Genomic DNA, 57,671 nt, shown 5'->3' on the forward strand with positions numbered 1-57,671 from the left:
GGGAACATACGCCCATGGTCTTCTTCCTTTAATTCGATTCCTAGTTTTTCAAAGAATGTGATAATATCTTCATTGCTGAAGATGGAAAATGCACTATATAAAAACTTTCCATTTCCAGGTAGGTGTTTAATAATTTCTTCAATTGGCAGGCGATTCGTCACATTACAGCGTCCGCCTCCAGAAATAGCAAGCTTTCGGCCAAGCTTGTCGCCTTTATCTATTAAAAGTACTTTTGCACCTTTTTCACCTGCGGCAATGGCAGCCATTAAACCGGATGGGCCTCCTCCGATGACAATTACATCATATTCCATAATTACACCAACTTTATATTCTTTCAAAGATTTCATGTCACTTCATTATAAACATTTCTTGATAAATTAAAACAAATAGACGGGATTTAAATAAAATTAACTTGATTTGTTAGTAGCATCGAAGGGAAAAGAGTTGTAAACTACTAATAGTGTGCAAAAAAGTCGACAGGTACTTTGTGAAAACACGCACGTATTTCTTCGGGTAGGAAGGGATTTTATGCAATCTAAGCTTTTAAGAGGAACATTTATATTAACCTTTGGAACAATACTTTCCAAAATTCTGGGCTTGATTTATGTTATTCCATTCTTTCAAATTGTCGGGCGCCAAGGGACGGTTCTTTATCAATACTCATATGTTCCTTACACTATTTTCATTAGCGTCGCCACGGCTGGTGTACCATTAGCGGTTTCTAAGTTTATTTCTAAATATAATGCACTGGAAGAATATGCAGTGGGCAGAAAGTTATTTAAATCCGGGTTAATGATTATGCTGGTAACTGGATTTATTGCCTTTTTAGCCATGTATTTTGCTTCCCCAATTTTAGCTGAAATGAGTACACAAGAGAAAAAGGCTAATTTACAAGAGGTTACCACGGTCATGAGAGCGGTTAGCTTTGCATTAATCGTAGTACCGTTTATGAGTTTAATTAGAGGTTATTTTCAGGGGCATCAGTCCATGGGCCCATCGGCTCTTTCTCAAGTAGTCGAACAAATCGTTCGCATTCTATTCACTCTACTAGGAGCGTATGCAGTATTAAATATTTTCCATGGAAAAATGGTAACGGCTGTTAGTGTTGCTACCTTTGCTGCTTTTATTGGAGCAATTGGAGGGCTAGCTGTCTTATTTTGGTATTGGTATAAGAGAAAACCGTATTTAGATGAGCTGCTTGAACATGATAAAGGTACAATGGATATTTCTCTTAAGGAAATTTATAAAGAAATATTTATATCTGCCTTCCCGTTTGTTTTAGTAGGAATTGCGAATCCATTGTTTCAGGCGATTGATCAATTTACTTTCTCAAAGGCAATGAGTGAGATCGGATATTCATCGAAAGTTGCAAAGGACTTCTTCTCAATGTTGAATTTTGAATCTCACAAGATTGTCATTATTCCAGTGTCACTTGCGACTGCCTTTTCTCTAACACTTGTTCCAAGTATCACAAAGGCTTTTGTTGCTAACGACAGAAAAAATATGAATCGACAACTAAATCAAACTTTCCAGGTCTTATTATTCTTAACGCTGCCAGCTTCCATCGGTCTTTCCTTGTTGGCTGAGCCTATTTACACAGTCTTTTATCAGCATGATTTAATCGGTGCAGAGGTATTAAGAGCGTACGCACCAGTTGCGATTCTTTTCTCTTTATATTCTGTAACCGCTGCTATATTGCAAGGCATTAATGAACAGCGCTTTACGATCTTAAGCTTACTCGTAGGATTATTAATAAAATTATCCTTAAATATCCCATTAATTAAGATGATGGAAACAAAAGGAGCTGTATTAGCTACAACTCTTGGATATACTGCAGCTATTATTATCAATCTGATTGTTATAAAAACTTATTCCCGTTATCCGTTCCGTCTTGTATGGCGCAGGAGTTTATTAATTATCATCTTTGCCGGTTTGATGTGGGCTGGGACGGAAGTAGTGTATAAGTTTCTATCACTATTTCTTTCTTCAGCATCGAAAGGGCAATCTATTTTGATTATTCTAGTTAGTGCAGGAGTCGGGGCATCCATTTATTTTTATTTAGGGTTAAAATCAGGCCTCGCCAACCGCTTGTTCGGTTCAAGGTTGGACCGCTTGATGACAAAGTTAAAATTACAAAAAAGGAGGGGTTCAGTTGAGGATTGATAAAATGCTAGCTAATCTTGGTTACGGAAGCCGAAAAGAAGTAAAGCAACTTCTAAAAAGCGGCTCTGTTAAAGTAGATGATATAGTGGTGAAAGATGCAAAACAGCATGTTGATCCAGAAAAACAAACCGTCACGCTGAACGGTGAGGTCATTGAATATAGAGAATTTATCTATTTAATGATGAACAAGCCTCCAGGAGTTTTATCAGCAACGGAGGATAATAATAGTGAAACTGTCATTGATCTATTGGAACTTGAAGACCAAGTGTATGAGCCGTTTCCTGTTGGAAGATTGGACAAGGATACAGAAGGCTTATTGTTAATCACCAATGACGGTCAATTGGCGCATCGATTACTGGCACCGAAAAAACATGTTCCCAAGACGTATTTTGCTGTGATTGATGGGGAAGTAACAGACGCAGATATTAGAGCCTTTGCTAATGGAGTAACCTTAGATGACGGCTATGAAACAAAGCCGGGTGAATTAAAGATATTGAAATCGGGAATTCGTTCTGATATTGAGTTAACAATCACCGAAGGGAAATTTCATCAAGTAAAAAGAATGTTCCAAGCGGTTGGAAAAAGAGTCGTATACCTCCAACGTATTTCCATGGGACCTCTTGCATTAGACGAAACCCTTGAGTTGGGAGAATACCGGGAATTAACCGACGAAGAAATCGAACTTTTGATGAATTATCAAGTGAAATAGAGGAAAAGCAGCTGCGACTAGCTGCTTTTTCTTTTTTATTTTAGAATTTGTTGGGACATATGAGCGAGTTTTAGCTGTTAATGAGCAAATTATTATGAGATATGATCGGATTTTATATTTTATGAGCGAATTCCTATGGTTTATGAGCGAATCATCGTCCTGTTTAAAAATTCCACCACAAGCTGGTTGAATTCCAATGGTCTTTCCATATTGATCATGTGTGCAGTACCTGGGATCACAACTAACTGTGAGTCTGTAATCTTTTCATGAAGGAATTCTGAAATTGCACTGAAATCAGGGAAATCGATATCAGGGGAAATGATCAACGTGGGAACCGATATGTTCCCAACCAATTCCATCGTTTTCGTCTCAGGTAAGATCATTTTACCTTTTCCACTATCGCTAGTTAAATTCCCTGACAGCATAGCTGAATATTTCTCTATAAGAGTTGGATGGATAACATCTATTGATCGAAAAGGACCTGCGACCCATGCTTTGCACATTAGCTTAACCGCTGCTTCAAGGGACTCCTTCTGAAATAGCTCATTCACTTCTTTATTATAATTTTGTCTTTCTTGAGAGTAATCACTCCACCCCAACAAACCTGAGGAAGCCACAATCAATTTATCGACCATCTCCGGATAGGCTAAGGTAAAGTCCATTGCTAAATTCCCACCAACTGAGAGACCCACAAGATTCGTTTTTTCCACACCAAGAAATGTTAAAATGCTTTTAGCATCTTCTACTAGAGAATAATCTTCATCGTGGTGACTGGACTTTCCACAGCCTGCATAATCAAAGCGAATAACTTGATAGTACTTAGATAATTCCTCGAATTGATCATCCCACATTCTTGAGTCTAGAGGAAATCCATGCAATAGTAACACGGGGCGACCTTCACCTTTTACCTCGTAATAAATTGTAGCTCCATTAATCTCAGCATATCCAGATTGATAGGTTGACATTGTTCATTCCTCCTATTTTTTGAGTTCACCCATATAGAAAAGAGTCTCCGCATCTACATCATCCATTTCCCCTTTTAAAATTCGTTGGACATCTGTGACCGTCGCTTGAGTGGATACTGTAACTCCTTTTTTCTTTGTAAAAGGCTCTGTTATTAAAAATGGTTGTGTAAAATACGCCTCGAGACGAATTCCTTTGTGATAAGTCTCTCGCTCAGATGCAGGGATTCGCTCCATTCCTAGAAAACGTAATTCACGATAACGACGCAGGACTTTTTTTGCCTGCTGTTGTGTATGCAAATGTACTTTAGAAAGAGTTCCTCCCTCAATTAAAACGGAAGTAGAATAGAGAGGATTAATTGCAGGGTAAATTTTTCGAGAAACCAGCTCCGCATCAAAATGCAACAGAGTATCTAATGGTCCAAATGGGTCTTGTTCATCGACAGCTTCGCCTCGTAAATCCACTAACAAAGTAGTAGGAGTGACTCTTGCATCCTTTAATTTTTCAATCAGGTCGTAGATCTCCCCGGTTAAAACCATTTGCCGATCTGCAGCTAGAAAAATGGTTTGTTTGGACATGTTCTCTATTTTTTTAAATGCTTCCTCAACAGAGTGACAGACGTGTTTCGTTTCGTTGATGACATCACTTAATCCCACAGCATCTTCTTTCGGTTTCAAGAAGAAGGTTTCATAACCACTGAGGTTCATTCGATGGAAAATCTCTGCTAAAACGACAAGCTGCCCCATTCCTGGTCTAGCAATTAATCCAGTGGTACCCCCTCGTGTTAACGGGGCAAAGAAATCGATGACTTTAATACCGGTTTCTAGCATCTCCGCATGTGTTCCTCTGATAATTAATTCATCTACAGTACAGTCTGCCAGGTCCGCGAGTGTGACAAGGGTCTTGACCTCCGCACGAGCCAAAGGGATTTTTCCTGTACAAAGGTTAGAAACCGTAGCTGGACGCAATCCGACGGTAGCAGCTGCAACCGTCAGATTAGGCACACGCTTACGTAATAACTCAACATTCAATCGTAAAAGCTCCATTTGTAATCCTCCATTCTTTGTGATTACTCTTTAGAGAAAAATAATTACTTTTAAGAGTAATATATATTCTGAATATTCTTTTTGTCAATGGGGTAATTGTAAAAATTGGAAGGGGTGAGGTGTGGAAGTGGCAGATAAATCTCAAAAAGTGGCAGATAAAATGTAGAAGTGGCTGATAAACTCCAAAAAGTGGCCGATAAATGAATTTTTCACACAAAAAAGCCCCTTTCACATGAAAAGGGGGCATGCCATCTACTATTTTCCTTTATAAAAATCGTAACCATCCACATTTTTAATCCATATCTGAGCGTTCTCTCCATTTGGATCAGCAATCCATAAATCTCTTTGTGTTTCAGCTAAATCCTTTTTCCTTACCCAGGTTAGTTTACGGGCAGAAGGAAGAAAAATAGGATGATAATCACCAAACCCCTTTGTCGGGTGCGTCAATTGTAATTGTGTTTGCTCACCCATTTTTATTAAAAATAAAGAAGGATCCGGTCTCAATTTAGGATCGTTTGACCATTCTCTCTCCTTAACCCTTGACACAACTACTGACTGATCATCTCTCCATGTAAAACCTAACTCGGCAAAGTGAGGGGGAGTTAAACTGATTGAGTTGAATGCCGGAAGTTCTGTGACCTTCATTTTTTTATTCTTAAACCCCATAACAATTCTTCCCCCACCCGCAATATAACCTAACCGATTTTGATGAAGCGCCCACTTAGGAGAGTTCACTTCCCAAATAATTTCATCTAAAACCTCAAAGGTTTGTCCATCAAAGGAGATCACACACATCATATTACTGTCCATTGACCAGGAAGCAGTAGGGCTGACCATAAAGGAAATCCACATCCCGTCAGGGGAAAATTGAAAATTAGTTACATCAATTGCCAATATACTAACTTTCCCTTTTTTCAGTTCATTAGGGATGGTATAGAATTTTTTCACGTTTTTCGTTAAACTGGTTATTTTTGTAAAATTTTTTTCAAGTCCAATTTTATATAGAACAGGGTTTGTCCATCCATCGGGACGAAGTGAAGCTCCAGAGGAGGTGATAAATGCCTTTCCATCTGGGATCCAATTATAATCCCCTACACCTAAGGCAACATTATAAAACTGCTCGAGGTTGGAAACATTTAAGACACCACCACTTTTAAAGGCTAGAATATTCTCAACTGGTGACCATTTCGGGTTCGAACCGTCATATGTAATCCGTTTGTGTCTTCTCGTCTCCAAACTATATACCCAAATTTCTGTTTGGGACTTTAAGTTCGGACTAAGCGTCTCTTTTGGTTCTATACCATAGACAATCCACTTTCCATCATGTGACCATTGCGGTGGCTCGCTAAACTTGGTAGGCTTAATCGTGATTTTTTCTTCCCTGCCATTAATTTTCGTCCAAAGAAATCCATCTCTAACAAATGTTACTTTTACATTCAACGGTTTAGGTTTCGCTATTGCTAGATTAGGAAGTAATAATAGGAAAATCAATATTAGACAAAACTTTTTCTTCATCCTTTCACCTCTTAAGAAAGTCCTTCGATTATTGTTCACAAGATTGAAAGAATTATCAAGGTCAAAAAGTTTTTAAAAAATAAGTAACTGGGTATAACAATGGGTATCTTAATAATATTTACTTTCGAATGTTATTCTTACAAGGGGGAATTGCCATGAGACTTACGCACGAGCAGGCAATTGAATTACACGGCTTTAATAATTTGACGAAGTCACTAAGCTTTAATATGTATGATATTTGTTATACAAGAACAAGGGAAGAGCGGGAAGCCTATTTGAAATATATTGATGAACAATATAGTGGAGAGAGGCTGGAGTCTATTTTAAAGCATGTTTCCGATATCATTGGTGCTCACGTATTAAATGTAGCCAGCCAGGATTTTGAACCTGCAGGAGCGAGTGTAACGTTATTGGTTTCTGAGGGACCTGTTACGAATGCTCCGTCTGAATCATTCGAGGAATCACCGGGACCGCTTCCGGAATCTGTGGTGATGCAGCTAGATAAGAGTCATATCACTGTTCATACATACCCGGAATTTCACCCTGATGAAGGAATCAGTACGTTTAGAGCAGATATTGATGTCTCGACGTGTGGGGAGATCTCACCACTTAAGGCGCTTCACTATTTAATCCGTGCATTCGAAACGGATGTGATGACTATTGATTACCGGGTACGTGGATTTACCCGGGATAAAACGGGGCATAAGCTCTTTATAGATCATGAAATTAACTCCATTCAAAATTACATTCCTGAAGACGTTGGCGAGTTATTCGATATGATTGATGTGAACGTTTATCAGGAAAACATTTTCCACACAAAATGTAAGCTGCGGGAGTTTGATTTAAACAATTATTTGTTCGGTTATACAAAAGATAAATTATCCCCTGATGAACATATTGAAATAACTGAAAGACTTAAGCTGGAGATGGATGAAATCTTTTATGGTAAAAATATGGTGTAATTAATAAAGAGCCCGGGTCATCCGGGCTCTTTTTGTTGCCTACTTTTTAATCATCTAGCAGATGATGAAGCATCCGATTTTTATCGTCAAAGAACTGCTTCATAATTCTGTAATGATTGGTCTCTTCAAGCTTACTTTCTTTTATACCTTCATCTGTAAATTCAAAAATTTTTGCATGTGGATAGGCCATGATGATCGGTGAATGGGTTGCGATAATAAACTGTGAATGTTCGTTGACTAAGTCATGAATCCTTGTTAGCATCGACATCTGCCGCAATGGGGAGAGGGCGGCTTCTGGTTCATCTAAAATATAGATGCCATTTCCCCTAAAACGATGAAGAAACGTAGCAAAGAAGGCCTCACCATGGGATTGCTCATGAAGGGAAACACCGCCGAACGAATCAATCACTTTTCGACCGCCACCACCCTTATCAAGCTCTTCAATGTTTGATGCTACATTATAAAAACTTTCCGCTCTTAGGAAAAATCCATCTTGAGGTTTTTCAACACCTTTGATTACCTTCAAAAAATCTGCTAATGAAGAATGAGAATCATATGTGGAGAAATTGAAATTAAACGACCCACCTTCAGGATTAAACCCTAATGCAACTGCAATTGCCTCCAACAAAGTGGATTTACCCATGCCATTTTCACCGATGAGAAACGTAACATTCGGATGAAACACAAGTTCATCTAGGGTTTTAATAGCTTGCAGATTAAAAGGATATTTGTTAAGAGAAGGGATTTCCTCCCTCTTTAAATGGATCCTTCGTAAATATTGAGAATTTAACATTGTACTACCTCTAAAATACTTTTTTAGGAATATTTTATCATTCAAAACTTGTAGATAATAGGTAGTAAAACCTTTAGCATATTTTAACAGCTTATCCCATACATTGAAGTGATTAAGTATGGGGGGATGTTTATGCAATTTTATTATGGGCAGCAAATGCCGTTACGGATTTTGGATGAAGCGGAATTTTGGAAGCACCAGGAGGAGGAGCATACGGTTGTGATTCGGGAGCTAGTATCCAACTTAGAGCCAGAATTTGTTGATGCGCTAAAAAAATGGGAATCTGCTCTTGGAGAAACACATCAGCAGGTGGTCCGTTATATAGAGTCAGTCATTCGTTCGGGCTACCAGGTTTCAGACCAATTATATCAGCATGTGCTTCAGTTGGTTGCTTATTGTTTAGAACAGAGTCTCTCATTTATAAAACTATGCGAGCAAATAAAAACACACAGCGCAGCAGTCAGCAGCAACCCCACTGCAAAAGTCGTATTAAACCATATTATTAGAGAATCGGAATACTTTGTCGGAATTGCACAAGCGCTGCTTTATAACCAATGAGCAAATATAAATGGTGACTTTACAAAAGTAGAGTCACCATTTATATTTTAAAGGAACTTGACATGAAACCAAAAGGTGTTATATTATCTGATATGTAACCAAATGGTTTCGTATTAAAAACAACCAAAAAATGAAACATTAAAAATAGCTCAATATTAGGAGGAAATTTAATGACAAACGAAGCACAACCAAAATTAGATGATATTAAATACACGGAAATTTACAATGCGCCAATTGATAAAGTTTGGAATGCAGTTGCTACCGCAGAAGGACTTTCTGGCTGGTTCATGCCAAATGATCTAAAGGCTGTTGAGGGTCATGAATTTCATATTAACGCAGGCCAATTTGGTATGTCTCCATGTAAGGTGACACAAGTGGATCCGCCAAACCGCCTCTCTTTTAATTGGGGGAAGGATTGGACACTAACGTTTGAATTAAAGGCACTAGAAGATAAGACAGAATTAACACTAATCCATGGAGGTTGGGATGTTAATAAGGTTACAGAGTTTGGTGTTCCACATACACCAATTAGAGACAACATGAATCAAGGCTGGGCAGGGCTCGTTAAAAAATTACAAGCATATGTTGAGGCGTAAATGGTCGCTGCTTCTGCTAAGCATGATGTTTTCCAAGCGATTGCTGATCCAACCCGACGTAGTTTATTAAAGCTTTTAAGCAATCAAGAGATGCCTGTCACAGCAATCAGTGAACAATTTCCTATTAGCCGTACGGCAGTATCAAAGCATTTGCGCGTACTAGCAGATGCAGGATTGGTTAAAGAACGGAAAGTCGGGAGAGAAACTCGGTACAAGCTCGAGCCTGAACCTTTAATGGAATTAAAAGATTGGCTGCAGTATTTTGAATTATTCTGGGAAAATAAGCTGACTGCACTAAGATTATTTGTTGAGTCAGATGAAAAAGAGTAAATCTGTAATACAAAAAAGTGATACCCAAAATTTTTCGGGTATCACTTTTTTATATTATTTGGAACCATTTTTCCTAACAAGTAAAGAAAGGATAATTAGCACACCAACTGTCACAAGCGCAACGGACGAACCAATCAGGTTGCTTGGACTTGTTAAGAACCCAATAAAAATAACACTTAAGCTGACAATAGCGAAAATCGTTGTATACGGAAACCCTTTTACCTGAAAATGTGGTTTTTCTTTGTACGTAGGACGTAGCTTCAATTGTGCTGCACAAATACAAATCCAAATCAACATAATAGTAAAACCAGGGATTGTCATAAGGTAATTAATGATTTTACTTGGTGTGATATAGGCTAAATAAACTCCAGCCAAAATACACACAGTTGTGATCATGATTCCTACTAACGGAATGCCTTTTTTAGATGTCTTTGACAAGCTTTTTGGTGCAACACCACTTTGAGCCATTGAAAAGAGTGTTCTAGATGTTGCATAAATCCCTGAATTGGCTGCTGAAAGTACAGCAGTCATGAGGACGAAGTTCATGATGTGAGCAGCTCCAGGTAATCCAGTAGTACTGAAGACTTGTACAAATGGACTATCGACGCTTGATACCTTATTCCAAGGCATAATCCCACAAATAATAAGAATCGGTAGTACGTAAAATATGATAACCCGCCATACCGCCCCTTTAATAATTTTAGGCAATACTTTGTCCGCATCCTTAGTCTCAGTAACAGCTACCCCAATTAATTCTGCTCCGCCGTATGAAAACATTACGACCAAAAAGGCACTCAGCATTCCGCTGATTCCATGAGGGAAAAATCCTCCGTGCCCAGTGTAGTTTGAAATAGGGTTTTCAACATCACTAGGAATGAAACCAAGTAATAGTAAGAATCCTAAAACGATAAAGGCCACTAATGCAAGAATCTTAATTCCAGCGAACCAGAATTCCATTTCTCCATAATATTTTACTTGAAATAAGTTAATTCCAATAATAACAAATGCACAAATTAAGCTTAATAGCCATAATGGGGTATCTGGAAACCAAAATTGGAGGAAACTTCCTGCAGCAAGTAGTTCTACTACTGTAACCAGAATCCAGTTAATCCAATAGAGCCAGCCCACGATAAAGGAAACGCGAAAACCAAATGCTTTATTCACTAAATGCTGAACATTGAAGTTAGGAAACGCAACAGCCATTTCCCCCAAGGCTGCCATAACGATAAATAATAGTAAGCCGCCCATTAAATAGGTGAACACAACACTAGGTCCAGCAATATTCAAGGTGTCAGAGCTGCCTTTAAAAATCCCTGTTCCAATCATCCCTGCCAAGGCAATAAATTGAACATGCCTCGGTAAGAGACCTTTCTTTAAGTTCTGCTGATTATTCTCCATGATGAACCTACCAATCTTCTTTTTTACATAAACGCTTTTAAGCGCTAAAGAATTTTATATTAATATATCATATTTTTCAAAACTGTCAATTAAATATAGCGAATTTCATTGGGTATTCACTATAGTATGATAAAAAAATTGTATTTCAAACAAATAAAAGCACACGAGATCATCGTGTGCTTCCTAGATTAATTTTCTATGGTTTCACTGACATTAAGATGACATCTTCACTTTCTTCTCTGTTGTTGTCCATTTTCCGCGGCTTGGGCTAATTACCAAGTCATTATAGGCTAAGACATTTAAATCTCGTTGTATGGTGCGAGGAGTGATACCAAATTCCTCTACAAGTTCCTGCGTTGAAACAGTGCCTTTATTGCGAATAAACATGTAGATACATTTGATGCGGTTTAACATCCGGTTAGTTGAAGGTTTCAAAGAACCACTCCCTATCCTTTTTTCAAACCTATGGCAATACCCTGCTACCGACAGCCTCTTTGAAGATTCCTCTTCAATCATATGTAGTTTCTTTTCCGCGCAGACATCTCCTTTTTTAGGTAGTAGTGAGACTTAGATGTCATACATCTAAGTTTATTGTACCCATAATTTCTGAAAATTTCTACCACTATAGTAAAGTTTACAAAAATATCATCAAAAATTTACAAAAATCGTCTTTTTTTCCTACCTCCTTATTTATTTTATACTCTAAGGTATGGGGAATATAGCTGGGTTTATGCTAAATTTTTTGAATTTTTAGTTAAAATATATAATTTATTCTCACATAACACGTTGAGCAGGAACTTATTTCTTTTTAAAAAGCAAAATTGCTAAGATATTTGCAAAAATGATATTGTAAAAGAAATAGTTTAGAGGGGGTAAAGAACATTGACACAGATTAATTGGATGAACGAAGTAGAAAAAAGAAAAGAAGAACTAATAAAAGACACACAGGGATTATTACATATTAAAAGCCTGCTTGATGAGGAAAATAAATCACCTGAAGCACCACTTGGAAAAGGTGTGAAGGAAGCATTAGACTTTATGCTAAACCTTGGGGAAAAGGATGGTTTCATACCGAAAAACGTGGGCAATTTAGCAGGACATCTGGAGTTTGGCTCAGGAGAAGCATTGTTAGGCATTCTTTGCCATGTGGATGTAGTTCCTGAAGGGGATGGCTGGACAAGTGATCCATTTGGAGCGGAAATCAGAGACGGTAAAATTTTTGCCCGTGGTGCACTAGATGATAAGGGACCCACGATGGCAGCCTATTATGCGATGAAAATTGTTAAAGAATTAGGTTTGCCATTGGGTAAACGTGTTCGAATGATTATTGGAACCGACGAAGAAAGCAACTGGCGCTGTGTAGACCATTATTTCAAGCATGAAGAAATGCCGGCACTCGGGTTTGCGCCTGATGCGGATTTTCCAATTATCAATGCGGAGAAGGGCATTGCCGATTTCGATATGGTTCAAGAGCAATCTTCCGTTGATTCGAATGAAGCTATGATTGAAGTGGAGAACTTTGTTTCTGGAAAAAGGTACAACATGGTTCCTGATTTAGCAAAAGCGACTATCCTAATTAAGGAAAACGAAGAAGAAATTGTTCGTCAGTTTACTGATTTCATGACAAAGTACGAGTTAGAGCACAGTCATCAACTAGAGACCGGGGCGCTTCACTTAGAAGTAAAAGGTATTTCAGCTCATGGAATGGAGCCAAGAAATGGGAAGAATGCCGGTTTGTTTTTAGCAGAGTTTCTGTCTATATTGAATGTAGATGCAAAAGCTTCACATTATTTCAAATTTGTATCCCGCTATTTCTTTGAGGATTCACGGGGTGTGAATCTTGGTGTTGCTTATTCGGATGACATTTCTGGAGAATTAACCATTAACCCTGGTAAGCTATCTTACTCAAAAGATACAAATGGAAGAATTGGAATGACATGCAGATATCCTGTGACAAATAAAATGGATGAAACCAAAGCGAAATTAGAGGAGCTTTTACAAACGGAAGGATTTGTACTAGATAACTTCTCAGACTCTAAACCGCATCATGTCGATGAAAAAGAGTTTCTGATCCAAACGTTGAAAAAGGTGTATGAAGAGCAAACCGGTGAAAAGGCTGAATTAATTGCCATTGGTGGAGGAACATATGCCCGTTCGTTAAAGGCCGGTGTTGCCTTTGGACCATTATTTCCCGGACGACCTGACATTGCGCATCAAAAGGATGAATATATGTATATTGAAGATTTACTGAAAGCCACAGCGATTTATGCACAAGCAATTTATGAGTTGGCAAAGAGTGAATAGATAAACCAAAGGGGACAGGGAGAATGAACTTCGCAATTGTAAATGGAAGATTGATCAATCGATCAGAAGCAAAGGTAGATATAGAAGACCGAGGCTATCAGTTTGGGGATGGGGTATATGAAGTCATCCGTGTCTATAATGGAAAACTGTTTACTGTAAAAGAACATTTAGAGCGGTTTGTGAAGAGTGCTGACAAGATTGGAATTACATTACCTTATACCATTGACGAATGTACAGATTTGTTAGAAGAATTAGTTGTAAAAAATAATCTGTCCGAGGGAACGGTCTACATGCAAATTACCAGGGGAACGTCTCCGCGCAATCATGTGTTTCCTGCGAAAGAGGTAGTTCCTACCCTTGTTGCCTATACGAAAGAAGTGGCACGACCAGCTGAAAGCCTGACGAAAGGTGTGAAAACCATTCGTACGGAGGATATTCGCTGGCTTCGTTGTGATATCAAGAGTTTAAATTTATTGGGCAACCTATTAGCCAAACAAAAAGCTGGGGAGCAGGGATGCTTTGAAGCGATTCAACACCGTGGGGATCAAGTCACAGAAGGCAGCAGTTCTAATATTTTTATTGTGAAAAATGGTATGGTCATTACCCATGAATCAAATCATCTTATTTTGAAGGGGATTACGAAAGATGTAATCTTACAGATATGCTCCCAAAACAACATTCCAGTTGAAGAACGGACCTTTACAATAGCTGAACTGGCTGATGCTGATGAAGTATTCCTATCTAGTACGACTTCAGAGGTAATGCCCATTATTGAAATTGACGGAAATCAGATTAAGGATGGTTTGCCTGGCCCAATTACAAGAAAGCTACAAAGTTTATTTACTGAAGAAATAGAGAAGCAATGTGGGGATTTAAAAGAAAAGATTTCTTCATAACCAAAATGAGAGGCTGACCCTTAACGAGTCAGCCTCTCGACTTACTTATTAATATTGAAACAGATCACTCGATAAGTATCTTTCCCCTGTATCACAAGCAATGCAAACCACGACATCATCAGGAGACAGACGCTTGGCAACCTCCAAAGCAGCGTAGCACGCTCCACCAGAGGATGGGCCAACAAGAATTCCTTCCTCTTTTGCTAATCTGCGAGCAATATCATAGGCATCTTCATCTTCAATCGCATGAATTTCATCATACACATCTTGATTTAGAATTTCTGGGATAAAGCCAGGGCTTGTCCCTACAAGCTTATGTTTACCAGGCTTTCCACCTGATAGAACAGGCGACCCTTTGGGTTCCACAACATGTACAGTTAATCCCTCAAAATGCTCTTTCAAGGTTTCACCAGTACCAGTGATAGTACCGCCTGTTCCTGCTGTAGCAACAAATGCAGATAATGGTTTACCGATTTCTTTCATTGCCTCAATTATTTCCAAAGCAGTAGTGTGTCTATGAGCATCGGGGTTGGCTTCATTTTCAAACTGCATCGGAACGAAGCTATTTGGGATTTCACTAGCTAATTCCTGTGCCTTTCTTATGGCACCAGGCATTTTTTCATCACCAGGAGTAAGGACAACCTCTGCCCCGTAGGCTTTTAAAATATTAATCCGTTCCTGTGTCATTGTATCAGGCATAATAATAATGGATTTATACCCTCGTGCAGCCGCATTCATGGCTAGGCCAATTCCTGTGTTTCCACTAGTTGGTTCAATAATGGTAGAGCCCTCTTTTAATAAACCAGCTTTTTCTGCCTCTATAATCATATTAAATGCAGCGCGGTCTTTTACACTCTTGCTTGGGTTATAAAACTCAAGCTTCAAATAAACAGAGGCCCCGTCTTTAGGAGCTAAGCGATTAAGTTTGACCAGTGGCGTTTCACCAATTAATTCAGCAATATTGTTGACTACTTTCATGGGGACCCATCCTTTCTCTTTTCTATTTCATCTCCAATTTTCTTATACACTCTATAATCATAAATAAAAAAAGGCTGCTTGTAAAAAATATCGATTATTCTTCTGTCGCAAATAGATACAATCTGGGAAAAATAAACTAAAATTGAGTAAAGGACTGAATAAACCTTGGACCAGAAAACACATTTTTTCTTTGCTGTTAGGATGCCCGAAGAAACAAAACTAATGATGAAGGAACATATTGAAAAAATAAAAGCTGTGATTCCTTTTAGCCGGTGGGTACATTTTCAAGATTTACATATCACTTTGGCTTTTTTGGGGGCAGCATCCCCAAAAAAAGTAGAAATAGCTGTTAGCAATGTGAGAGAAGCCTTAAATACTGCTAAGCCATTCCCATTAAAAATAAATAGACTTGGTTTTTTCGGAAGTAGTCAATCTCCCCGTGTTTTTTGGGCAGATACTGAGGAAAGTAATGATCTAAATCTTTTAAGGAATAAGGTGTTTTCGGCTTGTGAAGAAGCGGGATTTGAATTGGAGACAAGGCCCTTCCGTCCTCATATTACCTTAGCAAGAAAGTGGATAGGCGAAGAAGCATTTCAACAGACACTTCTCGAAATATGGAAGGAGCTCCAAGCAGAGCCGCTCGCGTTTCAAGCGAATGAGGTGGTTTTATATCAAACACATCTCCATAAGACACCAAAATATGAAGCAATCCAGGTATTTCGACTAACGGAATGAAAACAAATAAAAAAGGTTGGTATTATGAAAGAAATTTATTTTATTGTCAATCCAAAGGCAAAAAACGGTTACTGCCTAAAGATATGGGAGAGAATTGAAAATCAACTTATAGAAAAGCAAGTTAGGTATCTTGCTGTTTTTACGGAATATCAAGGACATGCAAAAAAAATTGCCAGCCAGATCGCCCAAAAAAACCGTGAAGAAAAAATCATTATTGCGGTAGGTGGAGATGGCACCATTCATGAAGTAATGAATGGTGTAGTAAAAAATAATCATATTACCCTCGGTTTTATCCCAGGTGGGTCAGGAAATGACTTCTCAAGAGGATTCCAAATCCCTTCTGAGCCGGTGGAAGCCTTAACGGTCATTCTTCGTTTGATGAAGCAGGAGGCATTAGCCATTGATATTGGTAAAATTAAAATGGCCAATCAGCAGGAACATAATTTTATTAATAATATGGGTGCTGGATTTGATGCGGTCATATCATACGAAGTCAATCAATCACGGATGAAGGCACTGTTGAATAAGCTTTCGTTAGGCAGGCTTGTTTATGTTTATTTTCTCCTAAAAAAGCTATTTACTTATAAAACCACAACAATTGATTTATCAATTGACGGTCAAAAGCATATATTTGAACAAACATGGTTTGTTACTGTTTCCAATCAGCCCTATTATGGCGGTGGGATGAAAATAGCTCCCGCTGCAGAGCCAGATGACGGGCTGTTTGATATTACTGTCGTTCACCAGTTATCAAGGTTAAAATTGCTGCTTGTTTTCGTTAGTGTTTTTTGGGGAAAGCACGTTCATTTTAAAGAAGTGAAAACGTATAAGGGAAAAGTTGTTTCTATTCATTCTCCTGACTCCCTATATGTTCATGCGGATGGGGAGCATGTTGGGCTAACACCACTGACTATTCATCTTCAAGATAAGGCTGTTGAAGTATTAACGAGAATACGTTGTAAAAAGCAAGTTGATCTGAAAGAGAGGGACAGGAATGAATGGTACTGACAGAAAATTTCTTGCCTATTTAGATGAGCTCCATCTCATTACGATTCTTCTGCCACTTTCCTATCATGGAGGAGTGTCGTCCACTTTCTATCTTGTTAATGATTCTGGAAAGAGTCCATTGGACATTATTGCGAAGAGTGAAATAGTCGATCATCATAAATATATTTGTAGGTTTTCAGGAGATTATTCCTTTGAAAAACAATATTGGGTAGTAGATGAGCATGGAGGGAAAACAGACCTTCAAATTGGTGCAGTGATTCGGACAAAGAGTTTTGACGATAAATTTTACTATGATGGAAATGATCTTGGTGTGACCCTTTTGGCAGATGAAACTCGCTTTAAGCTTTGGGCACCCACGGCTATCCAGGTTAAATTAAAAATTACTCCTCGGGAGAGTAGTTTTTCAGAAATCATCAAACTGAAGCGGGGAGATAGAGGGATATGGTCTCTTACGGTTCCGCGTAATTTAGAGCTCTATCATTATAGTTTCCTGATCTTAATCAATCAAGAATGGAGGGAGGCTATTGATCCATATGTGAAAGCGGTAACGGTTAATGGAGAATTGGGTGTGATTGTAAAGTTAGACAGCCCACCAAGACCTAGGCCCAATTTCCCTCTCTTAGTAAACCCTGTTGATGCAGTTATTTATGAAACACATATAAGGGACTTTAGTATCCACCCCCATAGTGGAATAAAGCATAAGGGATTGTATCTCGGAGCGGGGGAGTTTCATACAAAAGGAAAAGACGGTGAACCTACAGGGTTATCGTATGTAAAAGACCTAGGGATTACGCATCTTGAGTTTCTACCCTTTCATGACTATGCAGGTGTAGATGAGTTGACGCCAAATAAGGATTATAACTGGGGATACAATCCTCTCCACTTCAATGCACCAGAAGGTAGCTATTCGACCAATCCTTCCGACCCGTACTCTAGAATTAGGGAATTAAAAGAATTAATTAATCAAGTCCATGAAAGTGGTCTAAGGGTCATTATGGATGTAGTGTATAATCACGTATTTATTCGCGAGGATTCCTCTTTTGAAAAGATCGTTCCAGGTTATTATTTTCGTCATAACGAATTAGGATTGCCTTCAAATGGAACAGGTGTTGGAAATGATATCGCATCAGAGCGGAAAATGGTTAGGAAATTTATCATTGACTCTATTCGCTATTGGATGGAAGAGTATCATATTGATGGATTTCGCTTCGATCTAATGGGGATTTTAGATGTGGACACGATGAGAGAAGTGCGTAAGACTTGTGATAGTATAGCAGAAAACGTACTAATCCTTGGAGAGGGATGGAATTTGAATACACCCCTTCCCACAGAACAAAAAGCGACCATTGCTAATCAAACAAAGATACCTCAAATTGCTCAATTTAATGATAAATTTCGTGATGCAATTAAGGGAAGCACGTTTAATATTTTTGATAAGGGATTTGCACTTGGAAATGAGCATTACTTGGATGCAGCATTAGAGGTAATAACGGGGAGCATTGGGTTTAAGAAGAGAAATTTACGTCTTTTTAATGAACCCTCCCAATCAGTTAATTATGTTGAATGTCATGATAATCATACCCTTTGGGATAAACTTCAATCCTGCCTTCCACACGTTGATGATACTATACGCGCACAATTTCATCGTCTGGCAACCGGAATGGTTTTGTTGTCACAAGGAATTCCTTTTCTCCATAGTGGGCAGGAATTTTTCCGTACAAAGCAAGGCGAAGGAAATAGTTACTGTGCTCCTGATCAGATTAATCAACTTGATTGGGAGAGAAAAAGTCAATTTGCAGATAATGTAAATTATATCAAAGGTTTGATTTCGATTCGCCAAGCCTTCCCTTGTTTTCGAATGAGAACTTCAGAGGAAATTCGTAGCAATATTCGTCCACTCCCATCTTCACCTCCCGTCCTAGCGTGTATCTATCAATTGGTTCACGATGAGGTAATTCTAATCATTAATCCGTCTACAAGGGAACAAGGATTTACTCTTCCAAAGGGAGATTGGTCCATTTTGGTTAATAAAAATCAGGCGGGAATTTATTCCATAGGATCCCTACATGGTGGCGATGTCAAGATACAACCTATATCTTTAAATGTTTTACTAAAAAAATAGTTTCTCGAGATTACTTGACGAAAAAAGGCAATAGGAGATAAAATTTATTAAGATGGCTATTGTGTGCAATGGTTTCAATAGCTTTTTTTTTGTTTGAAAAAAATAAAAGCTGTTGATTGAACTCTGGTTATTTTGAACCTTCCAGCAGCACAGGTTTTACCTCCGAATGATTTGGGGGAATAAGCCCAATAGAACGGCATAAATTGAAGGTGAACGATTTTGGAACATATACTAGGACAAGAGTGGGAAATTACCCCTGCCGGAGGCGCAACTGGTGAAGCCTTTTATGCAGAATATGAGGATCAAAGGCTTTTTTTAAAGCGTAATTCCTCTCCATTCCTTGCGGTTCTTTCAGCAGAAGGCATTGTCCCAAAGCTTGTTTGGACCAAACGGTTGGAAAATGGAGATGTAATAACAGCACAACAATGGCTTCCAGGCAGAGAATTAACACCGGCAGAAATGAATCAAGAGCTTGTCGCCAGGCTTCTCAAGAAAATTCACTGCTCAAAGCCAATGCTTGGAATGTTAAGCAGGATAGAGAACTCGCCATTACACCCGGAAACCATTTTTCAATCAGTGGTCAATGAGTTAGACGATCAAGTTCGATCCTTAGAGGAAACACAAAAAGCAATAAACTTTTTAAAAGAAGAAGCTTTACATGTCTATTGTGATGAAAAAGTGGTTTGTCATGGAGATGTCAACCATAACAACTGGCTGTTAGCAGAAGACAACCAGTTGTATTTGATTGATTGGGATGGAGCAAGAATTGCAGACCCAGCTATTGATTTGGGATTACTTCTATATTGGTATATACCACAAGAAAATTGGCAGGATTGGCTAAGCATGTATGGGAAAGACCTAACAGATCATTTAAAGTTAAGAATGAAGTGGTATGTGACCGTACAAACCTTATCTTCCATTCAGTGGCATAAAAATAAAAACCGCTTGGAAGAGATGAACAAATGGATCCATTTTTTACATGAAATCCTATAAATTATGAAAATTGATCAATATCGTTAACCCATTGTGATAAGTTATTTTGATTAGATAGAATATGTTGGTCTAAATCATCTGTTTGTGCACCATTCTGACTATACTGGTACACTTCCTGTAAAATGTTTTTAACATTTTGATCAACTTGTGTGTTGACCATTAGAGATTTTACTAAGCGTTCTAGCTGTTCACATTCCGCTACGGAACCACAGCAATCGGACTGATGGTTGTTCAATATATCTTTTAGTAATGTTACTTGGTCACCATGACTTAATGGCATAAATGGACACCCTCTCAAGTGGTATTTAAAAAGAATTCACACAGTTAGGTTGTGAATTCTTTTTCTGTTTATGCGTTTTCTTATTTTCCAACAAGAAATGCTTGAATGTGAAGGTCTTGCATGATATGGTTTGAACGAAATTATTTTTTTAGGAGTGTCGAAATGAGACTTAGACATAAACCTTGGGCAAAGGATAAATTAGACCAACATCCACAATTTGTTGTAGCAAATCCCGAATTGCACAAAGGTAATTGGCATAATGTGTTTGAAAAAAACCAGCCACTTCATATTGAAGTAGGTACAGGTAAAGGGCAATTCATTACAGGAATGGCAAAAGCAAATCCTGATATAAATTATATTGGTATTGAGTTATATGACAGCGTCATTGTGGCAGCGTTGGATCGTTTAATTGAAGCGGATTTACCAAATTTAAAGCTTTTAAATGTGAATGCAGCTGATTTAGGTAAATATTTTGCGAAAAATGACGTAGACAGAGTGTATTTAAATTTCTCTGATCCATGGCCGAAATCCCGTCATGAAAAGAGAAGGTTGACCTATAAGGATTTCTTAAAGCTATATGAGGATATATTGGTCGATGGCGGGGAAATTCATTTTAAAACAGACAATCAAGGATTATTTGAATATTCCTTAACGAGCTTCTCTGGCTATGGATTATTACTTAAATATGTAAGCCTTGATTTTCATAAGAGTGGTTATGAAGGAAACATCATGACTGAATATGAACAGAAATTTTCTGAAATGGGACAGCGAATTTATCGGAGTGAAGTTAAATATCAAAATGAGAAGTAGGTCTTTTAGGGCAGTTCATTCCATGAACTGTCTTTTTGTTTTTCTTAACCACCTTCCTAATGTTAAAATATAGAAAAGTGAGGGACGAGGAGGATTAGTACATGGAAACATTAAAGGTTGGTCGTGTTTCATTCACATGGTTATCAGGGGGCGTTACAAATTTGGATGGTGGGGCCATGTTTGGAGTTGTTCCAAAAGGATTATGGTCGAAAAAGTATCCATGTAACGATAAAAACCAAATTGAGCTCCCTACAGATCCTATTCTCATTCAAATGGATGGGAAGAATATACTTATTGAATCAGGATTGGGAAAAGGTAAATTAACAGAAAAACAATTAAGAAACTTTGGAGTCACTCAGGAATCCGAGCTTAATTCCTCATTGAAACAGTTAGGATTGAGTACAGATGAAATTGATTATGTTCTAATGACCCATCTGCATTTTGACCATGCAGGAGGATTGACAAAGCTTGTGGATGGCCGATATGTTTCAACATTTCCAAATGCGAAAATCATCACGTCACAAGTAGAATGGGATGAGATGAGAAACCCTAATATCCGTTCAAAAAATACATATTGGAAAGAAAACTGGGAAGCTGTTGAATCCCAAGTAGTACCTTTTGAAGGTGAATGGTCTTTAGGAGCTATTACAATGATTCATACAGGGGGGCATAGTAACGGTCATTCTATTGTTGTAGTTGAGGATGGAGGAGAAACCGCTATTCACATGGCAGATTTAATGGCTACACACGCCCATCAAAATGTATTATGGGTAATGGCATATGATGACTACCCAATGGACTCTATAATCGCAAAAGAGAAATGGTTCCCTTATGGGTTAAAGAAAAATGCCTGGTTTACCTTTTACCACGATACCTTCTACAGAGCAGTAAAATGGGACAGCGAAGGTAAATTAACTGAAGTGATAGAAAGAAAATAAGAACAAAAAGTCGTACCCAGTTCAATGGATACGACTTTTTGTTTCTTTTATAATGGTATAACGTCTATAAGAGTACCAGTCTGCGCATCGGCAATAAATTCATACTGCTCAGTAGAGCCATCATTATTTTTTGAAATACCGCCTTTATACACACGATAGTGTATATGCTGCTTTTCATATGGTTCAGTTTCCATATGTATCCAAGAGCCGCTGATGGGTCCATTTTGTTTAAACTGTCTTTTTACTTGTTCTAGTACCTTTTCGGGTGACACATTCGTTTTTTGATCAATCACTTCTTTTACCACATAACCACCAATTAAACCGACCGCAGCACCAACGATGAATGATTTCCAGTTCATAGTCAAGGACCTCCAAAAAATAAATTGGAAAAGATTACGTATAAGGATTCTCCTCTCAGTATATCGTATTTAGCAGGAAGAAGGTAATATTACTTATATCGGATGAAATATTGGTAAGAGACACGAAATTTCTGTAAAATGAAACTATACATAAGATTACAGAATCTTTTTCTGAAGGAGTCTCAAAATGAATGAACAAACATTAAAGCTTTTTCAAACCTTAACGGAGCTTCCAGGTGCACCAGGAAACGAGCATTTAGTAAGAAAGTTTATGAAGGAGCAATTAGCTCTATACTCAGATGAAATTGTTCAAGATCAATTAGGTAGTGTTTTTGGCCTGAAAAAAGGACTTGGTCAGGGACCAACAGTGATGGTTGCGGGCCATATGGATGAAGTGGGTTTCATGGTAACTTCAATTACTGATAACGGTATGGTTCGATTTCAGCCGCTTGGAGGATGGTGGAGTCAAGTGCTGCTCGCCCAACGGGTTCAGATTATGACAAATAATGGTCCTGTCATTGGCGTAGTAGGTTCAATCCCGCCTCATCTTTTAGATGAGTCAAAACGAAACAAACCAATGGAAATCAAGAATATGCTTGTTGACATTGGTGCAGATAACCGGGAAGATGCTGAGCAAATCGGAATTAAACCCGGTCAAGCTATTTTGCCGATATGTCCATTTACTCCGATGGCAAATAAGAAAAAAATCATGGCAAAGGCATGGGATAATCGGTATGGCTGTGGCTTAGCAATTGAACTTCTTCAAGAATTAAAGGATGAAACATTACCAAACATCCTTTATTCGGGTGCTACTGTCCAAGAGGAAGTAGGATTACGCGGTGCCCAGACAGCCGCAAATATGATTAATCCTGATATATTCTTTGCACTTGATGCAAGTCCTGCCAATGACATGAGTGGAGACAAACTAGAATTCGGCCAATTAGGCAAGGGGGCTTTGCTTCGAATCCTTGATCGATCCATGGTTACACATCGTGGAATGAGAGAGTTTGTTCTTGATACTGCGGAAACACATCAGATTCCGTATCAATATTTCGTTTCACAGGGTGGAACAGATGCAGGACGGGTTCATCAATCCAATGAGGGCGTTCCAAGTGCAGTAGTGGGAATTTGTTCACGTTACATCCATACTCATGCGTCGATCATTCATATTGATGACTATGCCGCAGCAAAAGAATTAATCGTTAAACTTGTTAAAGCATGTGACCAAACGACGGTCGATACCATTCGATCAAACAGCTAATCATTAGGGAGGCATGGTTCATGCTTCCTTTTTACGTAGATAGGAGATTTAGAATTGAAAATTATTATTGGCTCTAAAAACCCAGCAAAAGTTTTAGCGGTAAAAAATAGTTTCATTCATGAAGAAGTGGAGTTTTTAGCGTTAGATATTCCATCGAATGTGAGCAATCAGCCTTTTTCCGATGACGAAACGATCCAAGGGGCAATCAATCGTGCTATTGGGGCTTTAACAGAGGGTAATGGTGATATAGGGGTAGGTCTAGAAGGCGGTGTACAAGAAACATCCAAGGGGCTGATGCTCTGTAATTGGGGAGCGCTAGCCTCTCGAAATGGGGAGCCCATTATTGCCGGAGGAGCGAGATTTCTTCTGCCTGAAGAAATTGCTGAAAGGCTTAGAGCAGGAGAAGAACTAGGTCCAGTTATGGATGATTATGCAAAAATGAAGAACGTAAGAAAACACGAGGGTGCAGTAGGGATTTTCACAAATGGTGTAATCAATCGGGTAGATATGTTCACGCACCTCACAAATCTTTTAGTAGGTCAATTTTACTACAAAAAAAGTTATGTAAAAGGTCATTATTGATTTTGGCATCCTGTTGATTGGAGCGGAAGGCGCGAAGACTCCTGCGGGAAAAGCGTGTCAGGGGAGACCCCGCAGGAGCAAAGCGACGAGGAGGCTCCCCGACCGCCCGCGGAAAGCGAAGCGCCTGGAGCGGAAATCAACAGCATTTCGACAATCGCATTCGACAAAAGTCTTGTCTTTTAAATATTCTGGCAGGTATGATATATTTATGGGACTTTATTCGTATGAATGGGAGGCGAAAAAGCTGAAACTTATAAAAATCATGACAATTTTCATACTTTCGTTACTTTTACTAAGTGCATGCAGCGACAATGCTTCGATAAAAAAAGAAAGTAAAGCTGCAATAAAAACTGCGAAAGTAACGTTTACTGAAAAAGAGAAAAAGCCAAATAAACAGAGTGGGAAGATTCACTTTTTCTTACCAGCAGGATATGCTATAAAAAGTGAATCAGCTAATAATATTATTTTAAGGAACGGTTCAGATACGTATATTCTTTTCTTTAACCCACATGAAAGCACAACAAGTGATGTTGTGTACAAAGCAACTGTCGATCAATATAAGGGATTATATACAAATGAGAAATTTACTTCTACCGACAACAAGCTTGGGTTTATAACCATTGCTCAACTTAAGGACGATGGTTTAAATGAATTAACAATCGGTGTGGGCGGGGCAAAAATAACGACGCAATCTGAAACAAGTGATTTGGTACAAAATACGAAAACGATGATGCAAATAGTTAATTCAGTCAAGTTCACAGAATAAATGGGGGCGTTAAGGATGAAGAATTTAGAATCAATGGAGCAATTTGAACAACTTAAGGACCAAGGAAAAACTATTTTTATGTTTTCGGCAGGCTGGTGTCCGGATTGTCGGGTAATTGAACCAATCCTTCCAGAGATAGAAGCAAAATTTAATGAATACACCTTTGTTCATATAGACCGTGATGACTACATTGATTTATGCCAGCAATTAGATGTATTCGGCATTCCGAGTTTTATTGCTTTCGAAGATGGAAATGAACTCGGCCGCTTTGTAAGTAAAGACCGAAAAACACAAGAAGAAATCGAACAATTCATCAAGGGTTTAAAATAATAAGTTCTGGGGCTGACTCTTTGCTTTTGAGTCAGCCTCATTTTTATTGTACAATGGATTAGCAGCCCTTGAAGGGAGGAACATACATGAAAATGGATAGTAAAAAAATGCGAAGAGAATTAGAAACTCGTTTAGCTAATGAGGAACGAGTCATTTCCTATGACCGAGATAAAGACACGCTCAGAATTGAAAATAAAGCAACAGGTAAGGGGATTACCGTCACAATACCTGGAATTATAGCCAAATGGCATACCGAAAATGATAAAGCGATTGAGGAAGTCGTTTATTATGTAAATGAAGGTCTGCAAGCAATGGAGGATAATATTCAGTTAACCGATCATGAAAAGAATATTTTTCCGGTTATTCGTTCTACGTCTTTTCCTAATGAATCAGAAGAGGGAAACCCGTTCATGAGTGACGAACATACGGCCGAAACAAAGATTTATTACGCCTATGACATGGGGAAGACGTACCGGTTAATTGACCGTCGTATCATGGAAAAGGAAGGCTGGGAAGCGAACAGAATAAAGGAAATTGCCTTATTTAACGCAAGATCCCTGACAACTCCTCTTAAGGAAGATCAGGTCGCTGGGAATAGTTTTTATTTTCTCAACACCAATGATGGATATGATGCAAGCCGAATACTAAATAAAGGCTTCCTCAATGAAATGCAGAAACGGATGGTTGGGACGATGGTTTTAGCCGTTCCCCACCAAGATGTATTAATCATCGCGGATATTCGTAACGACAGAGGGTATGATGTTATGGCTCAGATGGCTATGAGCTTTTTTGCGAATGGCCGAGTCCCAATTACAGCTTTGTCATTCATCTATGAAAATGGGGAATTAGAACCCATTTTCATTTTAGGAAAAAATAAATAAAATGAATGAAAGAAGGATCACTTCAAGTGGTCTTTTTTCATTACTTCTTTGGAGGATATATCCAATTCGAATATATTTCGACTTATTCTGAGAAATTATCTCGAAAAAATATCAAATACTGATAAAATAGAATGATAGATGAAAGTAGAAAGAGTGATAGTTTTGAGCTGGATCCAAAACTTTTTTCAAAAGTTTAAAAAAGATGAGGAAGAGGAGTTAAACGATTTTGTTATACATAACTCTAGAAACGATGAACTTCCACATCTAACCCAATTCGAAAGTTTAAAGGATTTAGATACGAGAATTTCCTATCAATATCCAAAAGGTGGCCTGCGTTCTTCCACTACACCTTTACATGAGGTTAAGCCCAAAGCTAAGGAGAGTGTTCGTCAGCAAAGGATTTTAGAGAAACAGCCTGAAAAGAGAAGAAGAAGGGAACAAAAAGAAACCCAACCAGTAAAAACGGAAGTCCCCAAACCAATCATAGAGCCGAAGCAGCAACCGAGAATGAGGGGCCCATTTCACCCAACAGAAATTCCTTCTCCTATTTTTGGGTTTAACAGACCTAAGAAGACAGAGATGGTAGTCGAGCATGAATTGAGCCACTTTTTAAACGAAGAGGATAAAGATCAGCTTAACCATTCAGCCGTATTTGAAGAGCTAATTGCTGAGGCGTCCGTTATTACCGAAGAGGAATCATCTAGGATAGAATCCTTGCAAGAAAATGTGATTGAGGCGATTGAATATGAGCCTGAACCAATAAAAGTCGAACCAAATATACCGGTTGAAACCTCTGTTGAATTACAAGCTGAACCAGAGGATGAAGCCGAAACCCAACCCGTGGAGCCTGAAATCAAGCGTTCCCGTTTGCCATTTAATGTAATGATGTTAAAGCAAGATAAATTAAAATGGGAAGAAAGAAAACAAAGAAGAGAACGTGAGCAGCCAATTCAGGCACGTGAGAACATTTTAGTAGAAGAAACAGTTGATACTTCATTAGAAAGACAACTAGAAAGGACAATGGTGGAGCCAAAAGATAGAACAATGGAACAACCAGTAAAAAAGCCCATTGAAAAACCAACGGACAAGCCAATTATTCAGACGGTTGCATCCACTCCAACCGTGGCGGAGAAAGTTGAACAAGTAACGTCCAATGGTACTTATATGCTCCCTCCATCAAGTCTATTACATCCGCCCATCAAAGAAGATAAAGATATTGGCTGGTTGTTAGAGCAAGAAGAACTCCTGAATTTAACATTAAAAAACTTTAATGTAGGCGCAAGTGTGGTTAATGTAACCCAAGGGCCATCTGTTACCCGATTTGAGGTACAACCCGAACCAGGAGTAAAAGTAAATAAAATTACTAACCTAAGCGATGATATTAAATTAAGCCTAGCTGCAAGGGATATTCGGATTGAAGCACCTATACCGGGAAAGCATACGATTGGTATTGAAGTGCCAAATCAAAAGTCAAGACCCGTCTTTATCAATGAAATTATTCAAAGTAGTGTGTTTCAAGAATCTTCCTCTCCTTTAACGGCAGTAATGGGACTGGATATTGCAGGGAAACCAATTGTAACCGACTTAAAGAAAATGCCGCATGGACTAATTGCTGGGGCAACAGGTTCAGGTAAAAGCGTATGTATTAATACCATTTTAGTTAGCCTGTTATGTAAAGCGAGTCCGGAAGATTTAAAGCTGTTGCTGATTGACCCAAAAGTGGTAGAACTTGCACCATATAATCGAATTCCACATCTTGTCAGCCCAGTTATTACCGATGTAAAAGCGGCAACGGCTGCATTAAAATGGGCTGTGGATGAAATGGAAAGGCGATACGAGCTCTTTGCTCATGCAGGGGTTCGTGATATCAACCGATTTAATGAACTAGCAATAAATCATAAGCGCTATTCCGATAAGCTGCCATTCATAGTGATAATCATTGATGAGTTAGCCGATTTAATGATGATGTCACCAGCAGATGTGGAAGAAGCCATTTGTAGAATAGCTCAAAAAGCTAGGGCCTGCGGTATACATCTTATTGTAGCCACACAAAGACCTTCGGTTGATGTGATAACTGGATTAATAAAAGCCAATATTCCAACCCGAATTGCTTTTTCAGTTTCTTCCCAAGTGGATTCACGTACCATTATTGACATTAGCGGGGCGGAGAAATTACTCGGCCGTGGCGATATGCTGTTCTTAGAAAATGGATCTTCGAAACCTGTAAGATTGCAGGGAACGTTCGTATCAGATGAAGAAATTGATCTTGTGGTTGCCCATGCACGGGATCAACGCGAACCGGAATATTTATTCGAACAAGAAGAGTTGCTGAAAAAGGCCCAAATAACTGAGGAAGAAGATGAACTCTTTTATGAAGCTTGTGAATTTATTATTGAGCAAGGGGGAGCATCCACTTCAAGCCTGCAACGGCGCTTTAAAATTGGCTATAATAGAGCTGCAAGATTAATGGATATACTTGAACAAAATGGATATATTACAAGTGCAAATGGGAGTAAGGCTCGTGAGGTTTTAATAACAGAAGCCGATTTAGAGGCTATTCAAGAATAAGACAAATCAATAATCCACTGTATTCTTTCTAGGTACGAACAAATAATAATGAATGCCGATTCTGGGTGGATAGCAAAGATAATTGACATTAATAGTTTTTACGAGAAAACAATGTTATAATAATTAAATGATTTTAAACAAGTAAGCTTACTTGTTCAGTAATTCTATAAACAATGTCAAATACAGACAGATGTCATATACTGTTTTACAGATAGACGTTGGTTGGAGGTTCTTCTATGACTATTTACCATTTTGTAGGTATTAAGGGGTCTGGGATGAGTGCATTAGCACAAGTTCTGCATGATATGAAATTTGAGGTTCAAGGCTCCGATGTCGAAAAGCGCTTTTTTACTCAACTTGCCCTTGAACAATCCGGAATAAAAATCTTTCCCTTTCAAAAGGAAAATATCAAGCCGGGAATGACAATTATTGCAGGAAATGCCTATCCAGATACGCATGAGGAAATTCAAGAGGCAATGAAACTTGGACTTCCAGTAGTAAGGTATCATCGTTTCTTAGGTGATTTCATGCAGAATTTTACAAGTGTAGCTATTACAGGTGCACACGGAAAAACCTCTACAACTGGGTTATTGGCTCATGTTATTAAAGGAGCTAAACCTACGAGCTTTTTAATTGGTGATGGTACCGGGAAAGGACAAGAAGGGGCGGAATATTTTGTATTTGAGGCATGTGAATACAGAAGGCACTTCTTATCGTACTTCCCTGATTATGCCATTATGACAAACATTGATTTTGATCATCCAGATTACTTTGCCAATATTGAAGATGTCTTCTCAGCCTTCCAAGAGATGGCTGTACAAGTGAAAAAGGGAATATTTGCTTATGGGGATGATGAGCAGCTTCAGAGGATCCAGGCAAAGGTTCCAGTATTGTTTTATGGATTTGGCGACGAAAATGATTATCAGGCAAAAAATCTTGTCAAATCAACCAATGGAACAACCTTTGATGTATTTATCCGTAATACTTTTTATGATACATTCTCAATCCCTACATTCGGAGATCACAGCGTGTTAAATGCGCTCGCGGTCATCGGTTTATGCCATTATGAAGAGATTGATGTTACGATTGTGAAAGAACACTTGCTAACATTCAAAGGTGTGAAAAGAAGATTTTCGGAAAAGAAAATTGGAACGCAAATCTTAATCGATGATTATGCCCATCATCCGACTGAAATTAAAGCAACCATTGATGCGGCAAAGCAGAAATATCCTGATAAAAGAATTGTCGCTGTATTCCAACCACATACTTTTACACGTACCCAAGCCTTTTTAGAAGATTTTGCAGAGAGTCTTCGTCTAGCTGATAAAGCGTACTTGTGTGAAATTTTTGGGTCGGCTCGAGAAAATCATGGAAAGCTGACAATTAAGGATTTACAGGAAAAAATTGAAGGTTCTGAGATTCTATCAGAAGAAAATACTTCAGTATTAAATGATTACGACAATAGTGTAATCATATTTATGGGTGCTGGGGATATTCAAAAGTTCCAGGAATCTTATGAAAAACAAATCATTGAATAAATAAAAGAGAGGCTGACACAAAAAAGTGTCAGCCTCTATTCTTTACATTTTAAGAAAGTAAAAAAATCGACTTTGAGAATTGTCCAGCTCCAGCGCCTAGCCCCTCGGGTCAAATAACCTTCTGCAATAAAAGTCAAAGAGCGACTTTTCTTGCAGAAGAACATTTGCCTGTCGGGGCTGATCAAGGCGCTTGCGCTTTTCTTATTTTAAATTGTCAGGATTTAAAACTTCTAATTCTGGTAGTACGAAAAGACCATCTTTTCGAATAAGTACATCGTCAAAATAGATTTCCCCTCCACCATATTCCGGACGCTGAATGTTAACCATGTCCCAATGAATATTAGAGTGGTTTCCATTAAACGCATCATCATAGCATTGTCCAGGAGTAAAGTGGAAGCTGCCAGCAATTTTTTCATCAAATAAGATATCCTGCATCGGATTTAAGATGAAAGGGTTCACTCCAATTGCAAACTCTCCCACGTAGCGTGCTCCCTCATCCGTATCAAAGATTTTGTTAATACGACTAGAATCATTAGACTCAGCCTCAACAATTTTTCCATCTTTAAAAGTGAGCTTAACGTTTTCAAAGGTAAATCCCTGGTAAGGAGACGGTGTGTTATAGGTAATGACTCCATTTACTGAATCACGAACAGGAGCTGTATATACTTCACCATCAGGAATATTTAATCTTCCTGCACATTTAATAGCAGGTATATCTTTTATAGAGAAGCTTAGATCTGTACCAGGTCCTGTGATGCGAACCTTGTCTGTTCGGTTCATCAATTCAACCAAGCTGTCCATAGCTTGATCCATTTTACCGTAATCCAGATTACACACATTAAAATAAAAGTCTTCAAATGCTTCAGTACTCATCTTAGCTAATTGTGCCATAGATGAAGTTGGATATCGAAGGACAACCCATTTAGTTTTTGGTACGCGAATATCGCGGTGTACCTTTTTTCCAATTGTTGAACCGTGTATTTTCATTTTTTCATCTGGGACATCGGCTTGCTCATTAATGTTATCTCCAGAACGCAACCCTATGTATGCATCCATTTTACTCATAACGTTAGCTTCAAAATCAGCCATCATATTATATTGCTCTTCTTCTGCACCAAATAATAGAGCTCGGTCAACCTGATGATCTTTTAGCAGAACAAAAGGATATCCACCTGCTGCATAGGCTTCCTTTACCAACGCGGTAACAAGCTCACGTTGCAACCCAAAATTCTCAATTAACACCTTTTCACCTTTTTGGAGCTGCACAGAATAATTAATTAAATTCTTCGCCAGCTTCTCTATACGAGGATCTTTCATGGTAACGCCTCCAAAAAATTATGTAAATACAATACTTATTGTAACCGAATAATGACTAAAAGTTGAAAAATAAAGTAACTTCTTCTGTTTGAGTAGGGATTTTTTTAAAAGGATAGCAGGAAAACAAGACAAATGAATGGAAGTAGTATAAGATATTAGCGAGGTTTATATCCATGATGGATGGGTAATACATATTGATATAGTTAAGGCGGAGGTGCACGATGCAAATTATTTTATACTTAAGCGTTGCCTTGATAGCCATTGCGTTTTTTGTCCTAGTGATTTACTTATCTAAAACGCTTAAATCGCTTCAGGGTACACTTACAAGTGTTTCAAAAACGTTGTCAGGATTAGAAAAACAATTGGATGGGGTTACAAGCGAAACCACATTACTTTTACAAAAAACCAATGCGCTTGCTGAAGATATTCAGCAAAAATCCGAAAGTTTAAATAGTGTGGTGGATGCTGTTAAGGACGTTGGGTCGACTGTTACCAAATTTAACGGAACATTACTGAACTTAACCAATACTGTAGACCAGCAAGTAGAAGATAGTAAAGAAAAAATTTCACAGATAGTTCAATGGAGTAATGTATTCCTTGAATTGAAGGATAAATGGCAAGCTAGAAAGCAAATAAAACAAGAAAAAGAATCAGAACAAGTTATTAAAAGAGTAAGATCTCATTAGAATTAAAGGAGGAACGAAGATGTCTAATAGAGAATATGAGACAAGGGAAGCGAATCAAAATCGTAACGACGAATCTTCCAACAGCTTTATCCTAGGAGCTTTTATTGGTGGGGTAGTTGGAGCTGCAGCAGCTTTACTTTTTGCACCTAAGGCAGGTAAAGAGCTCCGTTCAACGTTAACGAATCAAGCAGGTTCCATTTTGGACAAGAGTGGTTCATTACGGGAGAATGTAGTTAATAAGAGCAGTGAATTAGCATCTAAAACGGCATCCCTTTCCCAGGGGATTGTGCTTCAATCCTCCGAGCTAGTAAATAAAGTAAAGGGAAAGCAGTCTCAAAAAGAAGAATCTGAGTTAACTTATATTCCAATCCAACATGGAAAGGAAAAGGAAACTGTAAAAATGTCGAATGAATCAGGGCCACGAGACAGCGAAGAAATTCGCAAAAAATTGGAAGAGGCTCAAAAAGCTTTTGATAAAGAAGAGAGCAAGGTAAAACTTTAATAGTTATATTATTTGTGATACAAACGGTGAAGTGATAAAATGACTTCACCGTTTATTTTTATTTAAAGAAGGTTGGGCTCATTGCTGACAGTATGCTTTTTAAATGGAGGAATGTAAAGATGCTAGAAAAAATTGATTCAATTGAACAGTTTGATGAAATAGTAAAGAAAGAAAGTAGATTTTATTTGTTAAAGCACAGTTTAACATGTCCAATCAGTCATGCTGCGTACAAAGAGTACGAAAAATATGCAAATGAAAACCAAAATATGCCGACATATTTCTTAGCGGTACAAGATTCACGGCCACTTTCTAACGAGATTGCAGAAAGATTTCAAATTAAACATGAATCACCACAAGCAATCCTAATTTCCAATGGAGAAGCAACTTGGAATGCTTCACATTGGAAAATCACCAACAAGGCACTATTAAATGCAAGTAGTGTGACACAATAAGAGATGCTAAGGGGGATGAAATTTCATCCTCTTCTTTATAAGAAAGCTATGTTTAAGCATTGTAATGATTTAACACACCTGTTGATTGGAGCGGAAGGCGCGGAGACTCCTGCGGGAAGTAGCGGTCTCGGGAGACCCCGCAGGAGTGAGCGACGAGGAGGCTCCCGGAACGCCCGCGGAAAGCGAAGTGCCTGGAGAGAAAATCAACAGATAAAGAACCTAAAAAAATTTAGACACGTATGTTAAGTAGGTAACATACAATACTTTCATATACTCGACGATACTTTAACGCTTAAAAGCGTTTAATTAATAAAGAAAAAATAGGTGACAAAGAAATATATTTCCGCTATAATAAAGCCTAATTATTGAAATATTACAAAAATAAAAACTCTAGGTGTAAATCATTATTAGATTAGTAACTGATTTGCAAACGAAAGGACGGGGACGAATATGGGCAAAAAGATTGAATTGGATCAATTAAGAGCACGTGTCGATGAGTTAAACTTGGAATTATTGAGGCTAATTAATGAAAGAGCTCAACTCGTCCAAGAGATTGGACGGGTAAAAGAAAATCAAGGTGTCTACCGTTACGATCCAGTCCGAGAAAGAAAAATGCTTGATATCATCAAAGAAAATAACGATGGACCATTTGAAAATTCTACAATCGACCATATCTTCAAAGAAATTTTTAAAGCAGGTTTAGATCTTCAAAAGGATGATCATGAGAAAGCACTACTTGTATCTAGAAAGAAGAAGCCTGAAAATACGATTGTAAACCTAAAGGGAGAAACTATAGGTGATGGCAAGCCGCATTTTGTGTTTGGTCCATGTGCGGTTGAATCCTATGAGCAGGTAGCTACGGTTGCCAAGGCGATGAAGGAAAAGGGCTTAAAACTTCTTCGTGGCGGTGCATATAAACCAAGGACGTCTCCTTACGATTTCCAAGGATTAGGTGTAGAAGGGCTAAAAATCTTAAAGCGTGTTGCAGATGAATACGATATGGCAGTAATTAGCGAAATCGTAAACCCTGCTGATATTGAAATGGCTTTAGACTATATTGACGTGATCCAAATTGGTGCACGGAACATGCAGAACTTTGAACTATTAAAAGCGGCAGGGGCCGTAAATAAGCCAGTATTGTTAAAAAGAGGGATTGCTGCAACGATTGAAGAGTTTATCAATGCGGCAGAATACATCATGGCACAAGGGAATGGCCAAATCATTCTTTGTGAACGTGGTATTCGGACATATGAACGAGCAACAAGAAACACGCTGGATATCTCAGCAGTTCCAATTCTTAAACAAGAAACCCATTTACCAGTAATGGTAGATGTTACTCATTCTACTGGTAGAAGAGACTTGTTATTACCTGCTGCAAAAGCAGCGATTGCCATTGGTGCAGACGGAGTAATGGCTGAAGTTCATCCAGATCCGGCAGTTGCCTTATCCGACCAAAAGCAACAAATGGACCTTGATCAATTTGACAAATTTTATAATGAATTACTAGCATCAAACTTTGTACGGATTTAATTTTTGGCTGTGTTAAAGAACAGTGTTAATTTTTTATATCCTGTTGATTGGAGCGGAAGGCACGAAGACCCCTGTGGGAGTATGGTTCAGGGGAGACCCCGCAGGCGCAAGCGCCGAGGAGGCTCGCCGAAACACCCACGGAAAGCGAAGTGCCTGGAGCGGAAATCAACGGATAATTTTAACAGAGCCAATTTTTTAAAAAACCTCCTGCACATGCTTGCAGGAGGTTTTTTTGGGGATTTTTAGAAAAAAATACGAAAAATGTTGACAAATGCAATTGCGGCTTTAATATTCTTATCGTATCATTAAATACATACTAAGATTGTTTATTATCTCACAATCAATATTATGACTAGGTTTTTAATAACAGATGTAAAATAAAGAAAACAATGTACGTTACAGGAGAGTGTTCTAAGTGAATATAACGATTTATGATGTGGCTAGGGAAGCAAATGTATCAATGGCGACTGTTTCCCGTGTAGTAAATGGAAATCCCAATGTTAAACCAGTAACCAGGAAAAAGGTGTTAGAGGTTATTGAAAGATTAGGGTACCGTCCAAATGCTGTGGCAAGAGGATTAGCTAGTAAAAAAACGACAACAGTTGGAGTAATTATCCCGGATATATCTAATATCTTTTTTGCAGAATTAGCTAGAGGAATTGAAGATATTGCTACTATGTACAAATACAATATCATTCTGAGCAATTCTGACCAAAACAAGGACAAGGAATTACACTTACTTAATACTATGCTTGGGAAGCAAGTAGATGGAATCGTGTTCATGGGAGGAAATATTACCGCAGAACACGTAGAGGAATTTGAAAAATCTCCAGTACCGATTGTTCTTGCGGGTTCTATTGAGGAGTCAAATAAGATTCCGTCAGTAAACATTGATTATGAAGAAGCAGTATATGATTCCGTAAAGGAATTTATTGAAAAAGGTCATAAGAATATTGCCATTGTGGTGGGACCTCTTCATGAACCGAAAAATGCCCAGAAAAAACTTAAAGGGTATCAAAGAGCCCTTCAAGAAGCTGGTCTTCCTTATAATGAGGAGCTTATTGTTGAAGGAGATTATACGTACGATTCCGGTATAGAAGCCTTTGAAAAATTACTCGAGGCATCAGCAAGACCAACGGCCATTTTAGTTGGAGCAGATGAAATGGCACTGGGAGTCGTTCATGGTGCCGAAGATAAGGGTTATAAAATCCCTGAAGATTTTGAAGTAATCACTTCAGACAATACCAGATTATCACTTATGGTACGTCCACAGCTTACAACTATTGTGCAACCACTATATGATATTGGAGCGGTGGCAATGCGGTTACTAACTAAATTAATGAATAAAGAAGGCGTTGAAGAACAAATTGTCGTACTTCCTCACCGCATTGAACATCGTAATTCAACAAAATAATTAGAAAAGCGGAAGCGCCTTGGTCAGCCCCGACAGGCAAATGTTCTTCGGCAAGAAAAGTCCGCCTTTTGACTTTTATTGCCGAAGGTTATTTGACCCGAGGGGCTAGGCGCTGGAGCTGGACAATTCTCGAAGTCGCATTTTATACTTTCTTATTATAAAATAAGGGGCTTGCCATTAAGATGGCAGGCCCTTTTGGTTTTTTTGATGATTACGAATTGGGTATAAAGCTTTTTCTAACGTAATTACATTCTTCTCTGTAATCTCCGCTTTTCTTGGAATAGGTGTATATAAATTGTCAGGGTCGTCCCATTCCTTCGGTAAAACAACAGGAGCCTCTTTTTGCCACTGTTCAATCCATGCATCAGGTAGATTTCCTGAACAATTCGAGTTTTCTGTCATCTCAAGCCAGATGAGTGCCCATGCTCTAGGAACGACCCGCCAAATGTCATAACCACCACCGCCAACTGCAATCCATTTACCATTACAGTATTGATGAGCAATTTCATGAGCAATCTTAGGGATTTCTCGATAAATTTTCATCGTTGCCGATAAGTGAGTTAACGGATCAAAATAATGTGAATCAGCTCCATTTTGAGTGAGTATTACATCTGGCTTGAAAAATTCAGCCACCTCTTTTATGGAGTTTTTATAGGCATGGAGCCAGGAGTCATCTTCTGTAAAAGCATCGACAGGTATATTAAAAGAATACCCATAACCAGGGCCCTGACCTCTTTCATTGATATTTCCGGTACCAGGAAATAAATATCGGCCGGTTTCATGAATGGAAAGGGTGCAAACATTAGGGTCGTCATAAAAAGACCATTGGACACCATCCCCATGGTGTGCATCCGTATCTACATATAACACACGTGCATGATATTTTTCCTGAAGATACTTAATTGCAACCGAACTATCATTATATACACAAAATCCGGACGCTTTCCCACGGAATCCATGGTGTAAGCCGCCTCCAAGGTGAAGGGCATGGAGAGACTTGCCTGTCATAACCTGGTCGACTGCGATTAGGGTACCGCCTACTAACAGGGCACTGGCCTCATGCATGTTCGGGAATATGGGAGTGTCTTCTGTACCTAATCCATAATTTTCAGCAATTTCTTTTGAAAGTTCCCCGTGTCCTGCTTTCTTAACCGCTTCTATGTAATTTCGATCATGTATAAGGGCTAACTCTTCATCCGTTGCCATCTTAGGTGGGATGATATGCGCAGGATCTAACGCATTCATTTTCTCCAACAGATCAAGGGTTAGTTTTAGCCTAAATTGGTTAAAAGGATGATTATTGCTGAATTTGTAATTCAACAGTTCTTCTGAGAATACAAAGGAACACCGATCACTCATATGGAATCCCCGGGAGGTTCGGCCATAATACTTGATGCCCGGCTTGCTTAAGATCCTGAATAAGGGCAGTTGGATTCATTGTCTGAACTCTAACGACTAGGATTTTAAAATGTTCATCTGTCTTGTCTGGATATACGAGAACACTTAAAATGTTAGCCTTTCGATTTTTTATCACATTTGTAATGTCGCTTAGGATACCAGCGAGATTTGGAACCTTTATTTCGATTTGAGACCCGGGCTGATGGGCCCCTGTTAATTCAACTAAGGTTCGGAGTAAGTCTGTTTCTGTTACAATTCCCACTAGTTTACGGTCATTAATGATGGGAATGCAACTTATTTTATGTTCATAAAATAAGCCAGCCACTTCTTCGACAAAATCCAGTGGATGCCCTGTAATCATATCCTGCTCCATAATCGTCTCAATCGGTTTTTTCAGGTCTTCGGGGTGCTCATTCGCATGAAAAATGGAGGGAGTTGCTTCCCTTATATTTGCGACAGTGACTAACCCCACTAGATGTTTTTGATTATCAATGACAGGTATATGACGGATTTTTTTTGTTTCCATTAATTTCATAGCATCAGCAATGGTGTCTGTTGGTAAAAGTGTGGCAACATCTGTTTTCATAATTTCTTCCACTATCATATCAATCACCTCAGGTCTCAAGTGAATTTCAGCTAAAAGCTTAATACATAAATCGGTTCATAAACCGAAGACGGTCGAATTTTTGAATGGATTCCATATCGACTCTCTTACCCATTCGAGCCATCAGGCAGTTAGCAGGGTGGGAGCAAATTTCCGGATCATCCGTTGCGTACCATTCTAGCCCGCCGGCATTCATCATTTTTTCCATTACTTTTCGGTAATCCCAGACATTTAGCTTGGTCCCTTTTAAATCCCAGTGCCAATAGTACTCTGTTGTAATTGTAATATAATCTTCCATTGCATCATCCATCATGGAAACGATTAACAGGTTTTTTCCTACAGAGCAGCCTCTAAATTGTGGAATTACCTCAATGGCACCTAATTCAATTAAGTTATCCATTTTCCCTTCAGACCATCTTTCAAGGGGGTCTGGATATAAATAAGTAACGTATCCAACAATTGTGTGCCGATGTCTGGCAATAATAATTCTGCCTTCTGGAAGATTCGCAATACCCACTAATGCTTTATGCTGTTGTATAGGTGGACGAAAGGCAACGAGGTCTTCATGAAATTCATAGCCTGCTAATTTATCTGATGGAATAGGGCCTTCAATGATTAAATTCCCATGAGGTGTTTTTAATTCTTTTGCATTGTATGTTTTCTTGTGTTCCATAAGGTCACCTGCCTTAAAAAATCGTTAGTACATTAATTCTATTATACATAAAATCTAGCAATAGAAAGCGATTTCATTAATATTTCTAAGTGATAAAATTTTTAAAATTGTGAATAGTTCCTATTTGTACTATAATAATCTCTATAAAGTAAGAGGGGGAGATAGTAATGAAAGTGGAAGCGCTGCCAGTTGTACAAGGTGACCATAATCTAAGTAATTATGATGAAATGTACAAACAATTTGATTGGAAGGAAACAGAAAAGGCATTCTCATGGAGTGAAACAGGCCTTGTTAACTTGGGGTATGAAGCCATTGACCGTCATGCAAAGACCTTCCGAAAAAATAAAATTGCTCTTTACTATCGAGACGGTTTTCGCAATGAAAAGTACACATTTAAGGAAATGAAAGATCTCTCAAATAAAGCTGGTAATGTGCTAAAGAGTTATGGCGATGTAGAGAAAGGAGACCGTGTATTTATTTTTATGCCTCGTTCTCCGGAGCTTTACTTTACTGTACTTGGTGCAATAAAGATTGGAGCCATCGTTGGCCCTTTATTTGAAGCCTTCATGGAAGGTGCGGTTCGTGACCGCCTGCAGGATAGTGAAGCTAAAGTTCTAGTCACTACACCAGAATTATTAGATCGTGTACCTGTGGAAGAATTACCTGCCTTAAAGCATATTTTCCTTGTTGGAAAAAATGTGGAGGAACAAGGCAAATACATTGACTTCCTTGGGAAATTTGAGAAGGCAAGTAAGGAACTTAAGATCGAATGGGTAGACAGAACAGATGGCTTAATTTTGCATTATACATCAGGTTCAACCGGAAAGCCTAAAGGGGTATTGCATGTACATAATGCAATGATTCAGCATTATCAAACAGCAAAATGGGTTCTTGATTTAAAAGAGGATGATGTGTATTGGTGTACGGCAGATCCAGGCTGGGTAACAGGAACGTCTTATGGAATTTTTGGACCGTGGTTAACGGGATCGTCTAATGTTATTGTAGGCGGACGTTTTAGCCCTGAAACCTGGTATCAAATGATTGAAGACTTTGGGGTTACCGTTTGGTATAGTGCTCCTACTGCATTTCGGATGTTAATGGGTGCGGGAGATGAACTTTTAAAGAAATTTGATTTAAGCAGCCTGCGTCATATTCTAAGTGTGGGTGAGCCATTGAACCCAGAAGTGGTCAAATGGGGTGTAAAGGTATTTAACCATCGCATTCATGATAACTGGTGGATGACGGAAACAGGTGCACAACTGATCAGTAACTATCCATGTATGAAAATTAAACCTGGATCAATGGGTAAGCCGATTCCAGGTGTACAGGCAGCGATTGTCGATAATCAAGGAAACGAATTACCACCATATCGAATGGGTAATCTGGCCATTAAAAAGGGCTGGCCTTCCATGATGCACACCATTTGGAATAATCCTGAGAAATTTGAATCCTACTTTATGCCAGGTGACTGGTACGTATCCGGGGATTCTGCCTATATGGATGAGGATGGCTATTTCTGGTTCCAAGGTAGGGTAGATGATGTTATTATGACATCAGGAGAGCGTGTAGGACCATTTGAAGTGGAAAGCAAGCTTGTGGAGCACCCAGCAGTAGCAGAGGCGGGAGTAATTGGTAAACCAGACCCTGTACGTGGTGAAATTATTAAAGCGTTTGTTGCGCTACGTGACGGCTTTGAGGCTTCTGAAGAACTGAAAGAGGAGATCAGACAATTTGTCAAAAAAGGACTAGCAGCTCATGCTGCACCAAGAGAAATTGATTTCCGCGATAAACTGCCAAAAACAAGAAGTGGTAAGATTATGCGTCGCGTATTAAAGGCGTGGGAGTTAAACTTACCGACTGGTGACTTATCTACAATGGAAGATTAGTATAAACAAAAACCGCACCGAATTTTCGGTGCGGTTTTACTTATGGTGCTGGTGTTTCAGTTGGAGTTGGAACAGCTGCTCCTACTTCAACTAAATTTGATGGAGCGGATTCATTACCCGCTATATCTACTGCAGTTACATAAAAGGAGCCATTACCTACCGTGTAAGAGAGACTTGAGCCGTTAATAATACTAGCTACTTTGGTTGAAAACAGCCCTCCTTGATATACTCGGTAACCAACTACATCATTGTCCCCTGAGGAAGACCAAGATATTTTATTACCGGAAATACTTAAGTTAACAGCATTAGGTCTTTTTCCGTTATCCACCATTTTGGCTGTAGGTACAAGAATTTTCCCCCAACGATCTTTCTGTGGAATAAGCTGACTGTAGTCCTTAAAGGTTTTACCAACCATCCGTACAATAAAGTCAGGGTTTAATACTAAACCATATTGAGCAAATTCCTTTGGAGTTGAATCCAACGCCAAATACTTTTTGTCGCTGATGGTAACATAATTTCCTTCAATCAAGCTATCATCCACTTTTGTAGGGACATCATTCACATTAAAGTAATCACTTTCAATTAGCCCAGCCTTCGAACATGCATTTGAAGGAAGCATGCCTGAAACCGCACAATATGAACGTTTTACGATACCACTAGGCATTTGGAATGACTCTTTAGGATCAATCAAATCTGGTTTAATTTTATAGGCTGCATTCATTAAATCAGCCCAAAGGTTATTTGTTCGTTGACTATAAGACATGTCTGAAATCTTTAATGATTTTGGCGTGTCGTACCCTGTCCATATACCGAAGGTAATGTTAGGGTTGGTGGCAACGAACCATGAATCCTTATACTCATTACCTGTTCCTGTTTTACCAGCCCAATCTGCTCTGAAATTTAATTTGCTATTAATTCCAGCTGCAGTTCCCATTTTGATAACATCTCGCATCATATCAAGTGTTAAATAAGCTGTTTGTGGTTTGAAGACAGCAACAGGCGTTACTTCATGCTGATAAATTACTTTGCCGCTTTTATCTACGATTTTATCAATCATATAGGCATCGATGAATTTCCCACCATTGGCAAAAGTACTGAATGCATTAGTATTTTCCTCAACCGTAACCCCGGCAATTGAACCAATGGCGGCTGAAAGGTTTGTATGATCATCCTTCCTTAAAGAGGAAAATCCCATCTTCTCCAAATATTTTGCAGGGTGCTGATTGAGAATTTCTGAGTATAACTTAACAGCCGGAACGTTATAAGATTTAGCAAGAGCGTATCGAGCAGAAACGATTCCACTATAACGGTAATCGTAGTTCTGTGGCCAAGGAGTCGTTTTACTTGGATCTAACTTTAATGCAACATTCGGTATTGGTGTTCCTGGTGCTGCCTTCCCTAATTCAATGGCCGGTCCATAGACAAGAAGTGGTTTCATTGTAGAGGCATTTGGCCGTAGGGCAGTAGTTGCATGATTCATCTGTTGGTTTTCATAGTTTCTTCCGCCAACAAAACTGATAATCCTACCCGTTTTATTTTCTATTAACTCGGCACCGACTTCTACAGGCTCCATCACGGTTTTTATTTCACCCGTTTCAGGATCCTTTTTTTCCTGTGCTTTAGCAATGCCGTAGTTCTTATAGCTATCTTTTACCTTTTGCATCGCATCGTAAATATCTTTGTTGATGGTTGTGTGAATTTCATAACCATTTTGGTGTAAATCACGGGTTGCTAAAGTCTTATATTTGTAAAAAAGTTGGTCATCATTTTTTAATTCTTTCTCCGTGTAACCGTCTTTCTTTGCTAGTACGGTCGTAAGGACTTCAACGGAGCGTTTTTCAATTTCATCTGTAAGAAACGTATTTGTTTGAGAATAAACAGTAGGTTCTAGAAAATCTTTTCTAATATCATAGGATGATGCCTCTGCATACTGTTTTCCATCAATGTAGCCACCATCATACATTCTTTTTAAAACCGTTTTCATCCGTGTAAGACCTGGTTCAAGATTATTCTTTAAAACCGGTTTTCCATTGTCATCCCTTGTGAAAGGAGTATAACCAAACGGGCTCTGAGGCAAGCCAGCAATGAACGCTGCTTGTGGGAGGGTTAACTCACTAGCCTTTACGCCAAAAATTCCTTTTGCTGCTGCCTGAACACCAGCTATGTTTTGTGCAGAAGCATTTCTTCCAAATGTAGAAACATTAAGATAGGCTTCGAGGATTTCTTTTTTGTCGAAAAATTTCTCTAAACGGAGTGCAAGTAGAATTTCATTAGCTTTCCGTTGGAAGGATACCTCGTTGGTTAATAGTTGGTTCTTAATTAATTGCTGTGTTAAGGTACTTCCACCTGATTGGACAGAAGAGTTCGTTACTTCCTGGAAAAGGGCACGGAAAACGGCTTTGGGAACAACCCCTTTGTGCTGATAGAAGTATTCATCTTCAGTCGCCACGACGGCATTAATTAAATTTTCTGAAACTTGATCCAACTTTACTTCTTCGCGTATAAGGTCACTGCGAAGTCTGCCGAGATACACATCATCAGCATAGTATAAATCAGATGTCTCCGTGTAATTATAAATATCCTTCTTCATACTCTCGTAAGAACGAACCGGTTCATCTTTTACAAGGGAGGCAAAATATCCAGCTCCTACACCTGTTGCAAATGAACCTCCAAGAATGACAACCGTCATCACAAGGAGAAAAAGGTTCCAAACTACTTGATAGGTAATTCGTGCACTTTTTACCGTTTTTTTATGGGTAAACAAGTTGAGTATGGACTTTGCTTTTTCCATCCAGGCTTGCATTTTTTCATTCATCAATAGCATCACCTCATCTAAAATCACATACATTATAGCATATAGAAGGTATAAAAACTGACAACCTTCTACATTTTTCTGAAATTCCCAGTGGATGTTTGACATGTTCCTTGAAATGTGATAAAAAAAGCTATAGTTAATTTTAATAAAAAAGCTTTGACAGGAACCAACTGTAGTTCTTCTATCCCTGTTTCTAGAGAGTTAGCGGCGGTGCAAGCTGACACAAATAGAAGAATGAATTACCTCCTCGAGCTTTCTCTGTGAACACACTGTTTAGTAATGGGGAACGGTCAAAACCGTTATTTTTTTCGAGTTGGAGGAAAAATTCCTCAAGCTGGGTGGTACCGCGTAAATTTACGTCCCTGCATATTTGCAGGGGCGTTTTTATTTTTATTTTGGAGGGGATTAAAATGGATTTATTACAGGATTTAACCTGGAGAGGCATCATCTACCAGCAAACGGATGAAGAAGGATTAAAAGATTTATTAAATAAGGAAAGTATTTCATTATATTGTGGTGCTGACCCAACTGCAGATAGCTTGCATATCGGGCACTTGGTTCCATTCTTAACACTAAGAAGGTTTCAACAGCATGGTCACCGTCCGATCGTTTTGGTTGGCGGAGCAACAGGATTGATTGGTGATCCAAGTGGAAAGAGTGAAGAACGAAAATTATTAACTTTAGAAACGGTTCAAGAAAATGTTGCGGGTATTCAGAAACAGCTTGCTGCTATTTTTGAATTTGAAGGTGAAAACGGAGCTGTCATGGTGAATAACTATGATTGGGCTGGTTCTATGGATATTGTTACGTTTTTACGTGATATCGGTAAGCATATTGGGGTTAACTACATGCTTGCAAAGGATACCATCGCTTCACGCCTTGAAACAGGTATCTCATTTACCGAATTTACCTATACCATTTTACAGGCAATGGATTTTAATCATTTGTATGATCATCATAATTGTAAGTTACAAATTGGTGGTAGTGACCAGTGGGGGAACATTACCTCTGGACTAGAATTAATCCGCAAGATGCACACCGAAGAATCAAAAGCCTTCGGTTTAACTATTCCGCTTGTAACAAAATCTGATGGTACAAAGTTTGGGAAAACAGAAGGAGGCTCTATCTGGCTGGACCCAGAAAAGACGACTCCATACGAATTCTACCAGTTCTGGATCAACACAGCTGATGCGGATGTGGTAAAATACCTGAAATATTTTACCTTCCTTTCACATGAAGAAATTGAACACTTAGAGCAAAGTGTTCAAGAAGAGGCGCACCTTCGTAAAGCGCAAAAGGCACTAGCAGAAGAAATGACTCGTCTGATTCATGGAGAAGAATCTCTACAGCAGGCCATCAAAATTTCTCAAGCCTTATTCAGCGGGGATGTGAAAAATCTTTCTGCTGCTGAAATTAAGCAGGGCTTTAAAGATGTTCCTTCCTTTGATGCAAGTGAATCCGATGGAAATCTAGTGGAATTACTAGTTGCTGCAAAAATTTCTCCTTCCAAGCGTCAAGCACGTGAGGATATCACCAATGGAGCAGTTACCGTAAACGGTGAAAAAGTTACCGACACGGCCTACGTCCTTCAGGAAACGGATCGAATTGATGGCCAGTTTACGATTATTAGAAGAGGGAAGAAGAAATACACATTAATTAAATATTAATGCTTAAAGGGCTTTGAGGAATCAGAGCCCTTTTTCTTGAAGAGAAATATAAAGAAATCCCCATACCAATGGTATGAGGATTTCTTTACTATTAACGAGAGTAGAACTCAACGATAAGAGATTCGTTAATTTCAGCAGGTAACTCAGAACGCTCAGGTAAGCGAGTGAAAGTACCTTCTAATTTGTCAGCATCAAATGTTAAGAAATCAGGAACGAAGTTGTTTACTTCGATAGCTTCTTTGATAACATCTAGGTTGCGTGACTTTTCACGAACGCTGATTGTTTGACCAGCAGTTACACGGTAAGATGGGATATCTACGCGTGATCCATTAACTAGGATGTGACCGTGGTTAACTAATTGGCGAGCTGCACGACGAGTGCGAGCAAGACCTAAACGGTAAACAACGTTATCAAGACGTGATTCTAATAACGCCATGAAGTTTTCACCGTGGATACCAGCCAATTTGCCAGCTCTATCGAAAAGAGTACGGAATTGGCGCTCGTTGACACCATACATGTGACGAAGCTTTTGCTTCTCTTGTAATTGTAATCCGTATTCAGAAAGCTTTTTGCGTTGGTTTGGACCGTGTTGTCCAGGAGCGTAAGGACGCTTTTCTAATTCTTTACCTGTGCCGCTTAGAGAGATTCCAAGACGACGAGATAATTTCCAGCTTGGGCCAGTATATCGAGCCATGAATGACTCCTCCTTAGTGTTTTTATTTTGGTAAAATAAAAACCGGTATGAGACTCTATGACAGCCATTTTGTTTTCATGCACCTTCGCCCTAGCAGCTAAGGGTTACAAGATACACCATCAAATGAAAGTAAGTTACTCTCATGAGGAACAAAATGAGACTATTCAAGTGTTCACATAGGCTGCAATATTTTACACAAAGAGTATTATATTATTTTTATTCATAAAAAGTCAAGTATATTTTTGTTAACTCATAGTTTGAAGAATGACATTCACATATTTTTGTAAAGGCTTATTATAGCATAATATTGATTTTTTGCTCCCTGTTGATTGGCGCGGAAGGCACGAAGACTCCTGCGGGAGTACGGGGCAGGGGAGACCCCGCAGGAGCGAAGCGACGAGGAGGCTCCCCGGCACTCCCGCGGAAAGCGAAGTGCCTGGAGCGGAGATCAACAGACTTGGTTAACAGAGCTTTTATAAAATAATTAATAAATTATTCAAAAAAAGTATATCAATTGCTTACATATTTTAACTATAATTAGGATGCGATGTATATATTTGGGATTTTGATAATAAGGAGATTTAATATTTTGGATATAGTAGATTATAAAAAATTATTTGAAATAGGAGAAAAGCTCCATTCGTACTTAGACGTGGAAAGTCTATTGAGTGAATTATTTGTTATACTTAAAGAAGAATATCCAAACTTTTCATATTACCTATTATTGTCACAGTCTACCTACAAGCATAGCGACCTCCCTGTCATTGATTTGGAATATGATAGTGAAAATATTGCGGCAACGAATGCATTTCTAACTGGGGAAATTCAATATGAATTTTCTCGTTCAGAAAAAAGTACAATACTCTATGCACCTTTAAAAGGAAAACAGGGGGTTTATGGGGTAGTGCAGATTATTGCCCCTCATTCTTTGGATATTCCGATTAATGAAGTGGAGTTTATGACTTTGTTGGCAGGTAGTGCTGGAGCGGCTTTTGAGAATGCCCAGCACTATCAACAGTCAAGAAAGACCATTTTAGAACTTCAATTAATTAATGAAACCTCCTACCGCTTGAATTCCAACCTGCCGTTAGCTGAAACATTGTCATTTATGGCAGAACAGATCAAATCTTCCTTTTATGCACAAGAGGTTGGTTTCTTTTTAGACTCGAAGGAAAGAGTCAAAGTCAAAATACTCCCTGGATCCACACCCTTCTTTTTTTCATCAACTGCAGAGACTTATATTGATTACATAAAAGGAAAATTAAAGAAAGAAAATGATCCTCTATTATTTGGGGATATTAACCTGCCACTTTCCATGCAAAGTAAACGCTATCATTCCGTTATGGTAGTGCCAGTAGTGCTGGGAAAGAATTTAAAAGGGTTTTCCATTATCATGCATGAGAAACCTTATTTCTTTTCTTTTGAGACATTTCAACTTCTACAGACATTAGTTCATCATTTATCACTTTCCTTGACCAACTCCATGTTGAGAGAGGAACTAAAAAAATTAGTTACCACAGACCATTTGACAAAACTCCATTCACGTAATTATTTAGATGAAAAAATCCAGTTTTCCATGAAAAAAGATAACGAAGGCACCTTTATCCTAATTGATATTGATAATTTCAAGGAAATCAATGATTCCTTTGGTCATCAAATAGGCGATGAAGTTCTAATCCAACTCGCCAATTTCATTAAAGGAAATATTCGGGGGGAGGATGTAGGAGCCCGCTGGGGTGGGGAAGAACTAGCTATCTATCTTCCTAATGTTCCTTTAGACGCAGGGGTGGTTATTGCTCAAAGAATAGTGGCAAAGGTATCTCAGAATTCCAACCCTCATATTACCGTGTCATCTGGTGTTTCTTATTGGAATAGGGAAAAGCCTGATACGTATCAATATCTGTTCAAAAGAGCTGATGAAGCTTTATATCATGCAAAGGGGACTGGGAAAAATAAAGTAGTTACACAAGGTGACAATAGTAAGACAAGTTAGGGGCTGCATTACTGCAAATTCAGCCTCATAACGATTTTGCCCTATTCATCATATTCTATAAGGAAAAAATGATAACGCTTACAACAAGGAGGGGCTCATATTGAAAGATAAAAAAACACGGTTTGAAACAGAAGTCATTCATTTTGGCTATCATGCGGAAGAACATAAAGGAAGCTTAGTACCCCCGTTATATCAAACATCCACTTTTACCTTTGAGAGTGCGGAGCAAGGGGAAAGAAGGTTTGCAGGGAAAGAAGAGGGATATATCTATTCAAGATTAGGGAATCCCACCGTAAAAGTTCTGGAAGAGAGAATGGCTGCACTTGAAAAGGGGGAAGCTGCATTAGCTTTTTCGTCAGGTATGGCGGCCGTTAGTGCAGTGTTAATAGCTTTAACAAAATCAGGTGACCACATTCTATGCTCCCAGGGTGTTTATGGTTGTACATTTGGCTTGCTCGAATTATTACAGGACAAATATCATATTGAACATGATTTTTCACTAATGGATACAAGGGAGACTCTTGAAAATCAAATCAAGCCAAATACAGCCTGTATCTATATCGAGTCTCCCGTTAACCCAACTATGAAGCTTGTTGATCTTCAAATGGTTGCAGATGTGGCGAAAGAAAAAGGCATTCCCGTAGTTGTGGACAATACATTTTGCTCTCCTTATTTACAAACTCCAATTACGAATGGCTGCGATATTGTCATACACAGTGCTACAAAATATATTTGTGGGCATGGCGATGTTATTGCTGGAATCGTGGTTGGAGGAAATGAGTTTGTCAACCAGATTTCAAGGACAACGCAAAAGGATATTGGAGGGATTATCTCACCATTCGATGCGTGGCTTTTGTTACGGGGGTTAAAATCACTTCCCGTACGGATGGATCGACATTGTGAAAATACAACTTTCGTATTTGAGTTTCTTAAACAACAGCCAAAGGTGGAAGCTATTTATTATCCTGGTGATCCAGAGCACCCAGATTACACAATAATGAAAAAACAAATGAAAAAACCAGGAGGACTGATCTCTTTTTCGATTAAGGGAACGAAGGAAACGGCTCAATTGTTTATGAATCAGCTCAACTTAATCAAAATCGCGGTTAGTCTTGGGGATGCAGAGACATTAATTCAACATCCGGCTACCATGACACATGCCGTTATACCAGAAGAGGAGCGGTTAAAAATGGGGATTGATCAAACCTTACTTCGTCTTTCAGTGGGCCTGGAAGCCTGGGAGGATATTAAAGAGGATTTAGAACAGGCATTTGATAAAATATAAAAAACTCGCCTTAGCGAGTTTTTGTTTTTAAAGATAGGCTATGTTATCATTCAATGTTGATTTTCGTGTAGGGATGAGAATCATAAGAGGAGAAATTCCCTCTATTGTATAAAAAGTAAGCTTAAAAAGCAGAAATAAGCGGAAAAATTCCCCTTAACGGCTCTAAAATAAGACAAAATCCATCGATTTGGATCAAATAAAGGGAAAAAATACCCTTATTTTTAAGGAAATAAGGGTATTTCCCAATTTAAGGGGAATTTTTCCCTTTATTTTTCAAACACTGTGAAATCAACATTCAGTTTTAACACAGCCTAAAGATAAGTAACGAGAACTTCTACGAATTCTTCAAGTTTTTGTTGATCAAGTTCATCAAAACGGTTCAATTCAGGAGAATCAATATCTAAAACGCCTATTAACTGCTCTCCTTTTAGAAGTGGAACAACTATTTCTGATTGTGAAGCAGCATCACATGCAATATGACCTGGGAACTGATTCACGTCTTTAACTAGAAGGGTTTCCTTATTTAATGCAGCAGTACCGCAAACACCTTTGCCAAGAGGGATGCGAATGCATGCTGGAAGTCCTTGGAAGGGCCCTAACACTAGTTCGTCATTCGTATCAAGTAGATAAAATCCTACCCAATTCACTCGGTCTAGAAATTGGTTCAATAATGCAGAGGCATTGCTAAGATTGGCAACTTGATTTTTCTCATCGTGTAGGAGAGCCTGTAATTGCTTCTTAACAAGTTCATAATTTTCTTCTCGATTTCCAGTGTACATTTCGACGTTAAACACGGTATTTCACCTTTTTCTCTTATAATTTATATTATATTTTATCAAAAATGAGAGAAATTGAGCATACTTTGTCGATATTTTCTTAAAGGAATCAATTGTGACACCAAGAATCATTATGGTAAGGGGATTATGGGAATACCTGAAGGGGGAGAATGCATGAAGAAAAATGCAAAAGAAGCAATTGTGAAGGCCGCAATTACGTTATTTAATTCCAATGGGTACTCAGGAACGTCAATTAGAGAGATTGCTCATGCAGCAAATGTTAATACCGCAACGATTGCCTATCATTTTGAAAATAAAACAGGTCTCTTAGAATATTGCTTTATGCATTTTTTTGAACAGTACATCGGTAAGATGGAATCTTCCTATGCATCGATAGAAAGAGGAGCAAAAGAATGCTTAAAACGTATGGTGGCTGATTTGCTTCATTACCAATGTGAAAATTATCAGTTAGCCAGTTTTGTCTACCGGGAGATGTCGATGGATTCCCAAGTAGTAAGGGAAATCATGTCCACCTATTCTTTAAAAGAAAAATATTATTTTCAAAAAATATTTGAACGGGGTTTTGAATGGCAGGAATTCAGACCACATTCTATTCCTTACTTAATTGTACAGCTAAAAGGATTAATCATGATGCCGTTTATGAATAGCAATTATATGAGAGAAGTACTGTATGTATTTCCGAATGAGCCATTTTTTGAGCAGAAATATCTTAAGGATCTACACTTTTGGATTGATAAAACACTTTGTTCAGATATACCAATAAAAAAGGGAGTAGCACTAAAATAGCGGTAATCGCTATTTTTTTTTATTTTACAAAAAAATTGAAAATAATAGTCAAAAAATGTCGTTTACATGGTATCATAAAAGCATTGAATTGAACTTAATGAGTTTTTCTAAAATAGATGATTTGAATACATAGTGGAATCAATGTTGTTTGAAATAGGAGGCTTACTTGTGAAATATATCATTGGATTTTTCATCCTATTATTAGCCTTATTTGTAGTGGGATATTTAATAAAGAAAAAGTATTTTAAAGAAATGGATCGATTGGAAGCATGGAAAATTGATATTATGAATCGTCCCATACTAGATGAAATGTCAAAGGTAAAACAGTTAAATATGACTGGTCAAACTGAGGAACTTTTTGAACGTTGGCGTAATCAGTGGGATGATGTGGTAACGGTTCAACTTCCTGATTTAGAAGAAATGCTTTTTGATGCAGAAGAATATATTGATCGCTTCAGATTCAAAAAGGCGAAAGAGGCCCAACAAGCGATTAATACGAAGCTAATGGAAACAGAGGATCAAATTAATAAGATACTAGAAGAGCTTCACGAACTAGTAGGAAGTGAAGAAAAGAATAGAGTGGAAATTGAGGAGCTTAAGGAACTTTATAGAGAATCTAAAAAAATGTTACTTGCTCATCGTCACAGTTTTGGTAAGTCTGAAAAGCACTTAGAAGCAAAACTAAATGAAGTGGCACAGAAGTTCCAGGAATTTGATGAAAAAACGGAACTCGGTAATTATCTTGAAGCTAGAGAAGTAGTATTACTTATTCATAGTCAGCTTGGGACAATCAAGAACCATATGGAATTAATTCCTCAGCTTTTAATTGAAAGTCAATCTCTCCTTCCAAACCAGTTAGCAGATTGTTTAGAGGGCTACCGAGAAATGACAGAGCAGGATTACTACTTAGAGCATTTAAATGTAACCACTGAAGTACAGCGCCTTGAAGAGAAAATTGCTGAAAATATTCGTTTGATTGAAACCACCGAAATTGACAAAGCAGAAGAGGGTATTAAGGAAGTAAAGGATCGGATCGATATTCTTTTTGACCTATTGGAAAAGGAAGTACACGCTAAGCATTATGTCATGAAAAATAATAAGGTTGCTGCAGAACAGCTTACTTCTGCTCAAGAGGAAAATTTGAATCTTTCAAATGAATTGATCCATGTTCAAGCGAGCTATCAATTATCCGATAGTGATTTAGAGGTCCAATCTAATTTAGAAAAAGAACTTTCAAAGGTATATAAGCATTATGAAATTTTAGTTGAAAAGTTAAAGATGAATGAGACGGCTCAATCTGCGATTAGTGAAGAATTAATTGAGTTAAAAGACCAGCTGGATATGATTTGTGAAGGACAGCAAGCTTTTGCCCAAAAACTTCAAGCCTTGAGAAAGGACGAACTTGAAGCCAGGGAAAAAATTAAGGAACTTACCAAGAAAGTAGCAGAGACCGTTCGTCTTGTTACAAAGAGTAATGTTCCTGGTTTGCCTGAGGATTATAAGTATCTCATAGAGGATACACACGAAAGCATCAATAATGTCAGGTACCAGCTTGAAGAAAAGCCTCTAAATATAGCTGCTCTGAATCAGTATCTAGAAATTGCAGTGCTGACAGTTGAAAAACTTGTCAATTCAACGATTGAGCTTATTGAGAATGTCACTCTAGCTGAAAAAGCAATTCAATATGGCAATCGTTACCGCAGCCACCATCCATCAGTTGCTAAAGGAATGGCTGATGCAGAAGCGGCATTCAGACAGTTTGATTATCAAGAAGCTTTAGAACAGGCAGCCGCATCTTTGGATGGAATTGACCCTGATGCATTAAAGAGGATAAAAGCTACAATTGAAATGGAATAAAGTATAAACCGATTTAGCAAAAGCTAAGTCGGTTTTTTTGTATAATTTTATTTTTCAAATGCTTCGGTTTTTATGTTAAGATTTAATTTTGTAAGTTCGTCTTCTTATGGAGGGGAAATGATAATGATTTATTTAGATAATAGTGCAACGACAAAGCCATATAAAGAAGTACTTGATTCTTATATAACTGTTTCAAGTGAGTATTTTGGAAATCCATCTTCATTGCATGGATTGGGAATGCAGGCAGAGAAGCTTTTAACTCAAGCCAGGGAGCAAGTGGCAAAGCTTTTATCTGTAAAGCCTAATGAAATTTACTTTACCTCAGGTGGAACAGAAAGTAATAATATAGCGATAAAAGGTGCGGCATTATTAAATAAAAAAAGAGGTCGACACCTCATTACTACAAGTGTGGAGCATGCCTCTGTTCGTGCAGTTATGGAGCAGCTGGAACAGGATGGATTCGATATTACCTATCTCCCTGTCAATCGTCAGGGGAGGGTAAGTGTTGAAGATGTTAAAAAGGCCATTCGCAAGGACACCATCTTAATTTCGATCATGCATGTTAACAACGAAGTGGGTACTATTCAACCGATTCTTGAAATAGGAGAAATGTTGAAAGAATATCCATCCATCCTTTTTCATGTTGATGCGGTCCAAGCTGTAGGAAAGGTTCCTTTGGCTATTCACAGAAACCGAATTGATCTTTGTTCAATTTCTGGTCATAAATTTCATGGTCTTAAAGGGACAGGAGCACTTTTTATTCAAGAAGGAGTCAAACTTGCACCTTTATTTTCGGGAGGGAATCAGGAAAGGACCATTCGAAGCGGTACAGAAAATGTGGCAGGTGCTGTAGCAATGGCAAAGGCACTGCGGATGACCTTAATGAAAAGTGAAGCAGGTATAACAAAAATGAAGACCATCCAGAGCATGCTAAGAACAGGGTTAACCAACATAGAGCAAGTAACTATTCATACTCCTGAAGAGAATGCAGCTCCACACATATTAAATATATCGTTAAAAGGTTTGAAGTCTGAAGTATTAATTCATGCCCTTGAGCAGGAAGAAATATTTGTTTCGACAACGAGTGCTTGTTCGTCAAAGAAGAAATCACCAAGTGGTACATTGCTTGCCATGGGTGTGCCAGAAGAGAAGGCAGACAGTGCAATTAGGATTAGTTTATCCTTTGAAAATACACCTGAAGAAGCGCAGGCAGCGGTTGAAGCAATTGATAAAGCTGCTAAACATATACGAAAGGTTATGAAATAAATGAAATATGATCGTATACTTATACGTTATGGAGAAATCTCAACCAAAGGGCGAAATCGACATAAATTTGTAGAAAAACTTAGAAGAAGTGTTGTAAATGCACTTACCTCTTTTCCGAAAATAAAAGTTGAAGCAAGTCGAGACCGGATGTATGTCATCTTACAAGGTGAAGACGGGAAGGAAATAATTGAAAAGCTAAGAGGGATATTTGGGATACAATCTTTTAGTCCTGCGATTAAGGTAGAAAGAGATGTGGAAAACATCAAACTAGCTACTTTGGAGCTAGTAAGTTCTATATATCGTGCAGGGCAGACCTTTAAGATTACTCCTAAGCGTTCTGACAAAACCTTTGAATTGGACACAGACGGAATTAATCGAGTCATTGGGACACATTTGCTAAAGAATATTCCAGGTCTCAAAGTGGATGTGAAAGAACCAGATATCAATGTGAGAATCGAGGTTAGGCAAGAAGCGGTTTATTTATCTTGTGAAATTATTCAAGGGGCGGGTGGACTGCCAGTAAAGTCAGCCGGCAAAGCAATGCTGATGTTGTCAGGTGGGATTGATAGTCCAGTTGCAGGTTATTTATCGATGAAACGGGGATTAGAAATTGAAGCTGTCCACTTTTTTAGTCCTCCGTTTACAAGTGAGAGATCAAAGGAAAAGGTCATTGATTTATCTAAAAAGCTTGCAGGAATTTATGGTTCTTTTAAGCTTCATATCGTACCATTTACAGAAATTCAGCAAGCTGTTAGGGAACAGGTTCCAGAAAACTATACCATGACAACAACTAGAAGAATGATGCTCCGCATTACTGATGAAATTAGAAAGCAGCGAGAAGGATTGGCAATTATTACGGGGGAAAGCCTTGGTCAGGTGGCTAGTCAAACATTAGAAAGTATGTTTGCAATAAATGAAGTGACAAATACCCCTATATTACGTCCCTTGATTTCGATGGATAAAACCGATATTATAAAAATCGCCAAAGAAATTGATACTCTTGAAATTTCGAATCGACCATTTGAAGATTGCTGTACGATTTTTGTCCCTGCATCTCCAAAAACAAAGCCGAGGAGAGAAAAAGTCCAGCGTTACGAAAGCTTTTTTGATTTTGAACCATTAATCAAGGAAGCGGTACTGGAGATTGAGACTCTAACCATTACGCCTGAACACGATAACGATTCACACCTGGAGTTTAATGCGTTATTCTAATAAAGCAAATTAAGAATTTTTTGTGAACATTTACCATTTGTAAAATAGAATGAAGAACCGAACTTCTACACATTCTATACTCACAAGGAGGTGAATATCACATGGCAAACAACAATAGCTCAAATCAATTGCTAGTACCTGGTGTACAACAAGCTCTTGATCAAATGAAGTATGAAATTGCTACTGAATTTGGTGTTCAACTTGGTGCTGATACTACTTCACGTGCTAACGGATCTGTTGGTGGTGAAATCACTAAGCGTTTAGTCGCTATGGCTGAACAACAATTAGGCGGCGGATTTGCTCGTTAATCCAAAACAAAATAAGATGGCTACAGAGAGTGGGAGTAATCCCGCTCTCTTTTTTTGTTGTTAATTACTTTTAAATGAATAATAATTTTAAATTTTTTAATAATTTTGTATAATAAGGTTTGTGGGATATTTGTAAAGGGGGAGAACGATGAAAAGGGAAGATTTGATTGCACCTGAAAAGTATAATCTTGTTTCTGAAGTAGAACGTTTTGCAAAAGATCCAAACAAAGTAGCATTGAAATGGGAAAGTGAGTCAGGGGAGACAAGGCAAGTTACATACGAGAATTTGTTGAAGCAAGTCAACCAAGCAGGCAATGTTTTTAATGAAAATGGCTTAAAAAAAGGCGATGTAGTTCTTGTAATTGTACCGCGTCTGATTGAAGCCTACGTAGTCTATTTAGCGGCGTTAAAAGCTGGAATGGTCGTAATTCCAAGTTCAGAAATGTTAAGGGAAAAAGATCTACAATACCGGATCTCACATGGTGATGTGAAAGCGGTAATAAGTTATTATCCGTATGTAGACCAATTTAAGAACCTTACTGAAACACAGCCGCTAGTAAAATTTACAATAGGGGCAGAGGAAGATGGCTGGATTCATCTAGATGCAGAAATGAAACAGGCAAATGATGATTTCCCACTAGCGGATACATTAAGAGATGACATGGCGTTTTTATCTTATACTTCTGGTACAACTGGAAATCCGAAAGGGGTTGTCCATACCCACGGTTGGGCTTTTGCTCATTTAAAGACTGCTGCACCAAAATGGCTTGCTATTGAGGAAGATGATACCGTTTGGGCAACCGCAGGCCCTGGCTGGCAAAAGTGGATATGGAGTCCGTTTTTATCAGTACTTGGTTCAGGGGCAACGGGGTTAGTTTATAACGGAAAATTTGAGCCTAAAAAGTATTTAAGCCTTTTGCAAAAATATGCAGTTAATGTATTATGCTGTACACCAACTGAGTACCGCTTAATGGCGAAGGTAGATAATTTAACTGATTATCAATTGCCAAAACTTCATAGTGCGGTATCTGCTGGGGAGCCATTAAATCGTGAGGTTATTGATACTTTTAGGAAATATTTTAACGTTGAAGTCCGAGATGGATATGGCCAAACGGAAAACACCCTACTTGTTGGTGTAGCGAAAGGGATGGAATTAAAACCGGGATCGATGGGAAAACCAACTCCTGGCAACAGGGTGGAAATTATTAATGAAGAAGGTCAGGTTTGTGCTGTTGGAGAAGTGGGTGATATTGCCGTCCATGTGGAGACACCTGCATTATTTAAAAATTACTATAAAGACCCAGAGAGAACCGCTATGCAATTCCGTGGTGATTATTATGTAACTGGAGATAAAGCCAAAATGGATGAAGACGGTTATTTCTGGTTTGAAGGACGCGGGGATGATATTATTATCAGCTCTGGCTATACCATTGGACCATTCGAAGTAGAGGATGCTCTTGTTAAGCACCCATTTGTTAAAGAATGCGCAGTGGTGGCCAGTCCAGACGAAATTCGGGGATTCATTGTTAAAGCATTTGTTGTCTTAAAAGAGGATGTAGATCCTGCTGATCCAGAATTAACAAAGAGCCTGCAGGAGCATGTAAAAACATTAACAGCACCATATAAATATCCTAGAAAAATCGAGTATTTAACAGAGCTTCCGAAAACGACTTCAGGGAAAATTCGTCGGATTGAGCTCAGGCAAAAGGAGTTTTCTTCAGCCAAACAAATTTAATATAACGAAGAGCAGGCGGTGACTTCCGTCTGCTTTATTTTATGGAGCATGTAAAAAGGAATAATTTAGTAAGCAAAATTATCCCCTATTCTAGGTCTTTCAAGTTATAATTAAGATTATTTCGATACTAGAAAGAATAGGGGCTCGAGAATTAATGAAAAGAACAGACATTCAGCAGGGAGCCATTCACGCCGGCTTTTCCTACTTGCTTTGGGGATTGTTGCCCATCTATTGGAAGCTTTTAGCCGATGTTAATGCACAGGAAATACTGGCAAACCGAGTATTTTGGTCTTTTATTTTTATGCTTGTAGTTTTAGTTTTTACGAAAAAGTGGGAACTGTTTGTCCAAACGTTAAGAGGGTTTGCTCAGAACAAGAAGCAACTGTATGCATTAACGATTGCGTCGCTACTC

The 57,671-nt window shown here is 38.5% G+C and carries 54 protein-coding genes and 1 other annotated feature (2 of these 55 running past the window's edge); of the genes, 37 read left to right on the forward strand and 17 right to left on the reverse strand.

Annotation, left to right across the window (positions count from 1 at the left end; all coding sequences use genetic code 11):
- A protein-coding gene (locus tag AA0X95_RS09205; RefSeq protein WP_413309924.1) for an NAD(P)/FAD-dependent oxidoreductase crosses the window boundary here: on the reverse strand, positions 1-311 show its beginning. The gene continues 973 nt to the left of window position 1, outside the view; only the first 311 of its 1,284 coding nucleotides appear in the window; its start codon is at positions 309-311; the stop codon falls past the left edge of the window.
- A 217-nt stretch (positions 312-528) separates the two neighbouring features.
- Between AA0X95_RS09205 and AA0X95_RS09210 the strand changes: the two genes are divergently transcribed.
- Both AA0X95_RS09210 and AA0X95_RS09215 read left to right on the forward strand, forming a co-directional pair.
- On the forward strand, positions 529-2,163 hold the full coding sequence (locus AA0X95_RS09210; RefSeq protein ID WP_413308120.1) for a putative polysaccharide biosynthesis protein: 1,635 nt from the start codon (positions 529-531) through the stop codon (positions 2,161-2,163).
- Entirely contained in the window at positions 2,153-2,872 is a 720-nt protein-coding gene (locus AA0X95_RS09215; RefSeq protein ID WP_413308123.1) for a pseudouridine synthase, read from the forward strand. Before AA0X95_RS09210 ends, AA0X95_RS09215 begins: the two co-directional genes overlap by 11 nt.
- A gap of 140 nt (positions 2,873-3,012) precedes the next feature.
- Here AA0X95_RS09215 and AA0X95_RS09220 read toward each other — a convergent pair whose 3' ends face one another.
- The 3 genes from AA0X95_RS09220 to AA0X95_RS09230 form a co-directional block, all read right to left on the reverse strand.
- Complete coding sequence (locus tag AA0X95_RS09220) at positions 3,013-3,837, reverse strand: alpha/beta fold hydrolase (RefSeq protein ID WP_413308126.1); 825 nt, start codon at positions 3,835-3,837, stop codon at positions 3,013-3,015.
- 12 nt (positions 3,838-3,849) lie between these two features.
- Positions 3,850-4,881 (reverse strand): hypothetical protein, encoded by a 1,032-nt coding sequence (locus AA0X95_RS09225; RefSeq protein ID WP_413308130.1) that lies wholly within the window; start codon positions 4,879-4,881, stop codon positions 3,850-3,852.
- Between the two features lie 255 nt (positions 4,882-5,136).
- Positions 5,137-6,396: a TolB family protein gene (locus tag AA0X95_RS09230; protein WP_413308133.1), complete on the reverse strand. Its 1,260-nt coding sequence runs from the start codon at positions 6,394-6,396 to the stop codon at positions 5,137-5,139.
- A 155-nt stretch (positions 6,397-6,551) separates the two neighbouring features.
- Between AA0X95_RS09230 and speD the strand changes: the two genes are divergently transcribed.
- The gene (gene speD / locus AA0X95_RS09235) at positions 6,552-7,358 is read left to right on the forward strand and encodes an adenosylmethionine decarboxylase (RefSeq protein ID WP_413308136.1); all 807 of its coding nucleotides are present in this window, start codon (positions 6,552-6,554) and stop codon (positions 7,356-7,358) included.
- Between the two features lie 46 nt (positions 7,359-7,404).
- Here speD and AA0X95_RS09240 read toward each other — a convergent pair whose 3' ends face one another.
- Positions 7,405-8,151: an AAA family ATPase gene (locus tag AA0X95_RS09240; RefSeq protein ID WP_413308139.1), complete on the reverse strand. Its 747-nt coding sequence runs from the start codon at positions 8,149-8,151 to the stop codon at positions 7,405-7,407.
- Between the two features lie 132 nt (positions 8,152-8,283).
- Here AA0X95_RS09240 and AA0X95_RS09245 point away from each other — a divergent pair, with 132 nt between their 5' ends.
- The 3 genes from AA0X95_RS09245 (at position 8,284) to AA0X95_RS09255 (ending at position 9,635) form a co-directional block, all read left to right on the forward strand.
- Complete coding sequence (locus AA0X95_RS09245; protein WP_413308142.1) at positions 8,284-8,709, forward strand: DUF2935 domain-containing protein; 426 nt, start codon at positions 8,284-8,286, stop codon at positions 8,707-8,709.
- Positions 8,710-8,879: 170 nt separating this feature from the next.
- Complete coding sequence (locus AA0X95_RS09250) at positions 8,880-9,305, forward strand: SRPBCC family protein (RefSeq protein ID WP_413308144.1); 426 nt, start codon at positions 8,880-8,882, stop codon at positions 9,303-9,305.
- Entirely contained in the window at positions 9,306-9,635 is a 330-nt protein-coding gene (locus AA0X95_RS09255; RefSeq protein WP_413308147.1) for an ArsR/SmtB family transcription factor, read from the forward strand.
- Positions 9,636-9,689: 54 nt separating this feature from the next.
- On the opposite strand, the gene AA0X95_RS09260 is transcribed toward AA0X95_RS09255, so the two are convergent.
- Together AA0X95_RS09260 and AA0X95_RS09265 are read right to left on the reverse strand one after the other, a co-directional pair.
- Positions 9,690-11,033: an amino acid permease gene (locus AA0X95_RS09260; RefSeq protein ID WP_413308150.1), complete on the reverse strand. Its 1,344-nt coding sequence runs from the start codon at positions 11,031-11,033 to the stop codon at positions 9,690-9,692.
- Positions 11,034-11,246: 213 nt separating this feature from the next.
- Complete coding sequence (locus AA0X95_RS09265; protein WP_307286019.1) at positions 11,247-11,468, reverse strand: DeoR family transcriptional regulator; 222 nt, start codon at positions 11,466-11,468, stop codon at positions 11,247-11,249.
- Positions 11,469-11,915: 447 nt separating this feature from the next.
- Here AA0X95_RS09265 and pepV point away from each other — a divergent pair, with 447 nt between their 5' ends.
- Entirely contained in the window at positions 11,916-13,337 is a 1,422-nt protein-coding gene (gene pepV, locus AA0X95_RS09270) for a dipeptidase PepV (RefSeq protein WP_413308155.1), read from the forward strand.
- Positions 13,338-13,360: 23 nt separating this feature from the next.
- A complete protein-coding gene (dat, locus tag AA0X95_RS09275; protein WP_413308158.1) occupies positions 13,361-14,233 on the forward strand; it encodes a D-amino-acid transaminase in 873 nt (290 codons plus the stop codon).
- A 48-nt stretch (positions 14,234-14,281) separates the two neighbouring features.
- Here dat and cysK read toward each other — a convergent pair whose 3' ends face one another.
- Entirely contained in the window at positions 14,282-15,211 is a 930-nt protein-coding gene (gene cysK / locus AA0X95_RS09280; RefSeq protein WP_413308161.1) for a cysteine synthase A, read from the reverse strand.
- Positions 15,212-15,376: 165 nt separating this feature from the next.
- Here cysK and thpR point away from each other — a divergent pair, with 165 nt between their 5' ends.
- The 4 genes from thpR to AA0X95_RS09300 all read left to right on the forward strand — a co-directional run bounded on the left by thpR (position 15,377) and on the right by AA0X95_RS09300 (position 20,069).
- A complete protein-coding gene (gene thpR, locus AA0X95_RS09285; protein ID WP_413308164.1) occupies positions 15,377-15,946 on the forward strand; it encodes an RNA 2',3'-cyclic phosphodiesterase in 570 nt (189 codons plus the stop codon).
- Positions 15,947-15,970: 24 nt separating this feature from the next.
- The gene (locus AA0X95_RS09290) at positions 15,971-16,954 is read left to right on the forward strand and encodes a diacylglycerol/lipid kinase family protein (protein ID WP_413308167.1); all 984 of its coding nucleotides are present in this window, start codon (positions 15,971-15,973) and stop codon (positions 16,952-16,954) included.
- Positions 16,941-19,076, forward strand: a complete 2,136-nt coding sequence (pulA, locus tag AA0X95_RS09295) for a type I pullulanase (RefSeq protein WP_413308170.1) — start codon at positions 16,941-16,943, stop codon at positions 19,074-19,076. The genes AA0X95_RS09290 and pulA overlap by 14 nt, the downstream gene beginning before the upstream one ends.
- Before the next feature lie 219 nt (positions 19,077-19,295).
- Positions 19,296-20,069: a phosphotransferase gene (locus AA0X95_RS09300; RefSeq protein ID WP_413308173.1), complete on the forward strand. Its 774-nt coding sequence runs from the start codon at positions 19,296-19,298 to the stop codon at positions 20,067-20,069.
- 1 nt (position 20,070) lies between these two features.
- On the opposite strand, the gene AA0X95_RS09305 is transcribed toward AA0X95_RS09300, so the two are convergent.
- On the reverse strand, positions 20,071-20,349 hold the full coding sequence (locus tag AA0X95_RS09305; protein WP_413308175.1) for a YtzH-like family protein: 279 nt from the start codon (positions 20,347-20,349) through the stop codon (positions 20,071-20,073).
- A gap of 162 nt (positions 20,350-20,511) precedes the next feature.
- Here AA0X95_RS09305 and trmB point away from each other — a divergent pair, with 162 nt between their 5' ends.
- Together trmB and AA0X95_RS09315 are read left to right on the forward strand one after the other, a co-directional pair.
- A complete protein-coding gene (gene trmB / locus AA0X95_RS09310) occupies positions 20,512-21,159 on the forward strand; it encodes a tRNA (guanosine(46)-N7)-methyltransferase TrmB (protein ID WP_413308177.1) in 648 nt (215 codons plus the stop codon).
- 101 nt (positions 21,160-21,260) lie between these two features.
- Complete coding sequence (locus AA0X95_RS09315) at positions 21,261-22,097, forward strand: YtnP family quorum-quenching lactonase (RefSeq protein WP_413308179.1); 837 nt, start codon at positions 21,261-21,263, stop codon at positions 22,095-22,097.
- A 47-nt stretch (positions 22,098-22,144) separates the two neighbouring features.
- Here the strand turns inward: AA0X95_RS09315 and AA0X95_RS09320 are convergent, their stop codons facing one another.
- The gene (locus AA0X95_RS09320; protein ID WP_413308182.1) at positions 22,145-22,456 is read right to left on the reverse strand and encodes a PepSY domain-containing protein; all 312 of its coding nucleotides are present in this window, start codon (positions 22,454-22,456) and stop codon (positions 22,145-22,147) included.
- Between the two features lie 187 nt (positions 22,457-22,643).
- Here AA0X95_RS09320 and AA0X95_RS09325 point away from each other — a divergent pair, with 187 nt between their 5' ends.
- The 7 genes from AA0X95_RS09325 to murC all read left to right on the forward strand — a co-directional run bounded on the left by AA0X95_RS09325 (position 22,644) and on the right by murC (position 30,382).
- Positions 22,644-23,717, forward strand: coding sequence for a M42 family metallopeptidase (locus AA0X95_RS09325; protein ID WP_413308185.1), 1,074 nt, complete (start codon positions 22,644-22,646; stop codon positions 23,715-23,717).
- A 54-nt stretch (positions 23,718-23,771) separates the two neighbouring features.
- Positions 23,772-24,299, forward strand: coding sequence for a DUF84 family protein (locus tag AA0X95_RS09330; RefSeq protein WP_413308188.1), 528 nt, complete (start codon positions 23,772-23,774; stop codon positions 24,297-24,299).
- Positions 24,300-24,507: 208 nt separating this feature from the next.
- Positions 24,508-25,065, forward strand: coding sequence for a hypothetical protein (locus tag AA0X95_RS09335; RefSeq protein WP_413308190.1), 558 nt, complete (start codon positions 24,508-24,510; stop codon positions 25,063-25,065).
- A gap of 15 nt (positions 25,066-25,080) precedes the next feature.
- Positions 25,081-25,395 carry a thioredoxin family protein gene (locus tag AA0X95_RS09340; protein ID WP_413308193.1) on the forward strand — a complete coding sequence of 105 codons (315 nt, stop codon included), beginning with the start codon at positions 25,081-25,083 and terminating at the stop codon, positions 25,393-25,395.
- Between the two features lie 86 nt (positions 25,396-25,481).
- On the forward strand, positions 25,482-26,276 hold the full coding sequence (locus tag AA0X95_RS09345) for a DUF1444 domain-containing protein (RefSeq protein WP_413308196.1): 795 nt from the start codon (positions 25,482-25,484) through the stop codon (positions 26,274-26,276).
- Between the two features lie 162 nt (positions 26,277-26,438).
- Positions 26,439-28,844, forward strand: a complete 2,406-nt coding sequence (locus AA0X95_RS09350; protein ID WP_413308198.1) for a DNA translocase FtsK — start codon at positions 26,439-26,441, stop codon at positions 28,842-28,844.
- 236 nt (positions 28,845-29,080) lie between these two features.
- Positions 29,081-30,382 carry a UDP-N-acetylmuramate--L-alanine ligase gene (gene murC / locus AA0X95_RS09355; RefSeq protein ID WP_413308201.1) on the forward strand — a complete coding sequence of 434 codons (1,302 nt, stop codon included), beginning with the start codon at positions 29,081-29,083 and terminating at the stop codon, positions 30,380-30,382.
- 201 nt (positions 30,383-30,583) lie between these two features.
- Here the strand turns inward: murC and AA0X95_RS09360 are convergent, their stop codons facing one another.
- Positions 30,584-31,699, reverse strand: coding sequence for an aminopeptidase (locus tag AA0X95_RS09360; RefSeq protein WP_413308204.1), 1,116 nt, complete (start codon positions 31,697-31,699; stop codon positions 30,584-30,586).
- 221 nt (positions 31,700-31,920) lie between these two features.
- Between AA0X95_RS09360 and AA0X95_RS09365 the strand changes: the two genes are divergently transcribed.
- The 5 genes from AA0X95_RS09365 (at position 31,921) to ccpA (ending at position 36,283) form a co-directional block, all read left to right on the forward strand.
- Positions 31,921-32,385 (forward strand): DUF948 domain-containing protein, encoded by a 465-nt coding sequence (locus tag AA0X95_RS09365; RefSeq protein ID WP_413308207.1) that lies wholly within the window; start codon positions 31,921-31,923, stop codon positions 32,383-32,385.
- A gap of 19 nt (positions 32,386-32,404) precedes the next feature.
- Complete coding sequence (locus tag AA0X95_RS09370) at positions 32,405-32,887, forward strand: YtxH domain-containing protein (RefSeq protein ID WP_413308209.1); 483 nt, start codon at positions 32,405-32,407, stop codon at positions 32,885-32,887.
- A 119-nt stretch (positions 32,888-33,006) separates the two neighbouring features.
- Positions 33,007-33,339, forward strand: coding sequence for a bacillithiol system redox-active protein YtxJ (ytxJ, locus tag AA0X95_RS09375; RefSeq protein WP_413308212.1), 333 nt, complete (start codon positions 33,007-33,009; stop codon positions 33,337-33,339).
- 450 nt (positions 33,340-33,789) lie between these two features.
- Complete coding sequence (locus AA0X95_RS09380) at positions 33,790-34,869, forward strand: bifunctional 3-deoxy-7-phosphoheptulonate synthase/chorismate mutase (RefSeq protein WP_413308214.1); 1,080 nt, start codon at positions 33,790-33,792, stop codon at positions 34,867-34,869.
- 415 nt (positions 34,870-35,284) lie between these two features.
- Positions 35,285-36,283, forward strand: coding sequence for a catabolite control protein A (gene ccpA / locus AA0X95_RS09385; protein ID WP_413308217.1), 999 nt, complete (start codon positions 35,285-35,287; stop codon positions 36,281-36,283).
- A gap of 177 nt (positions 36,284-36,460) precedes the next feature.
- Here the strand turns inward: ccpA and AA0X95_RS09390 are convergent, their stop codons facing one another.
- The 3 genes from AA0X95_RS09390 to AA0X95_RS09400 are packed head-to-tail and all read right to left on the reverse strand — an operon-like array spanning position 36,461 to position 38,958.
- Positions 36,461-37,642, reverse strand: coding sequence for an acetoin utilization protein AcuC (locus AA0X95_RS09390; RefSeq protein WP_413308220.1), 1,182 nt, complete (start codon positions 37,640-37,642; stop codon positions 36,461-36,463).
- Positions 37,635-38,285 (reverse strand): acetoin utilization AcuB family protein, encoded by a 651-nt coding sequence (locus tag AA0X95_RS09395; protein WP_413308223.1) that lies wholly within the window; start codon positions 38,283-38,285, stop codon positions 37,635-37,637. Before AA0X95_RS09395 ends, AA0X95_RS09390 begins: the two co-directional genes overlap by 8 nt.
- 40 nt (positions 38,286-38,325) lie before the next feature.
- Entirely contained in the window at positions 38,326-38,958 is a 633-nt protein-coding gene (locus AA0X95_RS09400) for a GNAT family N-acetyltransferase (RefSeq protein WP_413308226.1), read from the reverse strand.
- Between the two features lie 167 nt (positions 38,959-39,125).
- On the opposite strand from AA0X95_RS09400, the gene acsA reads away from it, so the two are divergent.
- Positions 39,126-40,844: an acetate--CoA ligase gene (gene acsA, locus AA0X95_RS09405; RefSeq protein ID WP_413308230.1), complete on the forward strand. Its 1,719-nt coding sequence runs from the start codon at positions 39,126-39,128 to the stop codon at positions 40,842-40,844.
- 40 nt (positions 40,845-40,884) lie between these two features.
- Here acsA and cas8a1 read toward each other — a convergent pair whose 3' ends face one another.
- Complete coding sequence (gene cas8a1 / locus AA0X95_RS09410; RefSeq protein WP_413309926.1) at positions 40,885-43,806, reverse strand: type I-B CRISPR-associated protein Cas8b1/Cst1; 2,922 nt, start codon at positions 43,804-43,806, stop codon at positions 40,885-40,887.
- Positions 43,807-44,026, forward strand: a binding site (T-box leader).
- Between the two features lie 43 nt (positions 44,027-44,069).
- Here cas8a1 and tyrS point away from each other — a divergent pair.
- Positions 44,070-45,326, forward strand: coding sequence for a tyrosine--tRNA ligase (gene tyrS / locus AA0X95_RS09415; RefSeq protein ID WP_413308234.1), 1,257 nt, complete (start codon positions 44,070-44,072; stop codon positions 45,324-45,326).
- Positions 45,327-45,417: 91 nt separating this feature from the next.
- On the opposite strand, the gene rpsD is transcribed toward tyrS, so the two are convergent.
- Positions 45,418-46,020, reverse strand: a complete 603-nt coding sequence (rpsD, locus tag AA0X95_RS09420; protein WP_413308237.1) for a 30S ribosomal protein S4 — start codon at positions 46,018-46,020, stop codon at positions 45,418-45,420.
- Positions 46,021-46,609: 589 nt separating this feature from the next.
- Between rpsD and AA0X95_RS09425 the strand changes: the two genes are divergently transcribed.
- Positions 46,610-48,013, forward strand: coding sequence for a diguanylate cyclase domain-containing protein (locus tag AA0X95_RS09425; protein ID WP_413308240.1), 1,404 nt, complete (start codon positions 46,610-46,612; stop codon positions 48,011-48,013).
- Positions 48,014-48,113: 100 nt separating this feature from the next.
- Positions 48,114-49,298, forward strand: a complete 1,185-nt coding sequence (gene megL, locus AA0X95_RS09430; RefSeq protein WP_413308243.1) for a methionine gamma-lyase — start codon at positions 48,114-48,116, stop codon at positions 49,296-49,298.
- Positions 49,299-49,609: 311 nt separating this feature from the next.
- On the opposite strand, the gene AA0X95_RS09435 is transcribed toward megL, so the two are convergent.
- Positions 49,610-50,092 carry a GAF domain-containing protein gene (locus AA0X95_RS09435; RefSeq protein ID WP_413308246.1) on the reverse strand — a complete coding sequence of 161 codons (483 nt, stop codon included), beginning with the start codon at positions 50,090-50,092 and terminating at the stop codon, positions 49,610-49,612.
- 156 nt (positions 50,093-50,248) lie between these two features.
- Between AA0X95_RS09435 and refZ the strand changes: the two genes are divergently transcribed.
- From refZ to rarD, 7 genes are all read left to right on the forward strand, one after another.
- Positions 50,249-50,881: a forespore capture DNA-binding protein RefZ gene (refZ, locus tag AA0X95_RS09440; protein WP_413308249.1), complete on the forward strand. Its 633-nt coding sequence runs from the start codon at positions 50,249-50,251 to the stop codon at positions 50,879-50,881.
- 168 nt (positions 50,882-51,049) lie between these two features.
- On the forward strand, positions 51,050-52,738 hold the full coding sequence (ezrA, locus tag AA0X95_RS09445; protein ID WP_413308251.1) for a septation ring formation regulator EzrA: 1,689 nt from the start codon (positions 51,050-51,052) through the stop codon (positions 52,736-52,738).
- A 123-nt stretch (positions 52,739-52,861) separates the two neighbouring features.
- Complete coding sequence (locus tag AA0X95_RS09450) at positions 52,862-54,004, forward strand: cysteine desulfurase family protein (protein ID WP_413308253.1); 1,143 nt, start codon at positions 52,862-52,864, stop codon at positions 54,002-54,004.
- Complete coding sequence (gene thiI / locus AA0X95_RS09455; RefSeq protein ID WP_413308255.1) at positions 54,005-55,216, forward strand: tRNA uracil 4-sulfurtransferase ThiI; 1,212 nt, start codon at positions 54,005-54,007, stop codon at positions 55,214-55,216. It abuts the gene before it with no gap.
- A gap of 101 nt (positions 55,217-55,317) precedes the next feature.
- Positions 55,318-55,524, forward strand: coding sequence for an alpha/beta-type small acid-soluble spore protein (locus AA0X95_RS09460; RefSeq protein ID WP_335529817.1), 207 nt, complete (start codon positions 55,318-55,320; stop codon positions 55,522-55,524).
- Between the two features lie 148 nt (positions 55,525-55,672).
- Complete coding sequence (gene mbcS / locus AA0X95_RS09465) at positions 55,673-57,259, forward strand: acyl-CoA synthetase MbcS (RefSeq protein ID WP_413308257.1); 1,587 nt, start codon at positions 55,673-55,675, stop codon at positions 57,257-57,259.
- A 154-nt stretch (positions 57,260-57,413) separates the two neighbouring features.
- On the forward strand, positions 57,414-57,671 hold the beginning of the coding sequence (gene rarD / locus AA0X95_RS09470; protein ID WP_413308259.1) for an EamA family transporter RarD. The gene runs 675 nt beyond the window's last position; 258 of the gene's 933 nt are visible here — the first part of the coding sequence; its start codon is at positions 57,414-57,416; its stop codon lies off the right edge, out of view.

Origin of the sequence: Neobacillus phoenicis, from assembly GCF_047302305.1 — a bacterium.
Taxonomy (GTDB): Bacteria; Bacillota; Bacilli; order Bacillales; family Cytobacillaceae; genus Neobacillus.

What these genes read in the sequence shown, in the direction of transcription:
- AA0X95_RS09360 (WP_413308204.1), bottom strand. Translation starts at nt 31,699, where the DNA reads ATGAAAGATCCTCGTATAGAGAAGCTGGCGAAGAATTTAATTAATTAT.
- AA0X95_RS09400 (WP_413308226.1), bottom strand. Translation starts at nt 38,958, where the DNA reads ATGGAACACAAGAAAACATACAATGCAAAAGAATTAAAAACACCTCAT.
- AA0X95_RS09320 (WP_413308182.1), bottom strand. Translation starts at nt 22,456, where the DNA reads ATGAACTGGAAATCATTCATCGTTGGTGCTGCGGTCGGTTTAATTGGT.
- AA0X95_RS09225 (WP_413308130.1), bottom strand. Translation starts at nt 4,881, where the DNA reads ATGGAGCTTTTACGATTGAATGTTGAGTTATTACGTAAGCGTGTGCCT.
- AA0X95_RS09340 (WP_413308193.1), top strand. Translation starts at nt 25,081, where the DNA reads ATGAAGAATTTAGAATCAATGGAGCAATTTGAACAACTTAAGGACCAA.
- AA0X95_RS09365 (WP_413308207.1), top strand. Translation starts at nt 31,921, where the DNA reads ATGCAAATTATTTTATACTTAAGCGTTGCCTTGATAGCCATTGCGTTT.
- speD (WP_413308136.1), top strand. Translation starts at nt 6,552, where the DNA reads ATGAGACTTACGCACGAGCAGGCAATTGAATTACACGGCTTTAATAAT.
- acsA (WP_413308230.1), top strand. Translation starts at nt 39,126, where the DNA reads ATGAAAGTGGAAGCGCTGCCAGTTGTACAAGGTGACCATAATCTAAGT.
- AA0X95_RS09305 (WP_413308175.1), bottom strand. Translation starts at nt 20,349, where the DNA reads ATGCCATTAAGTCATGGTGACCAAGTAACATTACTAAAAGATATATTG.
- AA0X95_RS09335 (WP_413308190.1), top strand. Translation starts at nt 24,508, where the DNA reads ATGGGACTTTATTCGTATGAATGGGAGGCGAAAAAGCTGAAACTTATA.
- AA0X95_RS09220 (WP_413308126.1), bottom strand. Translation starts at nt 3,837, where the DNA reads ATGTCAACCTATCAATCTGGATATGCTGAGATTAATGGAGCTACAATT.
- trmB (WP_413308177.1), top strand. Translation starts at nt 20,512, where the DNA reads ATGAGACTTAGACATAAACCTTGGGCAAAGGATAAATTAGACCAACAT.
- AA0X95_RS09325 (WP_413308185.1), top strand. Translation starts at nt 22,644, where the DNA reads ATGAATGAACAAACATTAAAGCTTTTTCAAACCTTAACGGAGCTTCCA.
- thiI (WP_413308255.1), top strand. Translation starts at nt 54,005, where the DNA reads ATGAAATATGATCGTATACTTATACGTTATGGAGAAATCTCAACCAAA.
- AA0X95_RS09380 (WP_413308214.1), top strand. Translation starts at nt 33,790, where the DNA reads ATGGGCAAAAAGATTGAATTGGATCAATTAAGAGCACGTGTCGATGAG.
- pulA (WP_413308170.1), top strand. Translation starts at nt 16,941, where the DNA reads ATGAATGGTACTGACAGAAAATTTCTTGCCTATTTAGATGAGCTCCAT.
- AA0X95_RS09240 (WP_413308139.1), bottom strand. Translation starts at nt 8,151, where the DNA reads ATGTTAAATTCTCAATATTTACGAAGGATCCATTTAAAGAGGGAGGAA.
- murC (WP_413308201.1), top strand. Translation starts at nt 29,081, where the DNA reads ATGACTATTTACCATTTTGTAGGTATTAAGGGGTCTGGGATGAGTGCA.
- AA0X95_RS09230 (WP_413308133.1), bottom strand. Translation starts at nt 6,396, where the DNA reads ATGAAGAAAAAGTTTTGTCTAATATTGATTTTCCTATTATTACTTCCT.
- AA0X95_RS09255 (WP_413308147.1), top strand. Translation starts at nt 9,306, where the DNA reads ATGGTCGCTGCTTCTGCTAAGCATGATGTTTTCCAAGCGATTGCTGAT.
- AA0X95_RS09395 (WP_413308223.1), bottom strand. Translation starts at nt 38,285, where the DNA reads ATGATAGTGGAAGAAATTATGAAAACAGATGTTGCCACACTTTTACCA.
- AA0X95_RS09245 (WP_413308142.1), top strand. Translation starts at nt 8,284, where the DNA reads ATGCAATTTTATTATGGGCAGCAAATGCCGTTACGGATTTTGGATGAA.
- AA0X95_RS09460 (WP_335529817.1), top strand. Translation starts at nt 55,318, where the DNA reads ATGGCAAACAACAATAGCTCAAATCAATTGCTAGTACCTGGTGTACAA.
- AA0X95_RS09450 (WP_413308253.1), top strand. Translation starts at nt 52,862, where the DNA reads ATGATTTATTTAGATAATAGTGCAACGACAAAGCCATATAAAGAAGTA.
- AA0X95_RS09390 (WP_413308220.1), bottom strand. Translation starts at nt 37,642, where the DNA reads ATGAGTGATCGGTGTTCCTTTGTATTCTCAGAAGAACTGTTGAATTAC.
- cysK (WP_413308161.1), bottom strand. Translation starts at nt 15,211, where the DNA reads ATGAAAGTAGTCAACAATATTGCTGAATTAATTGGTGAAACGCCACTG.
- refZ (WP_413308249.1), top strand. Translation starts at nt 50,249, where the DNA reads ATGAAGAAAAATGCAAAAGAAGCAATTGTGAAGGCCGCAATTACGTTA.
- AA0X95_RS09260 (WP_413308150.1), bottom strand. Translation starts at nt 11,033, where the DNA reads ATGGAGAATAATCAGCAGAACTTAAAGAAAGGTCTCTTACCGAGGCAT.
- mbcS (WP_413308257.1), top strand. Translation starts at nt 55,673, where the DNA reads ATGAAAAGGGAAGATTTGATTGCACCTGAAAAGTATAATCTTGTTTCT.
- AA0X95_RS09250 (WP_413308144.1), top strand. Translation starts at nt 8,880, where the DNA reads ATGACAAACGAAGCACAACCAAAATTAGATGATATTAAATACACGGAA.
- rpsD (WP_413308237.1), bottom strand. Translation starts at nt 46,020, where the DNA reads ATGGCTCGATATACTGGCCCAAGCTGGAAATTATCTCGTCGTCTTGGA.
- dat (WP_413308158.1), top strand. Translation starts at nt 13,361, where the DNA reads ATGAACTTCGCAATTGTAAATGGAAGATTGATCAATCGATCAGAAGCA.
- AA0X95_RS09370 (WP_413308209.1), top strand. Translation starts at nt 32,405, where the DNA reads ATGTCTAATAGAGAATATGAGACAAGGGAAGCGAATCAAAATCGTAAC.
- tyrS (WP_413308234.1), top strand. Translation starts at nt 44,070, where the DNA reads ATGGATTTATTACAGGATTTAACCTGGAGAGGCATCATCTACCAGCAA.
- AA0X95_RS09315 (WP_413308179.1), top strand. Translation starts at nt 21,261, where the DNA reads ATGGAAACATTAAAGGTTGGTCGTGTTTCATTCACATGGTTATCAGGG.
- AA0X95_RS09290 (WP_413308167.1), top strand. Translation starts at nt 15,971, where the DNA reads ATGAAAGAAATTTATTTTATTGTCAATCCAAAGGCAAAAAACGGTTAC.
- AA0X95_RS09345 (WP_413308196.1), top strand. Translation starts at nt 25,482, where the DNA reads ATGAAAATGGATAGTAAAAAAATGCGAAGAGAATTAGAAACTCGTTTA.
- AA0X95_RS09210 (WP_413308120.1), top strand. Translation starts at nt 529, where the DNA reads ATGCAATCTAAGCTTTTAAGAGGAACATTTATATTAACCTTTGGAACA.
- ytxJ (WP_413308212.1), top strand. Translation starts at nt 33,007, where the DNA reads ATGCTAGAAAAAATTGATTCAATTGAACAGTTTGATGAAATAGTAAAG.